This window comes from Streptomyces sp. NRRL S-920, assembly GCF_000717945.1.
Classification (GTDB): Bacteria; Actinomycetota; Actinomycetes; order Streptomycetales; family Streptomycetaceae; genus Streptomyces; species Streptomyces alboniger.
In genome coordinates this window covers 1-57474 of record NZ_JODF01000039.1, presented here as the reverse complement: position 1 = coordinate 57474, position 57474 = coordinate 1, and the positions used below count along the sequence as shown (strand labels likewise).

The following is a 57474-nucleotide window of genomic DNA, read 5'->3' as shown; positions in this document are numbered from 1 at the left end:
GGCACGTACGGCGGGCTCTACCAGTTCGATACGAGGACCTGGCAGGGCCTGGGCGGCTCGGGCCGCCCCCAGGACGCGTCGCCCTCGGAACAGACGTTCCGAGCGAAAAAACTCTACGTTCAGCGCGGGGCCAGCCCCTGGCCCCATTGCGGGCGACGCCTCCATGGGTAGCGACCTCGACCGTTGCCCCGTCAGGGGCGCGGGGAACTGCGCGACCAGCCCCCACCGGCGGCCAGCCGACAACGAGACGCAGCCTCCGCCCAAGGCCCAGGGGCCAGGCCAGGCACCGTAACCTGGTGCGGTGAGCACTGAGCACGGCGCCCTCCTCGGCCCCGCCGACATCCGCGAACTGGCCGCTGCCCTGGGCGTACGCCCCACCAAGCAGCGCGGCCAGAACTTCGTCATCGACGCCAACACCGTCCGCCGCATCGTCCGCACCGCGGAGGTCGGCCCGGACGACGTCGTCGTCGAGGTCGGCCCCGGGCTCGGGTCCCTGACCCTGGCCCTGCTGGAGAGTGCCGCGCACGTCACCGCCGTCGAGATCGACGACGTACTCGCCGGCGCGCTGCCCGCGACCATCGATGCCCGCCTGCCGCACAAGGCGGGCTCCTTCGCGCTGGTGCACAGCGACGCCATGCTCGTACGCGAGCTGCCGGGCCCCGCCCCGACCGCGCTGGTGGCGAACCTCCCGTACAACGTCGCCGTACCCGTCCTGCTGCACATGCTCGACACCTTCCCGACCATCGAGCGCACGCTCGTGATGGTCCAGGCCGAGGTCGCCGACCGGCTCGCCGCCGCCCCCGGCTCGAAGGTCTACGGAGTCCCGTCCGTGAAGGCCAACTGGTACGCGGACGTGAAGCGCGCCGGGTCGATCGGCCGCAACGTCTTCTGGCCCGCTCCGAACGTCGACTCCGGGCTCGTCTCCCTGGTGCGCCGCGCCGAGCCGGTGAAGACCAGCGCCTCCAAGCGCGAGGTCTTCGCCGTCGTCGACGCCGCCTTCGCGCAGCGCAGGAAGACCCTGCGGGCCGCCCTGTCCGGCTGGGCGGGATCCGCGGCCGCCGCGGAGGCCGCCCTGGTCGCCGCCGGGGTCTCGCCGCAGGCGCGCGGCGAGGCGCTGACCGTGGAGGAGTTCGCGCGCATCGCGGAGCACAAGGAGGCGGGCGCGTGAGCGCGACCGTGACCGTACGGGTCCCCGCGAAGGTCAACGTCCAGCTCGCGGTGGGCGCCGCCCGCCCCGACGGCTTCCACGACCTCGCCAACGTCTTCCTCGCCGTGGGCCTCTACGACGAGGTCACGGTCACGGCCGCCGACGAGCTGCGGGTGACCTGCGAGGGGCCCGGAGCCGATCAAGTACCCCTGGACCGTACGAACCTGGCCGCCCGCGCCGCCGAACTGCTCGCCGCGCGGTACGGCATCCCGCCCGGCGTCCACCTCCACATCGCCAAGGACATCCCCGTCGCCGGGGGCATGGCGGGCGGCAGCGCGGACGGCGCGGGCGCGCTCGTGGCGTGCGACGCGCTGTGGGGGACGCGGGCGTCCCGCGAGGAACTGCTCGACATCTGCGCCGAGTTGGGCAGCGACGTGCCGTTCAGTCTGGTGGGCGGCGCCGCGCTCGGCACGGGGCGCGGCGAGAAGCTGGAGCCGCTGGAGGTCGGCGGTGACTTCCACTGGGTGTTCGCCGTCGCCGACGGAGGGCTCTCCACCCCCGCCGTCTACCGCGAGTTCGACCGGCTGACCCCGGACGCGCCCGCCCCCGAGGCATCCCCCGCGCTCCTCGAAGCCCTGCGCACGGGCGACACCGAGGCGCTCGCCGCGACGGTCAGCAACGACCTCCAGCCCGCCGCCCTCTCCCTCTTCCCCTCCCTTGCCGACACCCTCGCGGCCGGCACGGCGGCGGGCGCCCTCGCCGCGCTGGTCTCCGGCTCGGGCCCGACGACGGCGTTCCTCACCGCCGACGCCGCGTCCGCGCACAAGGTGGCCGACGCGCTGACGTCCTCCGGCACCTGCCGCACGGCGCGGGTGGCGACCTCCCCGGCGCAGGGCGCGCAGGTACTCACTCCCGGATGAGTACGGGCGCGCTGACGCCGAGGGCCGATCGCGCGCGACCGTACGTCCATGGGATCAAGCGTTCGCGAACTGGCCGAGAAGACGCCCGCCGGGCGTGACCGGTACATCGACCTGCTGCGGGTCGCCTCGCTGGGCACGGTCGTCCTCGGGCACTGGCTGATGGCGGCCGTGACCGTCGGCGACGACGGCCGCGCCGAGGTCGGCAACCTCCTCGCCGTCGTACCGGAGCTGCAACTGCTCACCTGGGCCTTGCAGATCATGCCGGTGTTCTTCTTCGTCGGCGGCTTCGCGCACGCGCTGTCGTACCGCTCGCTGAGCCGGGGCTCCGGGGACGGCTCCGTCTACTCCGCCTTCCTGCGGGCACGGCTCCAGCGGCTGCTGCGGCCCACGATGGTGTTCATAGGCGTGTGGGGCGCGCTCGCCCTGGTCCTCCAACTGGGCGGCCAGGGAGGCGGGTTGCTCGATGTGGCGCTGCGGCTCGTCGCCCAGCCGCTGTGGTTCATCGGCATCTATCTGGCGATGGTCGCCCTCACGCCCCCGTTGCTGCGGCTGCACGAGCGATGGGGGTGGGGCGCGTTCGGCGCGCTGGCGGGGGCCGCGGCCGCGGTGGACGTGGCGCGCTTCACCTTCGACGTGCCGTACGTGGAGTTCCTGAACTTCGCCTTCGTCTGGCTCGCGGTGCACCAGCTGGGCTTCCTGCGGGCGGACGGCAAGCTGCGACTGCCGTACGCCCTGGCGGGCGCGGGCCTCGCGGGCGCCTCGCTCCTGGTCGCCCTCGGCCCCTATCCCCTCTCCATGGTCGGCATGCCCGGCGAACGCGTCTCGAACATGGCACCGCCCACCTTCGCCCTGCTCTGCCACGGCATGTGGCTGGTCGGCGCGGTGGAGCTGCTGCGCGCCCCGGCGAGCCGGTGGCTGGCACGGCCCCGCGTCTGGCGCGGCGTGGTGGTGGCCAACGGCATCTCCATGACGGCGTTCCTGTGGCACCTGACGGCGATGCTCGGGGTGTACGGGACGCTGCTCGCCCTCGACGTCCCGCTGCCCGAGCCCGCGACCGCCGGGTGGTGGGCGCAGGTGCCCCTGCGGATGGCGGTGGCCGCGGCCCTGACGGCGGCGCTCGTGGCGGCCTTCCGCCGCTTCGAGCGGCCGGGCGTGACAGGAGAGCCCGGCCCCGCCGGGACGGCCTCGGGCCCGACGGCGGCGCTCGGCGTCACGCTCTGCCTCTTCGGGGTGCTCGGCCTGTCGATGGTCGGCTTCGGCGGCCTGCTGGAGGGGCGCGCGGCGATGCTGGTCGCCGTCCGTGTGACGGCTCCGGCGGCGGTGGCGATGGCCCTCGCCGGGTGGGTGCTGGTGGAGCGGGCGGGGCGCTCCCGCGCGGGCGACTACGCTTGAGGATCGATCGTCCCCCCTGTCAGGAGAGAAATGGCCGTCAATCTGGTCAATGTCGAGGCAGTCAGCAAGGTGTACGGCACCCGTGCCCTGCTCGACGGCGTCTCACTCGGCGTGTCCGAGGGGGACAGGATCGGTGTCGTCGGGCGCAACGGCGACGGGAAGACCACCCTGATCCGGATGCTCGCCAAGCTGGAGGAGGCCGACACCGGGCGCGTCACGCACAACGGCGGGCTGCGGCTCGGCGTGCTGACCCAGCACGACTCGCTGGACCCCGCCGCCACCGTCCGGCACGAGGTCATCGGTGATCTCGCCGACCACGAGTGGGCGGGCAGCGCCAAGATCAGGGACGTGCTGACCGGCCTCTTCGGCGGCCTCGACCTGCCGGGCTTCCCGCAGGGGCTCGACACCGTCATCGGCCCGCTCTCCGGTGGCGAGCGGCGCCGCATCGCGCTCGCCAAGCTGCTCATCGCCGAGCAGGACCTGATCGTGCTGGACGAGCCGACCAACCACCTCGACGTGGAGGGCATCGCCTGGCTCGCCGAGCACCTGCGCACGCGGCGCTCGGCGCTGGTATGCGTGACGCACGACCGGTGGTTCCTCGACCAGGTGTGTACGCGCATGTGGGACGTGCAGAAGGGCTCCGTCTTCGAGTACGAGGGCGGGTACTCCGACTACGTCTTCGCCCGCGCCGAGCGTGAGCGCATCGCCGCCACCGAGGAGACCAAGCGGCAGAACCTGATGCGCAAGGAGCTGGCCTGGCTGCGGCGCGGCGCCCCGGCCCGCACCAGCAAGCCGAAGTTCCGCATCGAGGCCGCCAACGAACTGATCGCGGACGTGCCGCCGCCGCGGGACACCAGCGAGCTGATGAAGTTCGCGACGACGCGGCTCGGCAAGACGGTCTTCGACCTGGAGGACGTGTCCGTCCAGGCCGGTCCGAAGCTGCTGCTCAAGCATCTGACCTGGCAGCTCGGCCCCGGCGACCGCATCGGCCTGGTCGGGGTGAACGGCGCGGGCAAGACCTCGCTGCTGCGCGCCATGGCCGACGCGGCCCGCAGCCAGGGCGACGTACAGCCCGCGGGCGGCAAGGTCGTCGTGGGCAAGACGGTGAAGCTGGCCTACCTCTCGCAGGAGGTCGCCGAACTGAAGCCGACGCTGCGGGTGCTGGAGGCCGTGCAGCAGGTGCGCGAGCGCGTCGACCTCGGCAAGGGCCGGGAGATGACCGCGGGGCAGCTCTGCGAGACGTTCGGGTTCAACAAGGAGAAGCAGTGGACGCCGGTCGGTGACCTCTCCGGTGGTGAGCGGCGCAGGTTGCAGCTGCTGCGGCTGCTGATGGACGAGCCGAACGTCCTCTTCCTCGACGAGCCGACGAACGACCTCGACATCGAGACGCTCACGCAGCTGGAGGACGTCCTCGACGGATGGCCCGGCTCCATGGTCGTGATCTCCCACGACCGGTTCTTCGTCGAGCGGACGACGGACAAGGTGTTCGCGCTCCTCGGTGACGCCACCATGCGGATGCTGCCGCGCGGCATCGACGAGTACCTGGAGCGGCGCCGGCGGATGGCCGAGACCGCCTCCGCCCCGGCACCGGCGGCGCCCGCCCCCGCGCAGCCCGCCGTGACCGGGTCGTCCAAGGACGTCCGCGCGGCGAAGAAGGAACTTCAGAAGATCGAGCGGCAGATGGACAAGATCTCCGAGAAGGAGACCAAGCTCCACACCCAGATCGCCGATAACGCCACGGACTTCGAGAAAGTGGCCAAATGGGATGCCGAGCTGCGTGAACTGACCGCTGAGCGCGAGGCGTTGGAGATGCGCTGGCTGGAGCTGGCGGAGGACGCGTAGAGCTGCTGTGCAGCTCGCGTAACGGACGCATCACGGGCCGGTCCTCCCTTGGGAACAGGGGCAGGACCGGCCCCGTCTCGAACGGGCTCAGGGTGATAGAAAGGCTGACCTGAGCACCATTTGGCGTGCCGAAAATCAGTGAAGGGGGAAGCGCTGATGACTCAGCCGCCCAACCAGCCGCCGCACGGCGGTTTCGGAGCTCCGCAGGATCCGCCGCCGGGGCAGCCGCCCCAGCCACCGGGGCAGTCGCAGCCGCAGCCCGGCTACGGCTATCCGCAGACGCCGCCCGCGGCCGGCAACCCGTACGCGCAGCCGGCCCAGCCCGGCCCCTACGCGAACCAGCCGCAGCAGCCGGGCCCCTACGGCCAGCCCCAGCAGCCGGGCCCGTACGGCCAGCCCGGTCCCTACGGATCCCAGCCCCAGCAGTCCGGCCCCTACGCGACCCAGCCGCAGTACGGCTATCCCCAGCAGCCGCCCACGCAGCCGCAGTTCCCGGCGGGACCCGGTGCGCCCGGCGGCGGCGGCGGTGACGGCAAGCGCAAGAAGCTTCTGGTGACCGGCGCCGCGGCCGTGGCCGCACTGCTCGTCGCGGCCGGTGTCACCTGGGCCGTCGTCGGCGGTGACGACGAGGGCAAGAAGAAGTCCGAGGCGAAGAACAAGGACCCCAAGCCCTCCGCCACCGCTCCGAAGAGCCCGGGCCCCGACGAGGAGGACGCCACCGAGGGCAAGGAGGACCTCAACGAAGGCCGCCAGGCCGGTGAGGCGAAGGTCCTCTGGTACAAGGAGTCGCCCAAGGTGCCCGGTTCCGGCGGCGACGCCCCGGGCATGTGGATCGACGGCGACACCGTGGTCAAGGCCGCGTACAAGGAGCTGTACGCGTACAACACCGAGACCGGCAAGACCGCGTGGCCCGCCATCAAGTTCCCGCAGAAGATCTGCGCCGCGACGAAGACGGCCACCGACGACGGCAAGATCGTCGTCGCGTTCAAGGACGGCACCAAGAGCACCTCCAAGTGCAACCAGATCCAGGTCATCGACCTGAAGACCGGTGCCAAGGGCTGGGGCAAGCCGGTCAAGGAGGAGGGCGCTTTCGACTTCTCCATGCAGAGTCAGCTCGTCCTCATCGGTGACGTGCTCATGGTGGGCCGCGACCAGTCCGGCACCGCGCTGCGCATGAGCGACGGCAAGAAGCTGTACGTAGCGGACAAGAAGGAAGAGGGCACCTGCTTCCCCAACGGGTTCGCCGGCGGTGACGGCAAGCTTCTGATGGCGCTGTCCTGCGGCGCGGCCGGCCCCAAGGAGCACGACGAGCTTCAGCAGCTCGACCCGAAGACCGGCAAGGCCTTGTGGACCAAGAAGTTCCCCAAGGGCTGGCGGGTCCGCAAGGTCTACGGGACGAGCCCGACGATCGTGTACCTCCGCAACGAGGACAAGAAGCAGTGGAACATCTCGGTGCTGAAGGGGAACAGCGACGAGACCCGCTCCGAGGTCAGCAGCAAGGACAACTTCGCTCCCGAGTGCGGCACTTCGATCCTCAACGACGAGCTGGACGGCTGCCTCGGTGTGGCGTCCGACGACAAGTACCTCTACCTGCCGACCGACGACACGGGCGCCAACTCGATCGTCGCGATCAGCCTGGCCACCGGCAAGGAGGCCTGGCGCACCAAGTCGCCGCTGGCGGAGAGGATGTTCCCGCTGAAGGTCGAGAACGGCGAACTGGTCGCGTACGTCGAACCGTCGTACGACGCCGGCGGCCGCGTCGTCTCCATCCCCACGTCCGGCTCGCACAAGCCCAAGACCCTGCTCCAGCACCCGACGGGCACATCGAAGATCGAGAGCGGCTTCTACTCGAAGGACGTCGACTACGTGGACGGGCGCTTCTACATCTCGACCACCAGCATCACGGGCAGCTCCACCGGCTCCGGCGACTCGAAGCTGATGCTGGCCTACGGCAAGTGACCTTCCGAGCCGCCCCGCCCACCCCCTCGTCCCTCAGCGTCCCCAAGGAATCGACGACGTCATGACCCAGCCGCCCCAGCCCCCGCAGCAGCCGCCGAACGAGCCCCCGCAGGGCGGCTTCGGCGCGCCCCAGGACCCCCCGCCCGGCGGTTTCGGCGCCCCGCAGGACCCGCCGCCCGGAGGCTTCGGCAAGGCCCCGGACCCGTCCTACGGCTACCCGCAGCAGCCGCCGGCCCCGCAGACGCCGCCGCCCGCCGCGCCCCCGGCGCCGCCGGGCCCGCCGCCGCAGACGCCGCCGCCCGCGGGCCAGCCGACCTACGGCTACCCGCAGGCACCGCAGGCACCGCAGGCGCCCCAGGCCCCGCAGAGCTACGGTTACCCGACCCAGCCCGCCCAGCCGCAGTACCAGCAGCCCGGCTACCCGCAGGGTTACCAGCAGCCGCCGACCATGCCGATGCAGCCGCAGCCCGGCGGCACCGGTTCCGGCGGCGGCAAGAAGTTCAGCGGCCAGATGGCGATCATCGTCGCGGCGGTCGTCGCGATCGCGCTGATCGTCGGCGGCGGCGTCTGGTACGCCTCGTCCAAGGACGACGACTCCAAGAACACCGCGCAGGGCTCCGACAGCAAGGGCGGCAAGAAGGGCAAGGGCGGCGCGGGCACGGACGCCCCTGCGGGCCAGGGTCCGGCCAAGGAGAAGGCCCCGGCCGACCCCGCGGCCAAGGTCGTCATGCAGCTGCCCCAGCCCGCGATCCCCAAGGACCAGATCTGGCAGGCCACGGGGTCGGTGCTGACCGACGACACCTACGCCAAGTCGGGCATCAACGAACTGAACGGCTACGACCCGGACACCGGCAAGAAGAAGTGGTCGATCCCGCTCTCCGGTCAGACCTGCGCGATGTCGCGGGAGACCACCAAGGACGGCGTCGCGGCGATCATCACCGAAGAGGCCAAGCGGAACAAGAAGGGCGACTACCAGCAGTGCACCAACGTCTCCGCCGTTGATCTGAAGTCCGGCAAGAAGCTCTGGACCGAGTCCATCGAGACGAGCGGCATGAAGGCGACCTTCAAGGAGGTCACCATCTCCGGTACGACGATCGCCGCCGGTGCGGGCACCAGCAACGGCGGCGCCGCCTGGGACGTGTCCGGCAAGTCCCTGTGGAAGCCGAAGGTCAGCGAGTGCCAGGACGTCGGCTACGCCGGCGGCGACCAGCTGGTCGCGGTCCGCAAGTGCGGTTCGTACGGTGACGAGAAGCTGAAGGTCCAGCTCCTCGACCCGAAGACCGGCAAGCACAAGTGGACGTACCCGCTGGCCGCCGGTATCGACAACGCCAAGATCATCTCGACGAACCCGGTCGTCTTCGGCCAGGACACCACCGAGATCACCTCGAGCGGCGTCACCGACGTCTTCTCCCTCGGCAGCAACGGCAAGCTGCGCGCCAAGATCTCGCTGGAGGACGGCAAGTACGACCACGACTGCGGCGTCAACATGGTCAACGACTGCACGTCGATCGCGGTCGGCAACGACCGGCTGTACGTGCCGACGCGCCAGCACGACGGCAGCGGCGAGAGCTACAACCGGACGAACGAGATCGTCTCCTTCTCGCTGGCCACCGGAAAGTCGACCAGCGACCGCGCCGTCGCGGGCGACAACGGCGAGATCTTCCCGCTCCGCATGGACGGCGGCAACGTCATCGCGTACAAGGCCCACGGCTACCAGAAGGGCGCCCAGGTCGTGTCGCTCGACGGCAAGACGATGAAGGAGACCAAGCTGCTGGAGACCCCGTCGTCCGAGACCGTGACCGACGCGATCAGCGGCATGGTCCCGAAGACGAACGAACTGCTCTACTCCAACGGGCACCTGTTCATGGGCAAGGAGCTGCTCAGCAGCCCCTACTCGAAGGACGACAAGAAGTTCGTGGCGCTCGGTTTCGTCGCGAAGTAGCACTCCCGTCCAGCGCACGCGGCCGTCCCCTCGCACCATGAGGGGGCGGCCGTTGCCGTCGCCGCGCCGTCCCGTACTCCCAGTCACCCCCGAAGGGCACGGCTTTCGGCATTCCGGGCCGCTTCTGGCGGGTAGGGGGCGCGCAACGTCGAACAAGCGTGTAGCTTCCGGGAGATGGAGGGCCGGGGGGCCTGCGGGAACTGGGGGGTTTCTATGGGTGTGCGGCTCATGGTGGTCGACGACCACCGACTGCTCGCCGAGGCGCTCGCCTCGGCGCTGAAGCTGCGCGGGCACCGCGTGCTGGCCGCGGCGGCGCCCGCCGCGGGAGCGGCCGAGCTGGTGATCAGCAGGGCGCCGGAGGTGTGCCTCCTCGGCACGGCCACGCCTGCCGAGCCGGGCATGTTCGACCCGGTGGTGAAGATCAAGCGGGAGCGCCCGCAGGTGGCGGTCCTGGTGCTCGGCCCGGTGCCGAGCCCGCGCGGGATCGCCGCGGCGTTCGCCGCCGGTGCCTCCGGGTACGTACGCCATGACGAGCGCATCGAAGGTGTGGAGCGCGCCATCATGAAGGCGCGCGCGGGGGAGGCCGCCGTCGCGCCCCAGCTGCTGCAAGGGGCCTTCGGTGAACTGCTGAATCCCGCGGCGCAGCCCGACGACGAGGGGCAGCGCCTGTTGCAGATGCTCACGCCCCGCGAGGTCGAGGTCCTGGTGCGGGTGGCGGACGGCGAGGACACCCGGCTGATCGCGGCGGGGATGGGGATAGCCCCGAGCACGGCGCGCACGCACGTACAGCGGGTCCTGATGAAGCTGGGGGTCGGCTCACGCCTGGAGGCCGCGGCGCTCGCCGCGCGCACGGGCCTGCTGGACCGCGCCGAGCGGCCCGTGTCGGCGTACTCCGAGGGTGCCGAGGACAGGGAGACGCGGGCGGGGCCCGACTCACCGCGGTGAACCGGGCCCGGTCGCACGGGGGTTACTCGCCCTCGGCCGCCGGTGCGGTGGGCGCCGCCATGGGGCGCAGCCACAGCCAGCCGAGGAAGAAGAGCCCGAGGGCGAGCATGCCGAGGCCCGTCCAGAGGTTGATGTTGATGCCCTCGGCCTTGCGCAGGTCGGCGTCGGACGCGGTGATCCCGGCGATCGTCACGATGATCCCGTAGACGACGAACAGGCCGCCGATGATGCGCCGGATGTCGAAGAGGCGGGCGGCGGTCGCGGACCTCGCCTCCAGGTCGGAGACGTGCTTGTGCAGGTCGGACACGATATTCGGTCCTCCGATCGGGGTTAGAGCGAGTACGGCAGGTAGCAGGCGGCGGCGAGTGCGACGGCGCCCCAGCCGAGCAGTGCGGGCTTGCGGTACCAGGCGTCGTCGCCCGCCTCGGCTCCTTCGTCCGCCGGGCCGGGTGAGACCGTGCCGTAGACCAGCCCGGCCAGTTCGGCCTCCGGTTTGGGCGCGGTGAAGAGGGTGACGACGACCATCACGAGGGCGCCCGCGGCGAAGCCGACGATCGCCGAGACGAAGTTGGCGCCCTGGTCGGTCGGGATGTCGATGACGCCCTGTTTGTAGATCCAGAAGTAGTTGGCCATCGCGGCGGTGGTGCCCGCGACCAGGCCCCACACGCCGGACTTCATCGAGGCCCGCTTCCAGAACATGCCGATGACGAAGACCACGAACATGGGGACGTTGAAGAAGGAGAAGAGGGTCTGGAGGTAGCCCATGATGTTCGAGAACGACGAGGCGATGAACGCCGTACCGATCGAGGCGAGCACGCCGATCGCCGTGATGAGCCGGCCGAAGTTCAGGTAGTAGCCGTCCTCGCGGTCCTTGACCACGTACTTCGCCCAGATGTCGTACGTGAACACGGTGTTGAAGGACGAGACGTTCGCCGCCATGCCCGCCATGAACGCGGCGAGCAGACCGGTGACCGCGATGCCGAGGACGCCGTTGGGCAGCAACTCCTGCATCAGGTAGGGGATCGCGTCGTTGTAGGTGAGGTCGGAGCCCGGCGTGCCGATCTTCGGGACGAGGACGGCGGCGACCAGGCCCGGGATCATCACCAGGAAGACGATGAAGATCTTCGGGAAGGCGGCGATCAGCGGGGTGCGCTGGGCGGCGGAGAGGTTCTTCGCGGAGAGCGCACGCTGCACCTCGGCGAAGTTGGTCGTCCAGTAGCCGAAGGAGAGGACGAAGCCGAGCCCGAGGATGATCGTCAGCCAGTTGGCGCCGAGCGGGTTGGCGTCGCCGATGCCGGTGCCGCCCCAGGCGGTCATGAAGTTCCCGCCGTGCTGCTCCTCGATCGAGCCGGTGAGCCCGTCCCAGCCGCCGACCTTCTTCAGGCCGATGACGCAGATCGGGATGAGCGCGGCGAGGATCACGAAGAACTGGAGCACTTCGTTGTAGATCGCCGAGGAGAGACCGCCGATGGTGATGTACGCGAGCACGAAGAACCCCGCGACGACGATCGCCACCCACTGCGGCCAGCCGAGCAGTGCCTCGACGACGATCGACAGGGCGTAGAGGTTCACGCCCGCGATGAGTATCGCCGCGAACGCGAAGAGCGCCGAGCTGAGCAGGTGCGCGGACCGGTCGAAGCGCTGGAGCAGGAACTCGGGTACGGAGCGGACCTTGCTGCGGTAGTAGAAGGGCATCATGACCAGGCCGAGGAAGACCATGGCGGGGATGGCACCGATCCAGTACCAGTGGACGACCGCGACGCCGTACTGGGCGCCGGTGGCGGCCATCCCGAGGATCTCGGTGGCGCCGAGGTTCGCGGCGACGAAGGCGAGGCCGGTCACCCAGGCGGGCAGCGAGCGGCCCGAGAGGAAGAAGTCGAGGCTGGTCCGCACGGAGCGCCGGGCGGCGAATCCGATGCCGAGGACCACGGCGAAGTAGATGGCGAGGATCGCGTAGTCGAGGCCGTTGGTGGGCAGCCGAAGTCCCTCGGCCAGGGTTTCAGTGGGGGACTGCATGGGTGAACTCGCTTCGTTGCGCGAACGGATCAGACGGGAACCTACGCCCCCCACTTCAATAAATGAACAGTTCTGTTGAAGTTTTTTGTTTGGCTGCGATGGGACGTTGACGTAACTGTGGGTGTGTGATTGTTTGTGTTTGGTTCTGTTGGGTGGGTGGTGAGGAGCCCCGGACGTGAAGAAGACCTCGACCCGTCTCGCCGACGGCCGTGAGCTGATCTACTACGACGCACGCGACGACGCGGTCCGCGCGGCCGTCGACCGGCGCCCGCTCGGACCCGTCTCCACGACCTCGGAGATCCGCGCGGACCGGCTTCTGGGCGACGCCGTGGCCATCGCCTCGCACCGCCAGGGCCGCACCTACCACCCGCCGGCCGACGAGTGCCCCCTGTGCCCGTCCGCCGGGGAGCGCCTCAGCGAGATCCCCGAATCCTCGTACGACGTCGTGGTCTTCGAGAACCGCTTCCCCTCGCTCGCGGGCGACGCGGGCCGCTGCGAGGTGGTCTGCTTCACCCCCGACCACGCCTCGTCCTTCGCGGACCTCGCCCCCGAGCAGGCCGGCCTCGTCCTGGAGGCCTGGACCGACCGCACCGCCGAGCTGTCCCATCTGCCCTCCGTCGAGCAGGTGTTCTGCTTCGAGAACCGCGGCGCCGAGATCGGCGTGACCCTCGGCCACCCGCACGGGCAGATCTACGCCTATCCGTTCGTCACCCCGCGCACCGACCTGATGCTGCGCTCGCTCGCCGCGTTCAAGGAGACGTCGGGCGGCCAGAACCTCTTCGACGACATCCTCGCCGCGGAGAGCGCCGGTGAGCGGGTCGTCCTGGAGGGCGAGCACTGGGTGGCCTTCGTGCCGTACGCCGCCCACTGGCCCTACGAGGTGCACCTGTACCCCAAGCGCCGGGTGCCCGACCTGCTCGGGCTCGACGAGGCCGCCCGCACGGAGTTCCCGCCCCTCTACCTGGAACTCCTCAGGCGCTTCGACCGGATCTTCGGCGCCGGGGAGGCCCCCACCCCGTACATCTCGGCCTGGCACCAGGCGCCGTTCGGCGCGCTCGGCCGATACGGCGGCGTAAACCGCGACGATTTCGCCCTCCACCTCGAACTTTTCACGATCCGCCGCACTTCGGGCAAGCTGAAGTTCCTCGCGGGTTCCGAATCCGGCATGAGCGTGTTCATCAACGACGTGCCGCCGGAAGCCGCGGCCGATCGACTGCGAGAGGTAGCGAGTTCATGAGCGGTAAGTACCTGGTCACCGGTGGAGCGGGCTATGTCGGAAGCGTGGTGGCCCAGCACCTGATCGAGGCCGGGCACGAGGTGACGGTCCTCGACAACCTCTCGACCGGTTTCCGCGAGGGCGTCCCCGCCGGTGCCGCCTTCATCGAGGGCGACATCCGCGATGCCGCCAAGTGGCTGGACCCCTCCTTCGACGCCGTCCTGCACTTCGCCGCCTTCTCACAGGTCGGCGAGTCCGTCGCCAAGCCCGAGAAGTACTGGGACAACAACGTGGGCGGCACCATGGCGCTGCTCGCCGCCATGCGCGACGCCGGCGTGCGCAAGCTCGTCTTCTCCTCCACCGCCGCCACCTACGGCGAGCCCGTCAGCACCCCCATCACGGAGACCGACCCCACCGCCCCCACCTCGCCCTACGGCGCCTCCAAGCTCGCCGTCGACCACATGATCAGCGGCGAGGCCACCGCCCACGGCCTGGCCGCCGTCTCGCTGCGCTACTTCAACGTCGCGGGCGCGTACGGGGAGTTCGGGGAGCGCCACGACCCCGAGTCGCACCTCATCCCGCTCGTCCTCCAGGTCGCGCAGGGCAGGCGCGAGGCGATCAGCGTCTTCGGCGACGACTACCCCACCGACGACGGCACCTGCGTACGCGACTACATCCACGTCGCCGACCTCGCCGAGGCCCACCTCCTCGCCGTCGGGGCGGCCATGCCCGGCGAGCACCTGATCTGCAATCTCGGCAACGGCAACGGCTTCTCCGTGCGCCAGGTCATCGAGACCGTCCGCCAGGTCACCGGCCACCCCGTCCCCGAGGTGACGGCCCCGCGCCGCGACGGCGACCCCGCGGTGCTCGTCGCCTCCGCCGCCACCGCCCGCGAGAAGCTCGGCTGGCAGCCCTCCCGCGCGGACCTCGCGGGCATCGTCGCCGACGCCTGGGCGTTCGCCCGGCGGACCGCCCGGCAGGAGGGATAGTCCATGGCCACGGCATCCGAAGTCGCCGCGCGGTTCGCGGAGTTGTACGGGTACGCGCCGGACGGCGTCTGGTCGGCCCCCGGCCGCGTCAACCTCATCGGCGAGTACACGGACTTCAACGAAGGCTTCGTGATGCCGCTGGCCCTCCCGCACACCGCGGTCGCCGCCGTCGCCCGGCGCACCGACGGCGTCCTGCGGCTGCACTCCGCCGACATCGACGCCCCGCTCGCCGAACTGCGCGTCGACGAGCTGACCCCGCTGTCCGACGGAGGCTGGGCCGCCTACCCCGCCGGGGTCGTCTGGGCGCTGCGGGACGCCGGACACCCCGTCACCGGCGCCGATCTGCACCTGGCCTCGACGGTCCCGACGGGCGCGGGCCTGTCCTCGTCGGCCGCGCTGGAGGTCGTCACCGCGCTCGCCCTCGACGAACTGTTCGGGCTCGGGCTGACCCGGCCCGAGCTGGCCGTCCTCGCCCAGCGCGCCGAGAACGCCTTCGTCGGTGTGCCCTGCGGCGTCATGGACCAGACGGCGTCGGCGTGCTGCGCCGAAGGCCACGCCCTGCACCTGGACTGCCGCGACCTGTCCCTGCGCCAGGTCCCCTTCGACCTGGCCGCCGAGGGCCTGCGGCTGCTCGTCGTCGACACCCGCGTCCAGCACGCGCTCGGCGACGGCGCCTACGCCGAGCGCCGCGCCGGGTGCGAGGCGGGTGCGCGGGCCCTCGGCGTCAGCCACCTCCGCGACATCCCGTACGAGGAACTGCCCGCCGCGCTGGAGCGGCTGCCGGACGACAGGGTCCGCCGCTATGTGCGCCACGTCGTCTCCGACAACCACCGCGTCGCGCAGGTCATCGGCCTCCTGGACGCCGGTGACGTCCGCGCGATCGGCCCCGTCCTCACCGAGGGCCACGCCTCGCTCCGCGACGACCTGCGCATCTCCTGCCCGGAGCTGGACCTGGTGGTGAGCACCGCGAACGCGGCGGGCGCGCTCGGTGCCCGGATGACCGGCGGCGGCTTCGGCGGCTCGGCGATCGTCCTGGTGGAGAGCGGCGACACCGACGCGGTGACCGAGGCGGTCCTTGAGGCCTCGGCCGAGGCGGGCCACACGGCGCCCCGGGTGTTCCCGGCGGTGGCGTCGGCGGGAGCGCGCCGGGAGAAATAGGTGCCGCCGAGCGGTCACATCCGCGGGGAGCGGTTCGTCATGGCAGTGAACGACACCCCGGCCGGGGCGCACAGGCGCACCGGCACCTGCCTGATGAGGAGCATCCCCGATGTCCACCGCTCACGTTGTCGTCACGCTCCTGGCCGCCGCGATGACCGGCTTCTCGGCCGCCTCGGTCTTTCTGCGCTCGAAGTGGGTCGTCGGGCCCATGGCCGACTACGGCATCCCCATGGCGTGGCTGCCCTGGCTCGGCGCCGCCAAGGCCGCGGGCGCCGCGGGCCTCGTCGTCGGCCTGTTCGTGCCGTACGTCGGGGCCGCCGCCGGGATCGGCCTGGTCCTGTACTTCACCGGGGCGGTCGTCGCCGTGGTACGGGCCCGCTGGTACGCGCACATCCCCTTCCCCCTGGTGTACGCGGCGCCGGTGGTCGCCGCGCTCGCCCTGGGACTCGCGGCCTGAGCCGGGGGACTCGCGGCTTGAGCCGGCGGACTCTCACCCCAGCCGTTTGGTGAGCGTGAACTCCTTGACGCCCTCCGGGTAGTCGGGGATCACGCTCACCAGCTCGTATCCCTGAGCGCGGTAGAAGCCCGGCGCCTGGAAGTCCCACGTCTCCACACGGGAGTTGCGGCAGCCGCGGTCCTCGTGGGCCACGCGCTCCGCCTCGGCGAGCAGCCCGGAGCCGAGACCCGCGCCGCGATGGCGGTCGTCGACCCAGAGGTGGTTCACATGCAGCCAGCGGCCCCAGGTGTGCGCGGCGAGACCCGCCGCGAGGCCGCCCGCCTGGTCCAACGCCCAGAGCGCCAGGGGCACTTCCTGGTCGTCGGCCGTGCCGCGGAGGGCGCGGATCGCCGGGGACGCCGCCGTATTCGTCGCGGCGAGGCGCGAACGAAGCAGAGCCAGCCGCTCCTTGTCGACTCCTGTCTCCATGCGAAACATACGGCTCACCATAAACGCGCCCGCCCATCAGTTCTGCAAATTGCCTTCCGCTCGTGGCCCGCGGCTCTACTCTGAAGAACAGTGCCGGTGGGGGCCGGCGCCGATCAGGGGGCGAGACAGTCGGGTTCGACGCCCGGCGGGGGTGGCAGTCAGCGCGCGGCGGCGGCCGGGCGATTCGGCGACCCCCGTGCCGGGCGCCGTACCCGCGCCGATCGTTCTCGGACGGTTTCCGACGGGGGTGTCCCCTGCTCCCTGCGGGGCGCGGGGAAGGGGGTTTCTGTGGTTCGCATCCGAGTTCTGGTCGTCGACGACCATCGCATCTTCGCCGAGTCGCTCGCGGCCGCGCTGGCGGCCGAGCCCGACGTGGAGGTCTCCGCGGCGGGCAGCGGCCCCGCCGCGCTGCGCTGCCTGGAGCGGTCGGTCTCCGAAGGCCGCAGATACGACGTGCTGCTCGTCGACGCCGATCTCGGCGCCACAGCGGGCGCGCTCCAGGGCACCCTCCCCCAAGCTCTCGGCTTCGCTCGAACCGGGGGGACCCCCATCGCCGCCCCCGTCCAGGACGGTGGCGCGGACGGTCTCGTGGACGGCATCTCTCTGGTCGCGGGCGTCCGTTCCGGCCAGCCCGCCGTGCGCACGGTCGTGCTCGCCGAGAAGGACGACCCGCGCCGCGCGGCCCTCGCGCTCCAGGCCGGCGCCTCGGGCTGGGTCGCCAAGGACTGCTCGCTCTCCCGCCTCCTGACGGTCATACGCGGCGTGCTGCGGGAGGAGACGCACCTGCCGCCCGCCCTGCTCACCGGCGTCCTGCGCGAGCTGACCGCCGCCCGCAAGCACCGCACCGAGTCCGAGCGCCTCGTGGAGTCCCTGACCCCGCGCGAGCGCGAGGTGCTGCGCTGCATGGTGGCGGGCCTGGGCAGGAAAGCCGTCGCCGAGCGCCTCTTCCTCTCCCCGCACACGGTGCGCACCCACATGCAGAACGTCCTGGGGAAGCTGGGCGTCCACTCCACGCTCGCGGCGGTCGCGCTCGCCCGGCGCGCGGGAGTCGGCCCGGTCGACCTAGCCGGGGATGTTGTCGAACGGGGCGGTCAACTGGCGTAGCAGCCCGGCCAGTTCCCCCCGCTGGGCGCGGGACAGCTCCGCGAGGATCGCCCGCTCCTGCTCCAGGAGTCCGGCCAGGGCCTGGTCCGCGCGGTCCCTGCCCTCGGTCGTGAGCCGTACGAGCACGCCGCGCCGGTCGCTCGGATCGGGCAGCCGCTCGACGAGGCCCTTCTTCGCGAGGCGGTCGATGCGGTTCGTCATCGTGCCGGACGTCACCAGGGTCTGCGTCAGGAGTTGGCCGGGGGAGAGCTGGTAGGGGGCGCCCGCGCGCCGCAGCGACGTCAGGACGTCGAATTCCCAGGGCTCCAGATTGTGCTCGGAGAACGCGAGCCTGCGGGCCCTGTCCAGGTGCCGCGCGAGCCTGCTCACGCGGCTGAGCACCTCAAGTGGTTCCACGTCGAGGTCCGGGCGCTCCCGGCGCCACGCCGCGACCAGCCGATCGACCTCGTCCTCCATGACGATCAGTGTAGGGGGTCTGTCGACGTGAAGTCTCTTGACGTCAAGATACGTAGCGTTGAGGATGACGCCAGACCCCGTCCTGAGGAGGCCCGCCCCGTGCCCGCAGCCACCCCGACCTGGGATCCGCTCCAGTACCTCCGCCACGCCGACCACCGGTCCCGCCCCTTCGTCGACCTGCTCGCCCGCGTGCCGGACCTCCCCGCTACGGGCGACCGGCCGCACCGTATCGCCGACCTCGGCTGCGGTCCCGGCAACGTCACCCGGCTCCTCGCCGAGCGGTGGCCCGCCGCGCACATCACCGGGCTCGACAACTCGCCGCAGATGCTGGCCCGCGCGGAGCGGCTGACGGGCCCCACGGCAGGGGGCGGACGCCTCGACTTCGCCCCGGCCGACGCCACGGACTGGACACCGGCCCCCGGCACGTACGACCTGATCCTCTCCAACGCGGCCCTCCACTGGGTGCCGGGCCACCCGGACTCCTTCCCGGCGTGGATCGCCGCCCTCACCCCCGGCGGTACGTTCGCCTTCCAGGTGCCGGGCAACTTCGACGCGCCCAGCCACACGCTGCTGCGTGACCTCGCCGCGTCCCGGCGCTGGCGCGACCGCCTCGGCGGGGTGCTGCGCCACGGCGACGCGGTGCTCCCGCCGGGGGCGTACCTGGCACGGCTCACGGACCTGGGCTGCGCGGTCGACGCCTGGGAGACGACGTACCACCACCTGCTGACCGGCGAGGACCCCGTGCTGGACTGGGTCAAGGGCACGAGCCTGCGCCCGGTCCTGACGGCCCTGGCGGACGACCCGGACGCGACGGAGGCGTTCCTCGCGGAGTACGGGGAACTGCTGCGCAGGGCGTATCCGGCGACTGAGCACGGCACGGTGTTCCCGTTCCGCAGGGTGTTCGCGGTGGCTACGGCGTCCGGCCGAGGTGTGTGACGAGGATGCGGATGACGTCGTCGCCAACGAGGTAAAGGGCGCGGTAGTCGCCGACCCGGAGGCGCCGCGCGGTGGGCCCGTACGCCGTGGAGCCGGCTGGGCGGGGCTGCTCGGCGAGCGCGTCGACGGCTTCGTAGAGCGCGGCGAGGCCCACGGGGTCGTCCTTGAGGAAGCGGACGGCCGCGTTGGTGGCGGCCGGCTCCCAGATGATCTGGCAGGTCACGGACGCAGCCCCAGCATTCGTCCGACTTCCTCGTGCGGGATGCCCTCTTCGAGGGTCCCTTCCGCCTTGCGGCGCTGAAAGTCGGCGAGTGCCAGGGCGTCTTCGAGGTCCTCTATCACCTGGGGCGAGACGAGCAGCGCGGCCACGTGCCCGTGGTCGGTGAGGGCGATGGTCTCGCGCCCGTGGGCGGCGCGGCGTACCAGGTCGCCGAGTTGTGCACGGGCTGCGCTGATCGCGATCTCGGTCATGCATCAAGAGTGCACAATGTTAATCTTGTGGTCAATGCGTGGCCATGGCTTGATCGGCCTCAGCTCTTCCGGTGGCCTATCAGGCGCGGCTTCGGCTCCAGGCCGTCCAGGCCGTGCCAGGCCAGATTGACCAGGTGCGCCGCCACCTCCGCCTTCTTCGGCTTGCGGACGTCCAGCCACCACTGGCCCGTCAGCGCCACCATGCCGACCAGCGCCTGCGCGTACAGCGGGGCAAGCTTCTGGTCGAAGCCGCGGCCCTTGAACTCCTGCCCCAGGATGTCCTCCACCTGCGTCGCGATGTCGGAGATGAGGGAGGCGAAGGTGCCCGTCGACTGGGCGACGGGCGAGTCGCGGACCAGGATGCGGAAGCCGTCCGTATACGTCTCGATGTAGTCCAGGAGGGCGAACGCGGCCTGTTCCAGGAGTTCCCGGGGGTGCCCGGCGGTGAGCGCGCTCGTCACCATGTCGAGGAGCTGGCGCATCTCGCGGTCCACGACCACCGCGTACAGCCCCTCCTTGCCGCCGAAGTGCTCGTACACCACCGGCTTGGAGACCCCGGCCTTCGCCGCGATCTCCTCCACCGACGTGCCCTCGAACCCCTTCGCGGCGAAGAGCGTGCGGCCGATGTCCAGCAACTGCTCCCGGCGCTCGGCACCCGTCATCCGGGTCCGGCGGGTGCGCCGGGGCTGCTTCTCTTTGCCGGCAGGGCTGGAATTACTGGAGTCGGTCGCCACGTCGTCCATCATGCCGCGTCAGCGGCCTGCGGCTGGCGGCGGGCGTCGATGCGCGACTTCGACGGCCACCGCACGTCGTACGCCCAGCCGAGCCGCTCGCACCAGCGGATGATCCGCGCGGAGGAGTCGAGCTGCCCCTTCATGACGCCGTGCCGCGCCGACGTCGGGTCGGCGTGGTGGAGGTTGTGCCAGGACTCGCCGCAGGACAGCACCGCGAGCCACCACACGTTGCCCGAGCGGTCACGCGACTTGAAGGGCCGCTTGCCGACCGCGTGGCAGATGGAGTTGATCGACCAGGTCACGTGGTGCAGCAGCGCCACGCGGACCAGGGAGCCCCAGAAGAACGCCGTGAAGGCGCCCCACCACGACATCGTCACCAGGCCCCCGACCAGCGGCGGAATGGCGAGCGAGACGATCGTCCAGAACAGGAACTGGCGGGAGATGCGGCGGATCACCGGGTCCTTGACCAGGTCGGGCGCGTACTTCTCCTGCGACGTCCGCTCCTCGTCGAACATCCAGCCGATGTGCGCCCACCACAGGCCCTTCATCAGCGCCGGGACCGTCTCGCCGAAGCGCCAGGGCGAGTGCGGGTCACCCTCCGCGTCGGAGAACTTGTGGTGCTTGCGGTGGTCGGCCACCCAGCGCACGACCGGGCCCTCCACGGCCATCGAACCGGCGATCGCGAGCGCGATCCGCAGCGGCCGCTTCGCCTTGAAGGCGCCGTGCGTGAAGTAGCGGTGGAAGCCGATCGTGATGCCGTGGCAGCCCAGGTAGTACATGAAGACGAGCAGGCCGAGGTCCAGCCAGCTCACCCCCCATCCCCAGGCGAGCGGCACCGCCCCGAGCAGGGCGACGAAGGGTACGACGATGAACAGGAGCAGCGTCAGCTGCTCCAGGGACCGTTTCTGCTCACCGCCCAGGGTCGCGGGCGGCAGGTCTCGGGGGGAGCCGTTCTCCCGGACGGGAGCGGCGTCGATCACATCGGGCTCGGAAGGCGCATCGGACGTTGTCGTCATGGGCACGTCCCCTGTGGGGTCGAAGGTTGGGGTGGGAGAGGCGCACGGGCACGGTGACGCAGGGCGCTGTGACTCCGGCAGCCACTTCCGCTGCACTACCCACGTTCCTACGGTTCCGTAACCTACGGCGACGTAAGTATGGCAGCGCGGAGCGTCTCGGCAAGTGGCCGAAACTTCCGTGCCCCGAAGTGACACCTATCCTTGGAAACGGTCGGACAGCGCGGTCCGTTCTGAATCTCCCCGGATCCTTACCGGGACCCCTCCCAGACGTGCTTCAAACACTGCAAGGAGCCGCACCTGTGAGCAGTGCCGACGACCAGGGCCGTCAGGCCACCAGTACAGCCAGCACCGAGCTGCGCGCCGACATCCGCCGCCTCGGCGACCTGCTGGGCGAGACCCTCGTACGCCAGGAGGGTCCCGAACTCCTCGAACTGGTCGAGAAGGTCCGCCGTCTCACGCGCGAGGACGGCGAGGCCGCCGCCAAGCTGCTCGGCGGTACGGAACTGGAGACCGCGGCCAAGCTGGTCCGCGCCTTCTCCACGTATTTCCATCTGGCGAATGTCACGGAGCAGGTCCACCGAGGCCGCGAGCTGCGTGCCCGGCGTGCCGCCGAGGGCGGTCTGCTGGCCCGCACGGCGGACCGCCTCAAGGACGCCGATCCCGAACACCTGCGCGAGACCGTGCAGCACCTCAACGTGCGGCCGGTCTTCACCGCCCACCCCACCGAGGCCGCCCGCCGCTCGGTCCTCAACAAGCTCCGCCGCGTCGCCGAACTGCTGGAGACCCCGGTCATCGAGTCCGACCGGCGCCGCCACGACACCCGTCTGGCCGAGAACATCGACCTGGTGTGGCAGACCGACGAGCTGCGCGTCGTACGCCCGGAGCCCACCGACGAGGCCCGCAACGCCATCTACTACCTCGACGAGCTGCACGCCGGCGCCGTCGGCGACGTCCTGGAGGACCTCACCTCGGAGCTGGAGCGCGTCGGCGTCCAGCTGCCCGAGGGCACCCGCCCCCTCAGCTTCGGCACCTGGATCGGCGGCGACCGCGACGGCAACCCGAACGTGACGCCCGCCGTCACCTGGGACGTCCTGATCCTCCAGCACGAGCACGGCATCAACGACGCGCTCGACATGATCGACGAGCTGCGCGGCTTCCTCTCCAACTCCATCCGCTACACCGGGGCCACCGAGGAGCTGAAGACCTCCCTCCAGAGCGACCTGGAGCGCCTGCCGGAGATCAGCCCCCGCTACAAGCGCCTCAACGCCGAGGAGCCGTACCGCCTCAAGGCCACCTGCATCCGGCAGAAGCTGGAGAACACCAAGCAGCGCCTGGCCAAGGGCACGGCCCACGAGGAGGGCCGCGACTACCTCGGCACCGCCGAGCTGCTGCACGACCTCACGCTCATCCAGACCTCCCTGCGCGCGCACAAGGGCGCCCTCTTCGCCGACGGCCGGATGAACCGCACCATCCGCACGCTGGCCGCCTTCGGCCTCCAGCTGGCCACCATGGACGTACGCGAACACGCCGACGCCCACCACCATGCGCTCGGCCAGCTGTTCGACCGCCTCGGTGAGGAGTCCTGGCGCTACGCGGACATGCCCCGCGAGTACCGTCAGAAGCTGCTCGCCAAGGAGCTGCGCTCCCGGCGCCCCCTCGCGCCGTCCCCCGCCCCGCTCGACGCCGCCGGGGAGAAGACCCTCGGCGTCTTCCTCACCGTCAAGAAGGCCCTTGAGGTCTTCGGCCCCGAGGTCATCGAGTCGTACATCATCTCGATGTGCCAGGGCGCCGACGACGTCTTCGCCGCCGCCGTCCTCGCGCGCGAAGCCGGACTCATCGACCTGCACGCCGGCTGGGCGAAGATCGGCATCGTGCCGCTCCTGGAGACCACGGACGAGCTGCGCGCCGCCGACGTCATCCTCGACGAGATGCTCGCCGACCCCTCCTACCGCCGACTGGTCTCGCTCCGCGGTGACGTCCAGGAGGTCATGCTCGGCTACTCGGACTCCTCCAAGTTCGGCGGCATCACCACCAGCCAGTGGGAGATCCACCGCGCCCAGCGCAGGCTGCGCGACGTCGCGCACCGCTACGGCGTGCGGCTGCGCCTCTTCCACGGCCGCGGCGGCACGGTGGGCCGCGGCGGCGGCCCCTCCCACGACGCGATCCTCGCCCAGCCCTGGGGCACCCTGGAGGGCGAGATCAAGGTGACCGAGCAGGGCGAGGTCATCTCCGACAAGTACCTCGTGCCGTCCCTGGCGCGGGAGAACCTGGAGCTGACCGTCGCGGCCACGCTCCAGGCCTCCGCGCTGCACACCGCGCCGCGCCAGTCGGACGAGGCCCTCGCCCGCTGGGACGCGGCCATGGACGTCGTCTCGGACGCCGCGCACTCCGCGTACCGGCGGCTCGTCGAGGACCCGGACCTGCCGACGTACTTCCTCGCGTCGACGCCGGTCGACCAGCTCGCCGACCTGCACCTGGGCTCCCGGCCGTCGCGCCGCCCCGGTTCGGGCGTCTCGCTCGACGGCCTGCGCGCCATCCCCTGGGTCTTCGGCTGGACCCAGTCGCGGCAGATCGTGCCCGGCTGGTTCGGCGTCGGCTCGGGCCTCAAGGCGCTGCGCGAGACCGGTCTCGACTCCGTGCTCGACGAGATGCACGAGCGCTGGCACTTCTTCCAGAACTTCATCTCGAACGTCGAGATGACGCTGGCCAAGACGGATCTGCGCATCGCGCGGCATTACGTGGACACGCTCGTCCCGGACGAGTTGAAGCACGTGTTCGCCACGATCGAGGAAGAGCACGAGCTGACCGTTCGCGAGGTGCTGCGGGTCACTGGTGAGGACCAGCTTCTCGGTTCCCACTCGGCGCTTCGGCAGACCTTCGCGATTCGGGACGCGTATCTCGACCCGATCTCGTATCTCCAGGTCGCGTTGCTGAAGCGGCAGCGGGACGCGGTGGCCGCCGGCCAGGAGGCTGATCCGTTGCTTGGGCGGGCCTTGCTTCTTACCGTTAACGGTGTTGCGGCTGGGTTGCGGAATACCGGCTGATTTTCTGCGGGCGCGTGGGGGCTGGTCGCGCCCACGCGGCGGAGCCGCATATCGATACAGCCCCGCGCCCCTGAAGGGGCGCCCCCCGGGGTGCCCCTTCTCAGGAGTTGTACGTGCTCTGCGCCCGCTCCAGGCCCTCGATGATCAGGGCCTCGGCCGCGTCCGCCGCCCGGTCCACCAGGTAGTCGAGTTCCTTGCGTTCCGTCGAGGAGAAGTCCTTCAGTACGAAGTCCGCGACCTGCATCCGGCCCGGCGGGCGGCCGATGCCGAAGCGCACCCGGTGGTAGTCGGGGCCCATCGCCTTCGTCATGGACTTCAGACCGTTGTGGCCGTTGTCGCCGCCGCCCAGCTTCAGCCGCAGCGTGCCGTAGTCGATGTCCAGCTCGTCGTGGACCGCCACGATCTGCTCGGTCGGCACCTTGTAGAAGTCGCGCAGCGCCGTCACGGGACCGCCCGAGACGTTCATGTACGACATCGGCTTCACCAGGATGACGCGGCGGCTCGCCGGACCCGGCGCGCCGATCCGCCCCTCGACCACCTGGGCCTGCGCCTTCGCGGCCCGCTTGAACTTGGCGCCCATCCGCTGCGCGAGCAGGTCGGCCACCATGAAGCCCACGTTGTGCCGGTTCATGGCGTACTCGGGGCCGGGGTTGCCGAGGCCCGCGATCAGCCAGGGGGCGTTGGCGTCGGTCGTCACGTGCATGTCTCCTTCATACGCGGCAGCCGCCGCCCCCCGAGGGAGCGGCGGCTGCCGTGCCGAATGTACGTCGCGAGGATCAGGCCTCGGCGGACGCGTCGCCCTCGGCCTCGGCCGGGGCCTCCTCGGCCTGCGCGGCCAGGACCTGGATGACGACCGCGTCGCCGTCGATGGCCAGCGTGGAGCCGGTCGGCAGCGGGATGTCCTTGGCGAGGATGGACGCGCCGGCCTCAAGGCCCGCGATGGAGACGGTGACCTCGGTCGGGATGTGCGTGGCCTCGGCCTCGACCGGCAGGGTGTTCAGCACGTTCTCGAGCAGGTTGCTGCCCGGGGCCAGCTCGCCCTCGGTGTGGACCGGGATCTCGACCGTGACCTTCTCGCCGCTGCGGACGAGGAGCAGGTCGACGTGCTTCAGGATGCCCTGACGGAGGGCGTCACGCTGCACGGCCTTCGGGATGGCCAGCTGGGTCTTGCCGTCGACGTCCAGGGAGATCAGGACGTTCGGGGTGCGCAGCGCCAGGAGCAGCTCGTGGCCCGGCAGCGTCAGGTGGACCGGGTCGGCGCCGTGGCCGTACAGGACACCGGGAACCTTGTTCTCACGGCGGACGCGGCGCGAGGCGCCCTTGCCGAACTCGGTGCGGGTCTCAGCGGTGATCTTGACCTCGGACATGTGCACTCCTCGTACAACAGGTGTCGGATGGGGTTACCCGGCCATACGACTGGCCTGCTACGAAGAGCGCGTCGATAACGGACCGCCGCACCGCGCCTCATCAGAAGCGTGTGCGGCCTCCCTCGCCGAGCAACTTCAGCAGTCTACTCGGCGACGGAGGCCGCACCAAAAGGATCTTCTGCTGGTCTTTTGCCGAGCTTCTACTGCTCGTCGAAGAGGCTCGTCACCGAGCCGTCCTCGAAGACCTCGCGCACGGCGTTCGCGATCGTCGGCGCGATCGAGAGCACCGTGATCTTGTCGAGTTCGAGCGCGCCCGGGTCGGGCAGCGTGTCCGTGAAGACGAACTCGCTCACCTTGGAGTTCTTCAGCCGGTCCGCCGCCGGACCGGAGAGCACGCCGTGCGTCGCCGTCACGATGACGTCCTCCGCGCCGTGCGCGAACAGCGCGTCGGCCGCGGCGCAGATCGTGCCACCCGTGTCGATCATGTCGTCGACCAGGACGCAGACGCGGCCCTTGACCTCACCGACGACCTCGTGCACGGTCACCTGGTTCGCGACGTCCTTGTCGCGGCGCTTGTGGACGATCGCCAGCGGCGCGCCGAGACGGTCGCACCAGCGGTCGGCCACGCGCACGCGGCCGGCGTCCGGGGAGACCACCGTGAGCTTCGAGCGGTCGACCTTCGCGCCCACGTAGTCCGCGAGGATCGGCAGCGCGAAGAGATGGTCGACCGGGCCGTCGAAGAAGCCCTGGATCTGGTCCGTGTGCAGGTCGACCGTGAGGATGCGGTCCGCACCCGCGGTCTTCATCAGGTCGGCGACCATACGCGCCGAGATCGGTTCACGTCCCTTGTGCTTCTTGTCCTGCCGCGCGTAACCGTAGAACGGCACGATGACGGTGATGGAGCGGGCCGACGCGCGCTTCAGCGCGTCGATCATGATGAGCTGCTCCATGATCCACTTATTGATCGGAGCGGTGTGGCTCTGGATCAAGAAGCAGTCGGCGCCACGCGCCGACTCCTGGTAGCGGACGTAGATCTCGCCGTTGGCGAAATCGAAGGCCTTCGTCGGCACGATGCCGACACCCAGCTTGTGTGCGACCTCCTCGGCCAACTCGGGGTGGGCGCGGCCGGAGAAGAGCATCAACTTCTTCTCGCCGGTCGTCTTGATCCCGGTCACAGCACTGTCTCCTCAGAGAGTTCTTCCCGCTGCCGTACTCACGCGTCCATATGCGTCGAGTCGGCCGAATGTGTGCACCTATCACGGTACGCCGTGTCAGACGCACCTGTTTCCGGTCAGCTTGCGCTGTCCGCCTCCCGGGACGCCGCCTCGGCCGCCTTCGCGGCCGCGCTCCCCGGACGCTTGCGGGCCACCCAGCCCTCGATATTCCGCTGCTGGCCCCGGGCGACGGCCAGTGAACCCGCCGGCACGTCCTTCGTGATCACGGACCCGGCGGCGGTGTAGGCACCGTCCCCGACCGTGACAGGAGCCACAAACATGTTGTCCGAGCCGGTGCGGCAGTGGGAGCCCACCGTCGTGTGGTGCTTGGCCTCGCCGTCGTAGTTCACGAAGACGCTCGCCGCGCCGATGTTGGAGTACTCGCCGATCGTCGCGTCGCCCACGTACGACAGGTGGGGCACCTTCGAACCCTCGCCGAGCGTCGCGTTCTTCATCTCCACATACGTACCCGCCTTGGACCCCGTCCCAAGCCGGGTGCCCGGCCGCAGATACGCGAACGGGCCGACGCTCGCCCGCTCCCCGACCTCGGCGCTGTCCGCCACGCTGTTGTCGACCCGGGCGCCCGGACCGACCTTCGTGTCCCGCAGGCGCGCGTTCGGGCCCACTTCGGCGCCCTTGCCCAGGTGCGTGGCGCCCTGGAGCTGCGTACCCGGGTGCACGACCGCGTCCCGCTCGAAGGTGACCGTGGCATCCACCCAGGTGGAGGCGGGGTCGACGACGGTGACGCCCGCGAGCATCGCCTCCGTCAGCAGCCGGTCGTTCAACGTCCGCCGCGCCTGCGCGAGTTGGACGCGGTTGTTGATGCCCGCGATCTCCTCGTGGTCCCCGGCGACGGACGCGCCCACGCGGTGCCCGGCCTCGCGCAGGATCCCCAGGACGTCCGTCAGGTACTCCTCGCCCTGGCTGTTGTCCGTACGCACCTTGCCGAGGGCCTCCGCGAGGAGCCGCCCGTCGAAGGCGAACACCCCGGAGTTGATCTCACGGATCGCGCGCTGCGCGTCGGTGGCGTCCTTGTGCTCGACGATCGCGGTGACCGCGCCGCTCTCGCCGTCGCGCACGATGCGGCCGTACCCGGTCGCGTCCGGCACCTCGGCGGTCAGCACGGTCACGGCGTTCCCGTCGCCGCTGTGCGTGGCGGCGAGCTGCTGGAGCGTGGCACCCGTCAGCAGGGGCGTGTCGCCGCATACGACGATGACGGTGCCGTCGACCGGCCCGCCCAGCTCCTCCAGGCCGATGCGCACGGCGTGCCCGGTGCCGTTCTGCTCGGCCTGGTAGGCGGTGCGCACCTGCGGGGCGACGGCCCGCAGATGCTCCTTGACCTGGTCGCTCTGGAAGCCGACGACGGTGACGAGCTGCTCGGGAGTGAGCGCGTAGGCCGCCTCCAGCACATGACCGATGAGCGAACGGCCACAGATCTCGTGCAGGACCTTGGGCAGGTCCGACTTCATACGGGTGCCCTCACCCGCTGCGAGGACGACGACGGCTGCCGGGCAGGTTGCGCTCACGGGGATGCCCTTCGGCTTCGGATGGCTGGTGCCTCTGTGGGGTGGACATCCGCAGGATACCGGGGCGTAGGGGGGTGGAAATGGGGGCGGGTCCCGACCTTGAGGTCGGGACCCGCACCGATGAGGGCTCCCCCGCCAGGACTCGAACCCGGACAGATGGCACCAAAAGCCACAGTGCTGCCAATTACACCACGGGGGAATAATCCGACTGAACCGGATATTGGCCGGTCCGCCGAATAGGCATCCAACACTATGCCGTACCAAGGGCCTTGCGTGCGACGGCAGGGGGCACCGGAAACTCACCGGAAAACCGGCATGCGACGCCCGTACGCTGGAAGACATGACCACGACGGGGGACGACCGCACCACGGCCATGACCGGGCCGTGGTGGTGGGAGAGGCGGCTCGGGGCCGCGTTGGATGTGGGGCTCGCGGTGGTGTCCGCGGCGGAGTGCGGAGGCGAGGGTGTGGTCTTCGCGCGGGACGCGGGGCTGCCGACGGCGGTCGGGGTCGGCTTCGGCGTCCTCGCGGGCGCCTCGCTGCTCTTCCGGCGGCGCTGGCCCATCGCCGTGGTGCTCATAGCCATCGCGATAACACCCGCCCAGATGGGCGTTCTGCTGACGATCGTCGGCCTCTACTCGCTGGCGGCCTCGGAGCTGCCCCGCCGGATCACCGGCGCGCTCGCGGGCATGTCGATGGCGGGCACGCTGATCGTCGCGCTGGTGCGGGCCAGCCAGGATCTGGCGAAGGAGGGTACGCATCCGCCGATCGGAAGCGAGTTCGTGCCGTTCTTCGCCGTCGCGGCGTCGATAGGCGTCACGGCTCCGCCGGTGCTGCTCGGCCTGTACGTGGGGGCGCGGCGGCGGCTGATGGAGAGCCTGCGGGAGCGGGCCGACGACTTGGAGCGGGAGCTGCAACTGCTCGCCGAGCGCGCGGAGGAGCGCGCGGAGTGGGCGCGTAACGAGGAGCGGACGCGGATCGCCCGCGAGATGCACGACGTGGTGGCGCACCGGGTGAGTCTGATGGTCGTCCACGCGGCGGCGTTGCAGGCGGTGGCCAGGAAGGACCCCGAGAAGGCCGTCAAGAACGCGGCGCTGGTCGGCGACATGGGGCGCCAGGCGCTGACGGAGCTGCGGCAGATGCTCGGGGTGCTGCGGACGGGTGACGGTGTGAAGAGCGCGAAGCCGGTGGAGCCGGTGCCGCTGGCCGCCGTGGCGCACGCGGCGGCCGCGGCGGCGTCGCGCGCGCAGGACGAGGACGGGCCGTGCCTGGCCGAGCTGGACGAGCTGGTGGGGCAGTCGCGGGACGCGGGCATGGCGGTCGACCTGTCGGTGGAGGGGGAGCCGCGCGGTTATGCCGCCGATGTGGAGCAGACCGCGTACCGCGTCGTGCAGGAGGCGCTGACCAACGTGCACAAGCACGCGGCGGGCGCCAAGACGTATGTGCGGCTCGCGCACCGCGCGGCGGAGATCGCGATGCAGGTGGAGAACGAACCGCCACCGGAGACCGGCTCGGCCGACGCCGGGCTGCCGAGCGGGGGCAACGGCCTGGTGGGCATGAAGGAGCGGGTCACGGAGCTGGGCGGGGTGTTCGTCTCGGGCCCCACGGACGGCGGCGGCTTCCGGGTCTCCGCGGTGCTCCCGGCGGCGGCCGCGGGTTAGAGGGGAGTACGGGGGCGGTGTGCGGGGGTCAGCTCGCCGTCAGCCGGGTGGGCTGGGCGCCGGTGACGAGGGTGGCCAGGGCCTGGTCGATATGGGCGCCGAGGAACCAGTCGCCGCTGTGGTCGAGGCTGTAGACGCGCCCCTCGGTGTCGATGGCGAGCAGCGCCTGGGTCTCCGTCTCCTCGCCGATGGGGCACACCGCGGAGTCCAGGGCGCGGCCGAGGTCGCCGAGGGTGCGGGCCAGGTGCAGGCCGTACATGGGGTCGAAGTGCACGGTGGCGGGCGCTATCTGGCGGCCGGGGCCCTGCGGGGCCAGGTGCAGTCCGCCGAACTCCGCCCAGGCCTCGACGGCGGCGGGGAAGACGGCGTGGCGGTGGCCCGCCGGTGAGGTGTGGCGGCGCAGGACGTCGGCCCAGATCTCGGCCTGCTTGATGTCCCAGCGCCCCTGGCGCCAGCCGGCCGCGCGCAGGGCGGCGTCCACCGGGACGGGGAAGCGGGTGCTGCCGCCCGCGGGCGCGGCGGTGGCGGCGGAGTGGTCGGCGTGCATGGGGGTGGCCCTTGTTCGGTCGGAGACGGTCGGTGTCCGGTGACGGTCAGGTCTCGGTGTTCGTCGGGTCCACGACCCGTACCCCGAAGTGCGCCGTGAGGGCCGTGCAGGAGCGGCAGGGCTGGGCGAACGAGCCGTGCAGGGGGTCGCCGTCCTCGCGGATGCGGCGGGCGGTGAGCTTGGCGTGCTTGAGGGCCTTGCGGGCCTCGCCGTTGCTCATGGGTTTGCGCGAGGCCCGTTTGGAGCGGCTCGCGTCGGCCGCCGTCAGATGGCGGGAGATGAGGATGGCCTCGGCGCAGCGGCCGGTGAAGCGTTCGCGCTGGCCGCTGGTGAGGGTGTCGAGGAAGTCCTGGACGAGCGGGTGGAGCGTGGGCGGCTCCTCACCGCGGGCCGCGGTACAGGTGAGCGTGGTCTGGCCGCGTACGGAGAGGGCGGCGGCGACGGTCGGCAGGATGCCGTCGCGGCGCTGGCGCAGGATCGGCGCGTGGGCGGCGGTGCTGCTCCAGCCGACGCGCGGGTCGCCGGACGCCGCTCCGCTCGCCGAGGCGGCTGCCGTGGTGGTCTTCGGGACGGATCCTGTGGCGGCCTTCGGGACGGATCCCGCGGCGGCGGCCATGCCGTGCCCCGTGGCGGACGCCGTCGTGGACAGCGTGTGGCCGGTCGTGCTCTGTGCCGTGTGCATCGTGCTGTTCCCCTCCCCCTTGCGCTCGCGGTCGTCACCGCGCGTGTGCCACGCCCCCGCGTCGCGGGGGACAGCCTGCCAAATGGGGCGGGTGGTGCGGAAGCTGGGGCACTGCGACACGCCTGGCTTTGCGTCGGGATTCGTCGCACGGTGACGGTCCGGTGGCTGCTGGTCATGGAACCGGAGGCCCGGTGACCGGTGCCGTCCTTGCGCATAGGCTGTGTCGGCATCCGCAGTAACGGAAGCCGCGGAAACGAAAATCCGCGGAACCAAATCCGCAGAATCAGAACTTTTCACAGTGCCGCAGGGGGCAACCGCCATGACGACAGGTCGGCTGGGGCAGCAGTCCGCGCCGCCGAACGCGGCCTACGCCGGGCAGGTCGTGCACTTCCCGGATCCGGTCCGCGCCGCCCGCCATCCCAGAGGGGTGCGGGTGGACGAGCGGGGCTATCCGGACTTCTCGCCCTACGCGCGGGCCGCCGCCGAGATCGCGGAGCCCCCGGAGGGCTTCGGCGTCGACGAACTGCGCCTGACGGACTACGTGTCGGCGAACGCGGCGCTGGCGGCGGACGGCCATGACCTGTGGGACACGATCCCCGCGGTGGCGACCCCGCACGGCTGGACCTGGCACCACGTGCCCGGCAGCCGCCGCCTGGAACTCGTACCGGTCGAGGTGAAGGCGCTCCTGCGCCACCACGGCGGCCTCGCGACGACGGCCGTGGACCAGGACAAGCGCGGCACGCGCCCGCTCCAGGAGACGCGTCCCGCGCACTTCGGGCTGCCGAAGGCCGCGGTCGCCGTGACGGAGCAGCAGGTCCAGGGCGTCGAGGAGGACCTCGGCTACCGCCTGCCGGGCGCCTACCGCTCCTTCCTGAAGGCGGCGGGCGGCTGCGCGCCGGTCGGCGCGGCGCTGGACGCCGAGTTGGGCCTCCTGGTGGACCAGCCGTTCTTCACGGTCCGGGACGAGGCCGCGGTCAACGACCTCGTATACGTCAACAAGTGCCTGCGCGACCACCTCACCAAGGACTACCTGGGAGTCGGCTTCGTGCAGGGCGGGCTGCTCGCGGTGAAGGTCAAGGGGGACCGGGTCGGCTCGGTGTGGTTCTGCGCGTACGACGACGTGCGGGACGTCTCGGAGGCGGCGGCGTGGCCTCCCGCGGAGCGGGTGCGGCGGCTGCTGCTGCCGTGCGGCGACGATTTCGACGCGTTCCTCACGCGGCTCGCCGGCAATCCGCCGGAGCTGGAGACCGTGGCGAACCTGATGGTGGACGGCGGCTTCGCGCGCGCCGTCCCCGTGTCCTCGGCTGGGGAGTGACTAGGCGATGGTGACCTTCGCGCAGGCGCAGGAGCGCGCCGAAGAGTGGATCAACGGCGAGGTGCCGGGCTACCAGCACCGTGAGGTGCGGGTCCGGGAGTTCGACCTCGGTTTCGTCGTCTGGGCCGAGGACCGCGAGGACGGCCCGGTGTCCGACGGCGGCGGCCAGCGGCTGGTCATCGCCCGGGACAGCGGCGAGGCCACGCTCTGGCCCGCGCTTCCCGTGGGCGAGGTGATCCGCCGGTACGAGGAGGAGTACGGGCTCCCGGACGCGGCACCGCAGGACGCGGTGGTGCCGCCGCCCGAGCGGGTCGACCTCAATCAGACGTCCTTCCTGCTGACGCCTCCGGAGTGGCTCCAGGAGGCGGCGGACAAGATGGGGATCCCTGATCGGCGGGAGCCCGGTTCGCAGGGCGGGGTGGTTTCCGGCGACGAGGGGCCTGGCGGCGAGGTGCCCGCTGACTCGGTGCCCGCTGACTCGGTGCCTGCCGCCTCGGTGCCTGCTGCCTCGGTGCCAGACGAGGTGGTGCCCGATGACGCGGAGCCCGGCGCGGGGAGCGCGGTTCCCGTGGCGCCGGACGGCGGTACGGCGTGGCCCGAGGCCGGTGCTCAGGCGGCGGACGCCGTGCCCGCCCGCGACGACAGCCTGCCCGTGACCTCGCCGGGCGTGCCGGTGGGCGCGACTCCGTGGGCCGGTACGGACACCAACGCCGATGGTGGCGAGGACCTTTCGGTGCCGGCGCCCGCGACGGTGTTCGCGCCGCCGCTGGTCTCCGGGGACGGGGACGGCCCGCCGTCGCCGGGTGTGGCGCCGGAGGCCAAGACGGCCCTGATGCAGGGAGGCAGCCACCTCCCGGCGACCGCCATCGCCCCCGCTCTGGACACCCCGCCCCCGTCCGCGGGACCGGCCACGCCGCCGCCGGACGCGGGTGCGCCGGACGCTTCGGCGTACGGGTATCCGCAGGGGCCCGGCACGCCGGGTGCCGCCGGGGCGAACGCGCCGCTGCCGCCCGCCGGTTCGCCGGTTCCGCCTCCGCCGCCGGGTGCGCCGGACGCCTCGGCGTACGGCTATCCGCAGGGACCCGGTCCTGCCGGTGCCCCGGGTGCCCCGGGTGCCCCGGGTGCCCCGGGTGCTCCGGGTGCCCCGGGTGCTCCGGGTGCTCCGGGCGCCTCTGGGGGCGGTGCGCCGCTGCCGCCCGCCGGGAGTACGCCGCCGCCCTCGGGGCCCGGCGCACCCGGTACCCCCGCCGGTGGGTACGTGCCGACGCAGCTCGTCTCCTCGCTCGGCCCCGGCGGCCCCGAGGGACCCAAGCCGCCTACCGCGCCTGCCGCGCCCGGTGCGCCTGGTGCTCCGCAGCCTCCCGGGCCGCCCGGCGCTCCCGGTACGCCTCCGGGGGGTGTGCATCACGCCGCGACGATGTTCGCCGACGCGAGCCTCGGCGGTCCGAGCGCGCCCAAGCCTCCCGGTCCTCCCGGTGCTCCGGGTGCGCCTGGTGCGCCTGGTGCGCCTGGTGCTCCGCAGCCTCCTGGGCCGCCCGGCGCTCCTGGTACGCCTCCGGGGGGTGTGCACCACGCCGCGACGATGTTCGCCGACCCGAGCCTCGGCGGCCCGAGCGCGCCCAAGCCTCCGGGCGCTCCCGGGGCTCCCTCCGCTCCCGGTGCCCCGGGCGCTCCCGGCACCCCGCCGCCCCCGGGCGGCGGCGTCCACCACGCCGCGACGATGCTCGCGGGCCCCGCGGTCGGCGGTCCGGGCGGTCCCGGTATGCCGCCTCCGCCCGCGCCCGCTCCGGCACCCGTACAGCCCGGCCCGCCCGGACAGCCGTACGGCTATCCGCAGCCGCCCGTCGGCATGCCGACCGTGGGCCCCGGCTACCAGGCCGTGCTCCGCTACCGCGCGGCCGACGGGTCCGAGCAGCAGGTCATCCGCCGCTCGGCGCCCGGCACCCCGCACCCGGAGTGGCAGATCCTGCACGAGCTGCGCGGCATGAACGTGCCCCCGCAGCAGGTCCTGGAGCTGCACACCGAGCTGGAGTCCTGCGAGCTGCCGGGCGCGTACTGCGCCCGCATGATCCGTGAGACCTGGCCGCAGGCGCGGATCACGTCCATCGCCCCGTACGGCAGGGACCACGCGTCCCGCCAGGGCGGCATGCGGCAACTCCTCGCGCACCAGGGCGAACTGCACCAGGTCGCGGACGGCCCGGCCCGCCCGGCGCCGGTGCGCGCGCCGTTGCAGCAGCTGCCGCCCGTGCCCCCGGTCCCGCCCGAGGGCGTCGCGCAGGAGCTGATCGCGGCCTTCGGGCCGGGCGTCTTCCGCTTCGACCAGCGGGCGGTGTCCCGGCAGGGCGTGCCGGACATCGTGGCGCACACCCTCGTGGTGGCGGGTCTGCCCGTCGACTTCGGGCCGTTCTTCTGGGCGCAGGCCCAGCCGGGCCGGCCGGTGCCGACGCTGGCGGAGCTGGCGCAGGAGCGGGGCGTGCAGCCGGCGTCCGACGCGGGCTCGTACCTGGTGATGGGCAGCGACTTCGGGCGGGCGCTCTGCGTCCAGTACGGGACGGCGAACATCGTGGCCGTGCCGGTGGAGGCGGGGCCCGGCGGTGCCCCCGTGCCGCCGCAGTTCGTGAACACGGGGCTGCCCGAGTTCGCGCGCTGCCTGGCGCTGCTCGGCCGGATGTGGCGGCTGCGGTTCGGGCTCAACCAGGAGCAGGCGGGCCGCTGGACCGTCGACTTCCAGAACCAGCTGGCCGCCCTCGACCCGGCGGCGCTCGCGTCGCCGGAGAGCTGGTGGTCGGTGCTGCTGGAGCAGATGTGGGACGGGCTCCTGTAGCGGGGGCGTGAAGTACGGGCGTACGGACGTACGCGGAAGGCGCTCGGCCCGCGTGACGGGGCGGGCGCCTTCCGCCATCCCGGTTCCGGCTTCCGGCGGCGATTGCCGCATCCTTGACCGGGTGGAGTGGGCGGAGTGTCGCGTTATGAGCGCTTCCGTTTGATCCATCAAGATGTGCGCCAATCGCGCTGTACGTGCGAGGTACGTCGGAGAGGGGTTCCCAGGATGAGCAGCAGCGGTGCATCGCCGTCGCCGCACGGCTTCACCACCGTGCGTGGGCGCGGCTACCGTCCCCAGCAGGTGGAGGCGTACGCCGCCGGACTGTCCGAGGAGCGGGACGGGGCGTGGGAGCGTGCCGCCCGGCTGACCGTCCTGGCCAAGGACATGGAGGTCCAGGCCGAGCAGCTGCGGGACGCGGTGTCGCGGCTCGCCCCCCAGACGTACGAGACGCTGGGGGAGCGGCCCCAGCGGATCCTCGCGCTCGCCGAGGAGGAGGCGGCCGCCGTGCGGGAGGCGGCTCGCGCGCAGGCGCAGGCCGTGACCGGGGACGCCGAGGCCGGGGCGCGCGGGGTGCGGGAGGCGGCTCGCGCGTACGCCGATGAGGTGGGCGCCGATGCCGACGAATGGGTCAGGCGGCGGCTGCTGGACGACCGGGCCACGGCCGACGACGCCCGGATCTCCGCGCGGCGGGACGTGAAGGAGTGGCGCGGCGAGGCGCTGGCCGCGCTGCGGGAGATGCGGCAGCGGTGCGAGGGCCTGCTCGCCGAGCAGCAGAAGGAGCAGGCCGAGCGGTGGGAGGCGGCCGAACGGGAGTTCGCCGAGCGCGAGGCGGCGTCCGACGCGCGGGACGCGGAGCTGATCGCCGCCGCCGAGGCGCGGCTCTCCGCGGCCAAGCGGGCCTTCGCCGAGGTGGAGGAGGCCGCGCGGCACGGGCAGGAGGACGCGCAGGCGCGGGCAGCGGAGATCGTCGCGCAGGCGCGGGTGCGGGAGGAGCGGGTGGTCCGGGAGACGGAGCGGGTGCTGCGCGAGCACGGGGAGCGGTGGGACGAGGTGCGGGCGCACATGGACCACGTGCGCAGCAGCCTCGCCGCCCTCACGGGCAGGGCCCCCGCGGAGGACACTCCCTAGCCGGTGCCCCCGCGGATCCCGTCAAGGCCCGCCGCTCCGCGGCGGATGTCTCCCACCCACCCACCCGTTTACCCCGCGCTGCTTCGGTGCTGAGAACCCCGTGGGGACTCCGTGTCCCGCAGTACGGGAAAACGCCGCGGGGCGAGGAGGACCAGGACGAGGACCGCCAGCGCCGCCGCGCACCCCGCCCCCACGTACACCGCATCGACCGCCCCGTCCACCGCCCGCCGCAGGCGCTCGCGGTCCGGGTCCGAGACGGACCCGGGGTCGTCCAGGACGCGCGCGACCGAGTCCAGGGAGCCGGAGCCGCCGAGCCGTGCGCTCAGGACGCCGTTGGCCACCGCTCCGAAGAGCGCGGCGCCCAGCGTCTGGCCGATCTGGCGGCAGAAGAGGATGGACGCGGTGGCCGTGCCGCGTTCGGCCCAGTCGACGGTGGACTGGACGCCGACGACCAGCGGGAGCTGGAAGACGCCGAGCGCCGCGCCGAGGAGCAGCATGATCAGGGCGGGCTGCCAGGCCGAGCCGGGGTAGGGCAGCAGGGGGAAGGCGAACAGGATGAGGGCCGCCGCCGAGCTGCCGACGATCGCGGCGTTCCGGAAGCCGATCCTGCGGTAGACGTGCTGGCTGAGCGCGGCCGAGACGGGCCAGCTCAGGGTCATGACGGAGAGCACGAATCCGGCGGCGACCGGGGCGAGTCCGAGCACGGACTGGGCGTAGGTGGGCAGGAAGACCGTCGGGGCGACCATGAGCAGCCCGAGCGCGCCGAGCGCGAGGTTCACCGCGGCGATGGTGCGCCGCCGCCACACCCAGCCGGGGATGATCGGCTCCGCGGCCCGCCGTTCGACGAGGACGACGAGGGCCACCAGCGCGAATCCCGCGCCGAACAGCGCGAGCGAGGGCGCGGAGAGCCAGGGCCAGGCGACGCCGCCCTGGACGAGCGCGGTCAGCAGGACGCCGCCGCAGGCGAAGACGGTGAGCGCGCCGGGCCAGTCGACGCGGCCCCGCGGGACCTTCTCGCGGTCCGGCTCGTGGAGGTGGCGCACGATCAGCCAGAGGGCGAGCGCGCCGATCGGCAGATTGATGAGGAAGATCCAGCGCCAGTCGGCGCAGGAGGCGATGAGGCCGCCGAGCGCCGGGCCCGCGACGGCCGAGGTGGCCCACACCGTCGACAACCGCGCCTGGATCCTGGGCCGTTCCTCGAGCGGGTACAGGTCGGCGGCGAGCGTCTGCACGGTGCCCTGGAGGGCGCCGCCGCCCAGGCCCTGGAGGACGCGGAAGGCGATCAGCGACTCCATGTTCCAGGCGAGCGCGCACAGCGCCGAGCCGAGCAGGAACAGCACGCTGCCCGCGACGAGTACGGGCTTGCGGCCGAAGGTGTCGGAGAGCTTGCCGTAGACGGGCAGGGTGACGGTGGCCGCGAGGAGGTAACCGGAGAAGAGCCAGGAGAAGATCGGGAAGCCGCCGAGGGAGCCCACGATCTGCGGGACCGCGGTCGACACGATCGTGGCGTCGACGGCGACCAGCGCCATGGACAGCATCAGCGCGGCGACGACCGCGCCCCGCCCGCCGCCCCCGCGCCCGGCCCGTATCGCGTCCTGTGTGCCCACGGCGATCCCTTCCCCCTGCACCGGTTGCTCCGGGCCACCTTCCCATCCGGTGGGGCTGCGGGGCAGGGGGGTGGCAACCCCGAGAGATCTCCGTGGGCGAGGGGGAGATCCCCTAGGGGGAAGTCCGTAGAACGGACGGGGGAGGGCTCGTACCACTGGAGGATGAGCGGGCCCCGCGGCGGTCCTTAGATTGTCCTTACGACGCACCCGGGGGGCCGAGCGGCGGGCGTACCGCACCTCGGAAGGTGGGGTTTACCCCCGGAAAAGACTGCGCTGAGCACCAGCGCGCCGGGGCCGTCGGGACACCAGACTGAAGCGCGCGGCGCAGACACCCGGCTCACCGCAGGACCGACATAGGAGACTTACCGTGACAACGGCTGTGACCACACCCAGGCACGGGGGCACTGGAGGGCGTACGGCCGTGGCGGCACGGGCGCGCCAGGTCGTGAAGGCGTACGGCTCGGGGGAGACCCGGGTCGTCGCGCTCGACCACGTCGACGTGGACATCGCCCGCGGGCAGTTCACCGCGATCATGGGCCCCTCCGGCTCCGGCAAGTCCACCCTGATGCACTGCCTCGCGGGCCTCGACACCGTCACGTCCGGCCAGATCCACCTGGACGAGACCGAGATAACGGGCCTGAAGGACAAGAAGCTCACGAAGCTGCGCCGGGACCGGATCGGCTTCATCTTCCAGGCGTTCAACCTGCTTCCGACGCTGAACGCCCTGGAGAACATCACGCTGCCGATGGATATCGCGGGCCGCAAGCCCGACCGCGCCTGGCTCGATCAGGTCGTGGAGACCGTCGGCCTCGCCGGGCGCCTCAAGCACCGCCCCACCGAACTGTCCGGGGGCCAGCAGCAGCGCGTCGCCGTCGCCCGCGCCCTCGCCTCCCAGCCCGAGATCATCTTCGGTGACGAGCCGACCGGAAACCTCGACTCCCGTGCGGGGGCGGAGGTGCTGGGCTTCCTGCGCCGCTCGGTGACCGACCTCGGCCAGACGATCGTGATGGTCACGCACGACCCGGTCGCCGCCTCGTACGCGGACCGCGTGCTGTATCTGGCCGACGGCCGGATCGTCGACGAGATGCACCACCCGACCGCCGACCAGGTCCTCGACCGCATGAAGTCCTTCGACGCGCGGGGGCGCACCTCATGACCGTCCTCAAGACCTCGATGCGCAACTTCCTCGCGCACAAGGGCCGTATGGCGCTGTCCGCCGTGGCCGTGATCCTGTCGGTGGCGTTCGTGTGCGGCACGCTCGTCTTCTCCGACACGATGAACACCACCTTCGACAAGCTCTTCGCGGCGACCTCCGCCGACGTCACGGTCTCCCCCAAGTCCGCCGGGGAACCCGACGACGGGCCGCGCAGCGGCAGGCCGGAGTCGATGCCCGCCTCCGTCATCGCCGAGGCGAGGAAGGCCGACGGCGCCAAGGACGCCGAGGGCGCGGTCGCCAGCCAGAGCGTGACGGTCGTCGACTCCGACAACAAGGACCTGGGCCCGAGCAACGGCGGCCCGACCATCGCCGGCAACTGGACGCGCAACGACCTGCGTTCGATGGAGATCACCACCGGCCACTCCCCGCGCGGCCCCACCGAGGTGATGATCGACGCCGACACCGCCGACAAGCACCACCTGAAGATCGGCGACAAGCTGCGGACCATCGCCGCCACCGGCGACCACACCGCGTCGATCAGCGGCATCGCCACCTTCAAGGTGACCAACCCCGGCGCCGCGATCGTGTACTTCGACACCGCCACCGCCCAGCGCGAACTCCTCGGCGCCACCGGCCGGTTCACCCACGTCAACGTCACCGCGGACACCGGCGTCAGCGACACGGCGCTGAAGCGGAACGTCGCGAGCACCCTGGACAAGGCCTCGTACGACATCAAGACGCAGAAGGAGACCGCGGACGCCAACCGCGAGGACGTCAGCGCCTTCCTGAACGTCATGAAGTACGCGATGCTCGGCTTCGCCGGGATCGCCTTCCTCGTCGGCATCTTCCTGATCATCAACACCTTCTCGATGCTGGTCGCCCAGCGCACCCGCGAGATCGGCCTGATGCGCGCCATCGGCTCCAGCCGCAAGCAGGTCAACCGCTCCGTGCTCGTCGAGGCGCTGCTGCTCGGCGTGGTCGGATCCGTCCTCGGCGTCGGCGCGGGCGTCGGTCTCGCCGTCGGCCTGATGAAGCTCATGTCCGGCATCGGCATGAAGCTGTCCACCGGCGACCTCACCGTCAACTGGACGACCCCCGTGGTCGGCATGGTCCTCGGCGTCGTCGTCACCGTCCTCGCCGCCTACCTCCCCGCACGACGGGCCGCCAAGGTCTCCCCGATGGCCGCCCTGCGCGACGCGGGAACCCCGGCCGACGGCAGGGCGAGCGTGCTGCGCGCCGTGCTCGGCCTGATCCTCACCGGAGTCGGCGGCCTCGGCCTGTACGCCGCCTCGCGGGCCGACGAGGCCAAGGAGGGCTCGCTCTTCCTCGGCGGCGGTGTCGTGCTCACCCTCATCGGCTTCGTCGTCATCGGCCCGGTGCTCGCCTCCGGCGTGGTCCGCGTGATCAGCGTCGTCCTGCTGCGCGCGTTCGGCCCGGTCGGGCGGATGGCCGAGCGCAACGCCCTGCGCAACCCGCGCCGCACCGGCGCCACCGGCGCGGCCCTGATGATCGGCCTCGCGCTCGTCGCCTGCCTCTCCGTGGTCGGCTCCTCGATGGTCGCCTCCGCCACCGACGAACTCGACAAGTCGGTCGGCGCGGACTTCATCGTGCAGGGCAAGGGCGGGCTCACGGCCGAGGCCGAGCGGGCCCTCACCAGGACGCCGGGCGTCGACCACTTCAGCCGCTACAAGGACGTCGGCGCCGACATCACCACCCCCGACGGCAAGGTCACCAAGGGCGCGGGCCTGAGCGCCACCGACCCGACCTACGTCAAGGACCTGCGCCGCGAGGCCGTCTCCGGTGACGTGTCGGCCGCGTACGGCAAGGACGCCATGTCCGTGGGCGAGGACTTCGCCGACAAGCATCGCCTGAAGGTCGGCGACACACTGAAGGTCGCCTTCGACGACGGCCGCACCGGTGAGCTGAGGCTGGCGGCGATCACCTCCGACGACGGCTCCCTCGAAAAGGGCGCGATGTACACCGCCATCGCCACCGCGGAGCGGTACGTGCCCGCCGACCGGATGCCGCTCACCGAGATGGTGCTCGCCGAGGCGGCCGCCGGGCAGCAGGACAAGGCGTACGAGGCGCTCAAGAAGTCGCTGGCCACCTACCCGCAGTTCGAGGTCATGGACCAGACCGACTTCAAGCAGACCCTGAAGGACCAGGTCGGCCAGTTGCTGAACGTGGTCTACGGCCTGCTCGGCCTCGCGATCATCGTCGCGATCCTCGGGGTGGTGAACACCCTCGCCCTCTCGGTGGTCGAGCGCACCCGCGAGATCGGCCTGATGCGGGCCATCGGCCTCTCGCGCCGCCAGCTGCGCCGCATGATCCGCATGGAGTCGGTGGTCATCGCCCTCTTCGGCGCGCTGCTCGGCCTCGGCCTCGGCATGGGCTGGGGGGCGACGGCGCAGCAGCTCCTCGCCCTGGAGGGGCTGAAGATCCTGGAGATCCCCTGGCCGACGATCATCGCGGTCTTCGTCGGATCCGCGTTCGTGGGCCTGTTCGCGGCGCTCGTCCCGGCCTTCCGGGCGGGCCGGATGAACGTCCTGAACGCGATCGCGACCGAGTAGCCACCGCCACGGGGGTGCGGGGGAGCACCGGCCCCGGCGGGCGCGCGAGTCGCGTCCACCGGGGCCGGTGCGTCGCTCAGGAGCGGGTGCCGGGCTCTCGGTCCCGGCGCAGCAGGACGTATCCGTAGGCGGTGTCCGCGGGCACGTACTTGGCGCCCGGGTGCAGCTTCTCGGCGTAGGCGACCGGGTCCTTCGTCCAGCCGGACCGCACGTCGAGGGCGACGTACTGGGGGACGACCGGGCGGGCCGCGCCCACCCAGAAGACGCGGGCGCGGGAGGTGAGCCTGCTGATGGGCCCTATGTTCGCCTCGACGGTGGCGCCGTCCGGCACCCGGTCGAGCATCTTCTCCACCGCGACGACGCGCTCGCTCTTCTCGTACGTCTTCGCCTCGGTGAGGCCCGCGAGCGGCAGGGACGTCGTCAGGGCCAGCGCCGCGGCGGCCGCGCAGGCCGGCAGCCGGTCGGCGTACTGGCGCAGCCACGGCCGCTCACTGCGGCGGAGGATGTCGACGGCGTCGACGAGGGCGAGCAGGACCACCGGCATCAGGACGGCGCTGTAGTGCCAGTCGGTGCCCCAGTAGTGGTCGTCGGCGGAGAGGAAGCGCCAGCCGAGCGTGGGCAGCGCGACGAGCAGCAGCGGTGAGCGCAGCGCCAGCAGCCCGGTGGTGGGGACCAGCAGCCAGGCGAGCGTGCGCAGCTTGGTGTCGAGCCCGCCGAACGCCCCCGCGGCCGCGCCGCCCTCGCCGACCTTGTCCCAGTAGTCGTACGCGCCCCCCGAGTTGAACGCCGGAATGACCAGGGTGAGCGTGACGAGCGTCGCGACGGCGCCGAAGGCCATGACGGCCAGGGCGTAGGGCACGGCCCTGGAGTGGCCGCCGCGGTGGGCCCGGACCGCCACGACGAGCGCGATCGCGGCGAGCGTTACCCCCAGGTCCTCCTTGACGAGGACCAGCGGCAGCGCCCACAGCAGCGCGGCCCGCCAGCGCCTGCGCAGCAGGGCTTCGAGGGAGAACGCGATGAGCGGTACGGCGAAGCAGATCTCGTGGAAGTCGAAGTCGGCGGCGCGCTGGATGCCCCAGGAGAGCCCGTACGCGATGCCCACGGCGAGCCCCGAGCCGCGCCCGAGCAGCCGCGTCGCCGCGCGGGTGACGGGAATCGCGGAGACGGCGAGGAGCAGCGCCTGCGCGACGAGCAGTGTGAGGGGCGAGGGGAAGAGCCGGTAGGCGGGCGCGAGGAGCGCGGTGACGGGGCTGAAGTGGTCGCCGAGGATGTTGGCGCCGGGCCCCTTGAGGTCGGCGACCGGCACCTGGAGGTGCGCGTAGGCCCGCACGGCCTGCTCGAAGATCCCCAGATCCCAGGAGCGGCTCTCCATGCGCCGGTAGCGCCCGACGGACACGGTGGCGTACGCGAGGAACAGCGCGGCGGCGAGAAGATACGGGACGCGGTCCCAGACGGAGCGGGTCCCCTTGCGGGGGCCGGGAGAGGTCTGGTCCCGCGACGGTATGAGCCCGTCGCCGCGCACCGGGGCGGGGGCGTCGGACTTGGCTCCGGGCATGGGGTGCGCTTTCTGGTCGGAGAGGGGAGCAGAATTCAGCCCCTGGGGGTCCCCCCGGACGGAGTCTGGGGGAGTTTGAGGAGCGGGGTCCGGGGCGGAGCCCCGCGGCAGGACGCCAGTCCCGCCGTCGGAACATTGTGCGTCAGACAACCCCCACCCCCGCCAGGCGCCCCGAGCCGAGGACCCGCACGGGCCGACCCGGAGTCGTACGCTGGAGGCCCCCCGGCCCGAGAGAAAGCCTTCCATGAGCCTGCACGGTCTGCTCGACGCTGTCGTCAAGGACTCCGCACTCGCCGAGGCGGTCAAGACCGCCACCGACGGCCACCGCGCACACGTCGACCTGGTCGGACCGCCCGCGGCCCGCCCCTTCGTCGTCGCCGCCCTGGCCCGCGACTCCGGCCGCCCCGTCCTCGCCGTGACGGCCACGGGCCGCGAGGCGGAGGACCTGGCCGCGGCGCTGCGCACGATCCTGCCGCCGGACGGCGTCGTCGACTACCCCTCGTGGGAGACGCTGCCGCACGAACGCCTCTCGCCCCGCTCCGACACGGTCGGCCGCCGCCTCGCCGTCCTGCGGCGTCTCGCGCACCCCCGCCCGGACGACCCGGAGACCGGCCCGGTCTCCGTCGTCGTCGCGCCGGTCCGCTCGGTGCTCCAGCCGCAGGTCAAGGGCCTCGGCGACCTGGAGCCCGTGGCCCTGCGCTCCGGTCAGACCACCGACCTGAACGAGATCGTGCGGGCGCTGGCGGCAGCGGCGTACTCCCGGGTGGAACTGGTCGAGAAGCGCGGCGAGTTCGCCGTCCGCGGCGGCATCCTCGATGTGTTCCCGCCGACCGAGGAACACCCGCTGCGCGTCGAGTTCTGGGGCGACGACGTCGAGGAGATCCGCTACTTCAAGGTCGCCGACCAGCGGTCCCTCGAAGTCGCCGAGCACGGCCTGTGGGCGCCGCCCTGCCGTGAGCTGCTGCTCACCGACGAGGTACGGGAGCGGGCCGCGGCCCTCGCCGAACAGCACCCGGAGCTGGGCGAGCTGCTCAACAAGATCGCCGAGGGCATCGCCGTCGAGGGCATGGAGTCCCTCGCGCCGGTCCTGGTGGACGACATGGAGCTGCTGCTCGACGTCATGCCGAAGAACAGCATGGCCGTGGTCTGCGATCCGGAGCGGGTGCGTACGCGCGCGGCCGACCTGGTGGCGACCTCGCAGGAGTTCCTCCAGGCCAGCTGGGCGGCGACGGCCGGTGGCGGCGAGGCCCCGATCGACGTGGACGCCGCCTCCCTGTGGGGCATCGCGGACGTCCGGGACCACGCGCGCGACCTCGGCATGATGTGGTGGTCGGTGAGCCCCTTCGCCGCCGACGAGGGCCTGGACGAGAACACCCTCAAGCTGGGCATGCACGCCCCGGAGACCTACCGCGGCGACACCGCGAAGGCGCTGGCCGACACCAAGGGCTGGCTCGCCGACGGCTGGCGCACCGTCTACGTCACCGAGGGCCACGGCCCCGCCGCCCGCACCGTCGAGGTCCTCGGCGGCGAGGGCATCGCGGCCCGCCTGGACGGCGACCTCACCGAGCTGACGCCGTCGCTGGTGCACGTCTCCTGCGGCTCGATCGACTACGGCTTCGTCGACCCCGCGCTGAAGCTCGCCGTGCTCACCGAGACCGACCTGTCCGGTCAGAAGGCGGCCGGCAAGGACGGCCAGCGGATGCCCGCGCGGCGCCGCAAGACGATCGACCCGCTGACCCTGGAGGCCGGCGACTACATCGTCCACGAGCAGCACGGCGTCGGCCGCTACATCGAGATGGTGCAGCGCACCGTCCAGGGCGCCACCCGCGAGTACCTGGTCGTGGAGTACGCGCCCGCCAAGCGCGGTCAGCCCGGCGACCGCCTCTACATCCCCACCGACCAGCTGGAGCAGATCACCAAGTACGTCGGCGGCGAGGCCCCGACGCTGCACCGCCTCGGCGGCGCCGACTGGACGAAGACCAAGGCGCGCGCGAAGAAGGCGGTCAAGGAGATCGCCGCCGACCTCATCAAGCTGTACTCCGCCCGCATGGCCGCGCCCGGCCACGCCTTCGCCCCCGACACGCCCTGGCAGCGCGAGCTGGAGGACGCCTTCCCCTACGCGGAGACGCCCGACCAGCTCACCACGATCGCCGAGGTCAAGGAGGACATGGAGAAGACGGTCCCGATGGACCGCCTGATCTGCGGCGACGTCGGCTACGGCAAGACGGAGATCGCGGTCCGCGCGGCCTTCAAGGCGGTGCAGGACGGCAAGCAGGTCGCCGTCCTCGTGCCCACCACCCTCCTGGTCCAGCAGCACTTCGGCACGTTCTCCGAGCGCTACTCCCAGTTCCCCGTCAACGTACGGGCGCTGAGCCGCTTCCAGACGGAGACGGAGTCCAAGGCGACGCTCGAAGGCCTGCGCGACGGCTCGGTCGACATCGTCATCGGCACGCACCGCCTGTTCTCCGCCGAGACCAAGTTCAAGGACCTCGGTCTGGTCATCGTCGACGAGGAGCAGCGCTTCGGCGTCGAGCACAAGGAGCAGCTGAAGAAGCTCCGCGCGAACGTGGACGTGCTGACCATGTCGGCCACCCCCATCCCCCGTACGCTGGAGATGGCCGTGACCGGCATCCGCGAGATGTCCACGATCACCACCCCGCCCGAGGAGCGCCACCCGGTCCTGACCTTCGTCGGGCCGTACGAGGAGAAGCAGATCGGCGCCGCGATCCGCCGCGAACTGCTGCGCGAGGGCCAGGTCTTCTACATCCACAACCGCGTCGAGTCCATCGACCGCGCCGCGGCGAGGCTGCGGGACATCGTCCCCGAGGCCCGCATCGCGACCGCCCACGGCCAGATGTCGGAGCAGGCCCTCGAACAGGTCGTCGTGGACTTCTGGGAGAAGAAGTTCGACGTGCTCGTCTCGACGACGATCGTCGAGTCCGGCATCGACATCTCCAACGCCAACACCCTGATCGTCGAGCGCGGCGACAACTTCGGCCTCTCCCAGCTGCACCAGCTGCGCGGCCGCGTCGGCCGTGGCCGCGACCGCGGCTACGCCTACTTCCTCTACCCGCCGGAGAAGCCCCTCACGGAGACCGCCCACGAGCGGCTCGCGACCATCGCCCAGCACACGGAGATGGGCGCGGGCATGTACGTGGCGATGAAGGACCTGGAGATCCGAGGCGCCGGAAACCTGCTCGGCGGCGAGCAGTCCGGGCACATCGCGGGCGTCGGCTTCGACCTGTACGTACGCATGGTCGGCGAGGCCGTGGCGGACTACCGCGCGTCCCTGGAGGGCGGGGTCGAGGAGGAGCCGCCCCTGGAGGTCAAGATCGAGCTGCCGGTGGACGCGCACGTCCCGCACGAGTACGCGCCCGGCGAGCGGCTGCGCCTCCAGGCCTACCGCGCCATCGCCTCCGCCAACACGGAGGAGGACATCAGGGCGGTACGCGAGGAACTGACCGACCGCTACGGCAAGCTTCCGGAGCCGGTGGAGAACCTCCTGCTGGTGGCGGGCCTGCGGATGCTCGCCCGCGCGTGCGAGGTGGGGGAGATCGTCCTCCAGGGCACCAACATCCGCTTCGCGCCGGTGGAGCTGCGGGAGTCGCAGGAGCTGCGGCTCAAGCGGCTCTACCCCGGCACGGTCATCAAGGCGAACGCCCAGCAGATCCTGGTGCCGCGCCCCAAGACCGCGAAGGTGGGCGGCAAGCCGCTGGTCGGGCGCGAACTGCTGGGCTGGACCGGGGAGTTCCTCACGTCGATCCTCGGGTCGTAATGTCGGTCCCGGGGTCGTAGCCGTCAGGTCGCGGGGGTGCAGGCCCGCGCGATCGACAGGCTGTTCTCGTAGAGGTGGTGCCGGGTGATCCGGCCCTCCTCCACGGTGAGCCGCAGCGCGAAGGGCCCCTCGAAGGACTTGCCCGTGGCGCGTACGGTGCCGAAGACGTGGCCCATCAGGACCGCGTCGGCGCCGTCCACGAGGAAGGTGTCGACGCTGGCGCGGGCGTCCTCGGGCACGGTGTGGGCCATCAACTCCGTGAACTGGGCGGCGCACTCGGCAGCCGTGGAGCGCGGCCGTATCCACGGCACGCCGGGGTTCTCGGCGAGCAGCCAGTCGACCTCGTCGGCGAAGAGGGCGGTCATGCGCGCCGTGTCCCCGGCGATGCGGGCGGCGAGGAACTCCTGGACGGTGGCGCGGGTTGCGGCCGCCCGGTCGGCGGGGCCGTGGGCGGCGGTGGGCGTGGCGGACATGGCGTTCTCCTCGGAAGTGGGCTGCTGAGGCGGTGTGCCCGATCCTGCCGGGGGAGGAGGGGGGCGGTCGATTACCCGGCGGGTAAAGAGGCCGGGCCCCTCGGCCGGTCCGGGCCGGCCGCCCGTTACGGTGGTGGCCGGGGGAGATTCCGCCCGGGGGAGGGGGAGCGCCGTGCCGCTCACGGTCGTCGGTCTGACCAGTTATCCGGTGAAGTCGATGCTCGGCGTGGACCACGAGCGCCTCGCCTTCGACACCCGCGGCGCCGTCGGCGACCGGCTGTGGGCCGTGCGGCACGCGGACGGCAGGCTCGGCAGCGGCAAGAACAGCCGCCGCTTCCGCCGCGTCCCGGGCCTCATGGAGTACCGCGCCGCGTACGACGATGACGGCACCCCCGTCGTCACCGCGCCGGACGGCACGACCCTGCGCCCCGGCGACCCCCGGATCCCCGAACTCCTCGGCGAGGGCGCCGAGCTGGCGCGCGAGGGCGAGGTCGGTCACCAGGACGCCGCCGGTGTCTCCCTCGTCGGCACCGCCTCGCTCCGCGCGCTCGGCGAACTGCTGGGCGACGCCGACCCCGTGGACGTACGGCGGCTGCGCAAGAACATCGTCGTGGAGACCGACGAACCCTGGATCGAGGAGAGCTGGGTCGGCGGCGAGATCACCTTCGGCGCCACCGACGCGGGGGATCCGCTGCGGCTGCGGGTCGACAAGCGCATCAAGCGCTGTGTGATGACCACCCAGGCGCAGCTCGAACTGCCCGCCGACAGCCGCGTCCTGAAGACCCTCACCGCCGACCGCGACATGTGCATCGGGATCTACGCGGAAGTCGTCACGCCCGCCCCGCTCGCCCTCGGCGCGACGGTGGTGGCCCGGTGAACCGCCGCACCACGTCCGCGCTGCTGGCGCTCGTCGCCGTGCCCGCGCTGCTCACGGGCTGCGAGCTGGACAGCGGCGCGGAGGGCGGGGGCGGCGCCGGTGGGCCCGACGCGAAGGCGGGGTCCGCGCTGGCGGCCGTCGACACGCTCACCGTCAAGGGCCGCGCGCCCAAGACCGGTTACGACCGGGCGCGGTTCGGCACCGCCTGGGCCGACACGGACTCCAACGGCTGCCCCACCCGGGACGACATACTCAAGCGGGACCTGAAGGGCGTCGCGTACCGGAGCGGGGACTGCCAGGTCGCCGCGGGCAGGCTGGCGCCCGACCCCTACTCCGGCAAGGACGTGACGTTCCGGCGCGGTCGCAGCCAGGTCGACATCGACCACCTGGTCGCGCTCTCGGACGCCTGGCAGAAGGGCGCCGCCCGGTGGGAGCCGGGCAAGCGCATCGCCTTCGCCAACGACCCCCTGAACCTCCTCGCCGTCGACGCGGGCACCAACCGCAGCAAGGGCGACGGCGACACGGCCACCTGGCTGCCGCCGAACAAGGCGTACCGCTGCGCGTATGTGGCCGGGCAGGTCGGGGTGAAGAAGAAGTACGGGGTGTGGGTGACGGCGGCGGAACGGGACGCGATGAAGAAGGTCCTGGCCAAGTGCCCCGACGAGAGGCTCCCGACGGGCCCGGCCCCGACGGCGGCTCCGCCCCGCTTCCACGCCCGCTGACCCGGGCCGCGGACAAGGCGGTACCGCCCACCTTGCGGGACGCGTACCCTGCGCCGGATGGACCTGAAGATCACCACTCTGGCCCAGCGCCCCGAGCTGAAGCTACCGCTCTGGACCATGGCCGGGGACTGGCCCGAGTTCATCCCCCACGACCCCGTCGGCTGGCTGCTGATCGGCCAGATCGTCGCGGACCTCCCCGAGTACGTCCTGGTCGCGACGGAAGAGGGCGGCACCGGGGAGAACAAGGTCGTGGCGCGCGCGTTCAGTGTGCCGCTCGCCCTGCGCGCCCGCACCGGGGGCGCACTGCCCGACGGCGGCTGGGACCAGGTCATGCTGTGGGCCTTCTCCGACCTGCGGCACGGCGAGGACCCCGACACGGTGAGCGCCGTGGAGATCACCGTCGACCCCGCCGCCCGGGGCAGGGGCATATCGGGGCGGATGCTCGCGGCGATGCGGGAGAACGCCCGCGCCCTCGGTTTCACCGAGGTCGTCGCGCCCGTACGCCCGAGCGCCAAGCACCTCGAACCGGCCGCGCCGATCGACGAGTACGCCCACCGCACGCGCGAGGACGGACTGCCGCACGACCCGTGGCTGCGGGTGCACGTCCGCGCGGGCGGGGTCGTCGAGAAGGTCGCGCACGCGTCCATGACGGTGTCCGGGTCCCTCGCGCAGTGGCGCGAGTGGACCGGGCTGCCCTTCGACGAGGCGGGCCCGGTCGAGGTGCCGGGCGCGCTCGTGCCGGTGCACTGCGAACCGGAGCGCGGCTACGGCGTGTACGTCGAACCGAACGTGTGGGTGCGGCACACGCTGTGACGGACCGTCAGGGTCACAGCTTGTCCAGGTCGAGGACGTCGCCGGTCGGCGGCGTCGTCTTCACCGGCTTGTCGTAGTCGCCGAACTTCAGCGTCTCCACCTTCCCGCCCTTCGCGGTGTCGACCCGGAGCAGGTACGGCTTGCCCTCGGTGGCGACGTAGAGCGTGTACTTGTCCTTGCCGTCGGTCTCCATGAGCTTGATCGCGGGGACGCCGTCGACCTTGGTCGTGCCGCCCCTGCGGGCCGCGGAGCTGACGTCCTTGAAGTCGGCGAGCACGATGTCGAGGTCGCAGAACGCCGCGATCTCCTTCGCGTCGGCGCTCGTCGCCTTCGTCTTCGCCCAGCGGTCCGCGAGCATGTCCACCGCGGCCTGTACGTCGGCCTTGGGCTCGCCCTTGCTCTGGGCGCGCAGGAACTCCTCGTCGTACTTCATGTAGACGGTCTTGCCCGGGACGATCAGCTCGATCGAGCCCTCCTTGTTCATGCCCATGGTGCCCGCGCACTTGCCCTTGGTGTCCATGGCCATGTTCAGCGAGATCAGCCCGGCCTCGCCGTCCGTGACGTCACCCTTGATGCGCAGGGACTCGGCGCCCGAGGTCGCCTTGACGGCCTTGTCGGCGATCTCGCCGCCGGACAGGCCGGCGAAGGGGCCCTTGGCGGCCTCCTTGGCCGAGCCGGACTTGCCGTCCTCGCTGCCGCAGGCCGTGAGGCCCGCCGTGGCGGCGGTGGCGAGGCAGACGGCCGCGATCGCGGTGCGGCGCAGACGCAGGTGGTGACGCAGGTGGTGACGCATGGGAACCCCCCAGAGAAGTCGTTTGGCGGGAACATCACAGCAGGTTTCTGTGAACCGAGTCAACACGAGATGATGGGAAGCAGTGGTTAACAGGCGTGAACCCGCCCGCGCTGCCCGTCGGAAGATCCTTCTGGGTATGCTCGACCGCGCGCGACTGACCCCGCGCAACGAGGGGAGCTGCTGCAATGAAGCCGCGGGACGACGCGACCGAGGTGACCGCCGCCGGAATCGCCAGGCTGGCCGGGGTGGGCCGGGCCGCCGTCAGCAACTGGCGCCGCAGGCACGGGGACTTCCCGAGGCCCGTCGGCGGCACCGAGACCAGCCCCTCCTTCGCGCTCGCCGACGTCGAACGCTGGCTGCGCGCCCAGGGCAAGCTCGTCGAGGTCCCCCTGCGCGAACGCGTCTGGCAGCAGCTCGCCGGACACCCCGCCGGGCCCGTCACCGCCCTCCTCCACGCGGGCTGCGCCCTGCTCCTGCTCCGCGACAGGCCGCCCGCCTGGCTCGCGGTGAGCGCCGTCTCGGACGAGCGGATGGCCCAGCTCCTGCCGGACCGGCTCGACGAGGTCGTCGCGACGCGCCTCGGGGCGCGGGGCGAGCGCGCCGTCCACATCCCCGGGGCCACCGAACTCCTGCCGTCCGTACCGCTGTTGCGCGGCGTCGCGGAGCTGGCGGCCGAGCTGGGCGCCAAGCAGACGTACGAGTTCCTGCTCGGCCGGCACACCGACGCCAACCCCCGCCAGTACACGCTCACCCCGACGGGCCCCGCCGCCCTCATGGCCGAACTGGCCGTGAGCGGCGCCCCCGCCCACACTGTCCTCGACCCCGCCTGCGGCACCGGCGCCCTGCTGCGCGCCGTGCCGCCGCGCCCCGGTCGGCACCTGTACGGCCAGGACAGCGCGCCCGAACTGGCCGCCCTCACCGCGCTGCGCCTCGCCCTGCACTCCGACGCGACCGTGCGCACCATGGCCGCCGACACCCTGCGCGCCGACGCCTACGCCCACCGCAGGGCCGATGCCGTGCTCTGCCACCCGCCGTTCAACGAACGCAACTGGGGCCACGACGAACTGGCCTACGACACCCGCTGGGAGTACGGCTTCCCGGCCCGCGCCGAGTCCGAACTGGCCTGGGTCCAGCACGCGTTGGCCCGCCTCGTCGACGGCGGCACCGCCGTCCTGCTGATGCCGCCCGCCGCCGCCTCCCGCCGCTCGGGCCGCCGCATCCGCGCCGACCTGCTCCGCCGCGGCGCCCTGCGCGCGGTGATCGCCCTGCCGGCCGGCGCCGCACCCCCCTACAACCTGCCCCTGCACGTCTGGGTGCTGCGCAGGCCGGGCCCGGCCACACCGCCCGCGCCCGAACTGCTCCTCGTGGAGGCGGCCGGCATCCTCGCCGCCGACGGCCGCGACAAGCAGCTGTGGCCCGCCGTCCAGGACACCGTCCTCGACGCCTGGCGCTCCTTCGACCGGCACGGCACGGCCGAGGAGCGGCCCGGCCTCGCCCGCTCGGTGCCGGTCCTCGAACTCCTCGACGACGAGGTCGACCTGGCCCCCGCCCGCAGGCTGCCGCCCCCGGCCCCGGGCGGCGGCGCCACCGAGCTGACGACCGTACGCGAGGACCTGGGCGAGGCGCTGCGCCGGGCCGCGGACCTGACCCCGCCCCTCACGGCCTGCCCGGAGCCCGCGGACACCCCGCACCAGCCCTCCACCACCGTCGGCGAACTGGCCAGGGCGGGCGCCCTCACCCTGCACACCGGGACCGGCGCCGGGGGCCCCGGCGTGCCCGTCCTCACCGACCACGACGTCCTGAACGGCGGCGCCCCCTCCGGAAGCCCCCACGAGGGCGCCCCGGACGAGACCGTCGTACGTACCGAACCGGGCGACGTCGTCGTCCCCGTCTTCGGCGGCGGCGCCGCCGCCCGCGTGATCGACGAGGCCACCGCGGGCGCCGCGCTCGGCCGCGGTCTGACCCTGCTGCGCCCCGACCCGGCCGCGCTCGACCCGTGGTTCGTCGCGGGCTTCCTGCGCGGCACCGCGGGCCACCGCAGGGCCAGCAGCTACGCCTCCACCTCCGCCCGGCTCGACGTCCGCCGCCTCCGGCTGCCCCGGCTGCCGCTGGCCGGGCAGCGCGGCTACAGCGAGCGGTTCCGTGAACTGGCCGCCTTCGAGGACGCGCTGCGTCTCGCGGGCAGGCTCGGCGAGCAATTGGTGCGCGGTATGCACGACGGACTGACGGAGGGCACGCTTCCGCCGCGGTGACGCGACCGGGCCCGCCGCGGCGGCGTGACCAGTACGGCAACGGTTCCGTACAACCCGGGATCGCTTCCGGTTGTCGGCCTATACGCTCGATCCGGATTCGTTCGTCCTTCAGGTACCAGGAGCAGCCATGCACGGCCACGGCTACGCGCAGCCGCAACCGCCGCCCCCGCCCGGGGGCACCCAGGTGACGCTGCGCGTGATGTTCGTAGTGCTCGCCGTCCTGACTTGCGGCCTGCTCGCGTGGGCGCCGCTCCTGCGGCTCGCGATCGTGACCCGCAAGGCGCACGACTGGATCGTCCTCGGCGTCGTGACGGCGCTCGACATCACCGGGCTCGTACTGATCGGCGTCGACCCCGGCGAGGAGGAGTTCCAGGGCCCCGGCAACGCGGGCATGGTGGTCCTGCTCTGCACGCTGATGGCCGCCGTCGCCTACTACCTCTTCGCGGAGATCCGCCACTTCAGCCGCCTCCCGCAGCCGCTCTTCCACGGGTACGCGACGCAGCAGACGCGGCCCGCGCACGGCTACCCGCAGCCGCAGCCGCAGCCGCAGCCGCCGACCGCGCCGGAGCCGCCCGTCCAGCAGGCCCCCGTCCACCAGACCCCGCCCCCGTCCGCGCCCCCCGCGCCCGCCCGCATCCACCAGGTCCGCGCCGAACTCGACGAGCTGAGCGACTACCTGCGCAAGCAGCAGGGCGGCGGCTGAGCGTGGTACCGGGGAACGGAACCGGCGGCCGGATCGTCGCCGGACGCTACGAACTGTCCACGCTCATCGGCCAGGGCGGCATGGGCCAGGTCTGGACGGCCTACGACCAGCGACTGGACCGCCGCGTCGCCGTGAAACTGCTCCGTCCCGACCGGGTCGCGGGCGCCGAGGCCGAGGAGCTGCGCCGCCGCTTCGTACGCGAGTGCCGCGTCACCGCGCAGGTCGACCACCCGGGCCTGGTCACCGTGCACGACGCGGGCAGCGAGCCCTCCGAGGACGGGGCCCTCTTCCTCGTCATGCAGTACGTCGACGGCGCCGACCTCGGCGACCACCTGGCCGAGCAGGACCCCTACCCCTGGCCGTGGGCCGTCGCCGTCGCCGCCCAGCTGTGCGCCGTGCTCTCCGCGGTGCACGCCGTGCCGATCGTCCACCGCGACCTCAAACCGCGGAACGTGATGGTCAAGCAGGACGGCACGATCAGCGTCCTCGACCTCGGCATCGCCTCCGTGATGGACACCGACACCACCCGCCTCACCCACACCGGCTCACCGATCGGCAGCCCCGCGTACATGGCGCCCGAGCAGGCGATGGGCGGCGCGGTCGGCCCGTACACCGACCTCTACGCGCTCGGCGTGCTCCTGCACGAACTCCTCAGCGGCGACGTGCCGTTCTCCGGCTCCACCGCCCTCGGCGTCCTGCACCGCCACCTCTACGAGCCGCCGCTGCCGGTCCGCCGCCTGCGCCCCGAGGTGCCCGAGGCCCTGGAATCCCTGGTCCTGCGCCTGCTCGCCAAGGACCCCCAGCACCGGCCGGGGAGCGCCCAGCAGGTCTACGAGGAACTGGCGCCGCTGCTGCCCGCCCGCGGCGTCCCCTCGGGCCGCCCGCTCGACCCCACCCGGCCCTTCCTGCGCCCGCACGCGCCCTGGCCGGACCGCGCCGCGACGCCCGCGCCCGCCCCCGACCTGCCGCCGCAGCCGCCGGGCCCGCCGCCGCGCCAGGACGTCGTCCGGGCCGTCGAGGACGTCAAGCGGCTCCTCGGCGAGGGCCGCATCACCCAGGCCGTGGACATCCTCGGCGCGATCCTCCCCGCGGCCGCCGCCGAGCACGGCGACCACTCACCGGTCGTCCGCACACTCCGCAAGCAGTACGCGGCCACGCTCATGGACGACGGCCAGTACCGCCGCGCCCTGCCCGAACTGCGGCGCCTCGCCGACGAGCGCGCCGCCGAGTCGGGCCACGCCGACCCGCACTCCCTCCAGTTCCGCTACGAGGCCGCGCAGTGCCTGGAGCAGCTCGGCGAACCGGCCGCGGCCCTCGCCGAGTACCGCGCGCTGCTCCCCTATTACGAGAACCAGTACGCGACGGACGACCGCCGCCAGTCCCTGGAGATCCGCCGCCGCATCGGCCACCTGCTGCTCGCCCTCGGCGACCGGGCCGCCGCCCACGACACGCTCGCGCGGCTGCTGCACGACGCGGACCTCGTGCACGGCCCCGGCCACCCCTTCCCCGCGGAGATCCGGCGCACCCTCCAGTGGCTCGGGCAGGTGCGGTGACAGCGGGAGCGACCGGCGCCTCCTGGGCGGGCCGGGTGACCCGGGGTGCCCCAACTCCCGCCGAATCGTTGGTCGAATAGCTGGCCGAGAAGACGGCCACTGCCTACCATCGATCACCGCAAGACTTTGTGCACCGCCGCACAATCTCCTCGGGAGGCTCACTTGCACCGCCGTCGTCGCACAGCGCTCATCCTCTCCACCGCCGCGCTCGCCGCGGCCCCCCTCCTCACCGCCTGCGGCAGCGAGGCGCACCCCGGCGCCGCGGCCGTCATCGGCGGCGACCGCATCACGGTCGCGCAGCTGGAGGGCCGGGTGAACGAGGTGCGCGACGCGCAGCGGGCCGCCATCCCCGACGACGCCCAGTACGCGCAGGCGATCTCCAAGTCCGGCGGCCTCACCCGCGCCACGCTGCACACGATGGTCCTCGACAAGGTGCTGCACCGCGCGGCCGCCGACGCCGGGGTGAGCGTCACGCGCCGCGACGTCCAGACCATGCGGGCGGGCCTGGAACAGCAGGCGGGCGGCAGGAAGGAACTGGAGGAGGCCTGGCTCCAGCAGTACAGCGTCGCCCCGGCCCGCCTCGATGACAGCCTCCGTACGGAGGTCGAGGCGCAGAAGCTCGCGAAGAAGCTGGACGCGGACATGAACTCGCCGCAGGGCCAGGCGCTCTTCTGGAAGGCGCTGACGGCCGCGTCCAAGAAGCTCGACATCGACCTGAACCCGCGCTACGGCACCTGGGACGTCGACAAGAACAAGCGTGCGGACGCGAAGACGCCGTGGGTGCGCCAGGTGACGGAGTCCGGGGCGGCCGCCGGGGACCGCCAGGCATAGCGGGCGGGCCGCCGGGCGGGAGCCGCGGACGGGTCCTCGGCGGGCTGGGTTACGTTCGTCGGGTGAACGACACCACCACTACCCCCGCCACCGCCGCGGCGGCCGTCGGCCGGGTCATCCTGCTGACCACCAGCCACCGCGTCGCGCCCGGCCTCCTGTCCTGGCCCGCCTGGCAGGCCCTGCGCGACGCCGACGAGGTGCTGTGCGCCGACGCCGAGCACCCGCAGTTGCCGTATCTGCGCGAGGCCGGGGTGGCCGTGACGCACGCGTCGCCCACCGCCGAGGAACTGGTGGACGCCTGCGCGGGCGGGCGCACGGTCCTCGTCGTCGCCGGTGCCGAGGGGGACCGCCCCCTCACCGACGGCCTGGCCCGCCTCGCGGGCTCGGGACGCGTCGCGATGCCGGACCTGGAACTGCTCCCCGCCTCCTACGACCTGCCGGGCGCCCGCCTGCTGGACCTCGTCCAGGTGATGGACCGGATCCGCGAGGAGTGCCCCTGGTCCTCGCGGCAGACGCACAAGGGCCTGGCGAAGTACGGGATCGAGGAGGCGTACGAACTGGTCGAGGCGATCGAGACCGGCGACCGCGAGGAGCTGCGCGAGGAACTCGGCGACGTACTGCTCCAGGTCGTCTTCCACGCCCGCATCGCCGAGGAGGACCCCGAGGCGCCCTTCTCCGTGGACGACGTGGCGGCCGGCATCGTGGACAAGCTCATCCACCGCCACCCGCACGTGTTCGGCGACGACGCGGCGGACACCCCCGAGGAAGTGAAGGCGCACTGGCTGCGGACCAAGGCGGAGGAGAAACGGCGCACCTCACTCACGGAGGGCATCCCGCTGGCCCAGCCGTCCCTGGCCCTCACCGCGAAACTCGCCTCCCGCGCCCGGACGGCGGGCCTGGACGTCCAGATCCCGCAGGGCGAGGGCGTGGGCTACGAACTCCTCGCACTGGCACTCAAGGCAGAATCCGAGGGCACGGACCCGGAAGCCGCCCTAAGAGCGGCGGCACGAACCTACCGAGAGGCGGTCCGCACAGCGGAGGGCACGACTCCCTAACCCCCCGGGGGGCGGCAGCGAAGCGCGCCCAAGGGGCGCGGGGAACGGCGCGAGCAACCCCAACAGACCGGCACCCGCCCCCGGCGAGGGAGTCCGGCAAGCCCGGCTGAGGCCCGCCCCTGGCGAGGGGGGCCGGTGAAGCGCCCCGCAGGGGCGCGGGGAACGGCGCGAGCAACCACAACAGACCCGCACCCGCCCCCGGCGAGGGAAGGCAGCGAAGCCCGCTCGGACCGCCCCCGGCGAGAACCCGCCACCCCCCAAAGC

The 57474-nt window shown here is 72.2% G+C and carries 48 protein-coding genes and 1 tRNA gene (1 of these 49 only partly in view); 30 read left to right on the top strand and 19 right to left on the bottom strand.

Features of this window, described 5'->3' with window-relative positions:
* The 8 genes from IG54_RS0125245 to IG54_RS0125210 form a co-directional block, all read left to right on the top strand.
* On the top strand, positions 1–171 hold the 3' portion of the coding sequence (locus IG54_RS0125245; RefSeq protein WP_030788799.1) for a resuscitation-promoting factor. Its footprint begins 1191 nt before the window's first position; only the last 171 of its 1362 coding nucleotides appear in the window; its start codon lies beyond the left edge, outside the window; its stop codon occupies positions 169–171.
* A gap of 130 nt (positions 172–301) precedes the next feature.
* On the top strand, positions 302–1168 hold the full coding sequence (gene rsmA, locus IG54_RS0125240) for a 16S rRNA (adenine(1518)-N(6)/adenine(1519)-N(6))-dimethyltransferase RsmA (protein ID WP_030788796.1): 867 nt from the start codon (positions 302–304) through the stop codon (positions 1166–1168).
* Complete coding sequence (locus IG54_RS0125235; RefSeq protein WP_030788793.1) at positions 1165–2067, top strand: 4-(cytidine 5'-diphospho)-2-C-methyl-D-erythritol kinase; 903 nt, start codon at positions 1165–1167, stop codon at positions 2065–2067. Before rsmA ends, IG54_RS0125235 begins: the two co-directional genes overlap by 4 nt.
* A 48-nt stretch (positions 2068–2115) precedes the next feature.
* Positions 2116–3459, top strand: coding sequence for an acyltransferase family protein (locus IG54_RS0125230; RefSeq protein ID WP_030788790.1), 1344 nt, complete (start codon positions 2116–2118; stop codon positions 3457–3459).
* Between the two features lie 30 nt (positions 3460–3489).
* A complete protein-coding gene (locus tag IG54_RS0125225; protein WP_030788787.1) occupies positions 3490–5301 on the top strand; it encodes an ABC-F family ATP-binding cassette domain-containing protein in 1812 nt (603 codons plus the stop codon).
* Positions 5302–5457: 156 nt separating this feature from the next.
* A complete protein-coding gene (locus IG54_RS0125220) occupies positions 5458–7260 on the top strand; it encodes a PQQ-binding-like beta-propeller repeat protein (RefSeq protein WP_030788784.1) in 1803 nt (600 codons plus the stop codon).
* A 61-nt stretch (positions 7261–7321) separates the two neighbouring features.
* Entirely contained in the window at positions 7322–9202 is a 1881-nt protein-coding gene (locus tag IG54_RS0125215; RefSeq protein WP_030788781.1) for a PQQ-binding-like beta-propeller repeat protein, read from the top strand.
* Between the two features lie 213 nt (positions 9203–9415).
* A complete protein-coding gene (locus IG54_RS0125210) occupies positions 9416–10147 on the top strand; it encodes a helix-turn-helix transcriptional regulator (RefSeq protein WP_030788778.1) in 732 nt (243 codons plus the stop codon).
* 22 nt (positions 10148–10169) lie between these two features.
* On the opposite strand, the gene IG54_RS0125205 is transcribed toward IG54_RS0125210, so the two are convergent.
* On the bottom strand, positions 10170–10454 hold the full coding sequence (locus IG54_RS0125205; protein WP_030788773.1) for a hypothetical protein: 285 nt from the start codon (positions 10452–10454) through the stop codon (positions 10170–10172).
* A gap of 23 nt (positions 10455–10477) precedes the next feature.
* Complete coding sequence (locus IG54_RS0125200) at positions 10478–12163, bottom strand: sodium:solute symporter family protein (RefSeq protein ID WP_030788770.1); 1686 nt, start codon at positions 12161–12163, stop codon at positions 10478–10480.
* A gap of 175 nt (positions 12164–12338) precedes the next feature.
* On the opposite strand from IG54_RS0125200, the gene galT reads away from it, so the two are divergent.
* The 4 genes from galT (at position 12339) to IG54_RS0125175 (ending at position 15983) form a co-directional block, all read left to right on the top strand.
* Entirely contained in the window at positions 12339–13400 is a 1062-nt protein-coding gene (gene galT / locus IG54_RS0125195) for a galactose-1-phosphate uridylyltransferase (protein WP_030788768.1), read from the top strand.
* Positions 13397–14368, top strand: a complete 972-nt coding sequence (gene galE, locus IG54_RS0125190; RefSeq protein ID WP_030788766.1) for a UDP-glucose 4-epimerase GalE — start codon at positions 13397–13399, stop codon at positions 14366–14368. The genes galT and galE overlap by 4 nt, the downstream gene beginning before the upstream one ends.
* A 3-nt stretch (positions 14369–14371) precedes the next feature.
* Positions 14372–15526, top strand: a complete 1155-nt coding sequence (galK, locus tag IG54_RS0125185) for a galactokinase (RefSeq protein WP_030788764.1) — start codon at positions 14372–14374, stop codon at positions 15524–15526.
* A gap of 109 nt (positions 15527–15635) precedes the next feature.
* On the top strand, positions 15636–15983 hold the full coding sequence (locus tag IG54_RS0125175) for a DoxX family protein (RefSeq protein ID WP_030788763.1): 348 nt from the start codon (positions 15636–15638) through the stop codon (positions 15981–15983).
* Positions 15984–16016: 33 nt separating this feature from the next.
* Here IG54_RS0125175 and IG54_RS0125170 read toward each other — a convergent pair whose 3' ends face one another.
* Positions 16017–16472, bottom strand: a complete 456-nt coding sequence (locus IG54_RS0125170; RefSeq protein ID WP_078594462.1) for a GNAT family N-acetyltransferase — start codon at positions 16470–16472, stop codon at positions 16017–16019.
* Positions 16473–16739: 267 nt separating this feature from the next.
* Between IG54_RS0125170 and IG54_RS0125165 the strand changes: the two genes are divergently transcribed.
* Positions 16740–17555: a response regulator transcription factor gene (locus IG54_RS0125165; RefSeq protein WP_030788759.1), complete on the top strand. Its 816-nt coding sequence runs from the start codon at positions 16740–16742 to the stop codon at positions 17553–17555.
* Here the strand turns inward: IG54_RS0125165 and tamR are convergent.
* On the bottom strand, positions 17514–18011 hold the full coding sequence (tamR, locus tag IG54_RS0125160; protein WP_030788757.1) for a MarR family transcriptional regulator TamR: 498 nt from the start codon (positions 18009–18011) through the stop codon (positions 17514–17516). The two genes, IG54_RS0125165 and tamR, sit on opposite strands and share 42 nt — an antisense overlap.
* A 99-nt stretch (positions 18012–18110) precedes the next feature.
* Here tamR and IG54_RS0125155 point away from each other — a divergent pair, with 99 nt between their 5' ends.
* Entirely contained in the window at positions 18111–18947 is an 837-nt protein-coding gene (locus tag IG54_RS0125155) for a trans-aconitate 2-methyltransferase (RefSeq protein ID WP_030788755.1), read from the top strand.
* On the opposite strand, the gene IG54_RS0125150 is transcribed toward IG54_RS0125155, so the two are convergent.
* The 4 genes from IG54_RS0125150 to IG54_RS0125135 are packed head-to-tail and all read right to left on the bottom strand — an operon-like array spanning position 18922 to position 21168.
* Positions 18922–19170 carry a type II toxin-antitoxin system RelE family toxin gene (locus IG54_RS0125150; protein WP_030788753.1) on the bottom strand — a complete coding sequence of 83 codons (249 nt, stop codon included), beginning with the start codon at positions 19168–19170 and terminating at the stop codon, positions 18922–18924. The two genes, IG54_RS0125155 and IG54_RS0125150, sit on opposite strands and share 26 nt — an antisense overlap.
* Positions 19167–19418, bottom strand: a complete 252-nt coding sequence (locus tag IG54_RS0125145) for a type II toxin-antitoxin system Phd/YefM family antitoxin (protein WP_030788751.1) — start codon at positions 19416–19418, stop codon at positions 19167–19169. Before IG54_RS0125145 ends, IG54_RS0125150 begins: the two co-directional genes overlap by 4 nt.
* A gap of 59 nt (positions 19419–19477) precedes the next feature.
* Positions 19478–20164 carry a TetR/AcrR family transcriptional regulator gene (locus tag IG54_RS0125140; RefSeq protein ID WP_078594460.1) on the bottom strand — a complete coding sequence of 229 codons (687 nt, stop codon included), beginning with the start codon at positions 20162–20164 and terminating at the stop codon, positions 19478–19480.
* Positions 20161–21168 (bottom strand): acyl-CoA desaturase, encoded by a 1008-nt coding sequence (locus IG54_RS0125135; protein ID WP_030788746.1) that lies wholly within the window; start codon positions 21166–21168, stop codon positions 20161–20163. The genes IG54_RS0125140 and IG54_RS0125135 overlap by 4 nt, the downstream gene beginning before the upstream one ends.
* Before the next feature lie 299 nt (positions 21169–21467).
* On the opposite strand from IG54_RS0125135, the gene ppc reads away from it, so the two are divergent.
* A complete protein-coding gene (gene ppc, locus IG54_RS0125130; RefSeq protein WP_030788743.1) occupies positions 21468–24212 on the top strand; it encodes a phosphoenolpyruvate carboxylase in 2745 nt (914 codons plus the stop codon).
* A 100-nt stretch (positions 24213–24312) separates the two neighbouring features.
* On the opposite strand, the gene pth is transcribed toward ppc, so the two are convergent.
* The 5 genes from pth to IG54_RS0125105 form a co-directional block, all read right to left on the bottom strand.
* Positions 24313–24915 carry an aminoacyl-tRNA hydrolase gene (gene pth, locus IG54_RS0125125; RefSeq protein WP_030788739.1) on the bottom strand — a complete coding sequence of 201 codons (603 nt, stop codon included), beginning with the start codon at positions 24913–24915 and terminating at the stop codon, positions 24313–24315.
* Positions 24916–24988: 73 nt separating this feature from the next.
* Positions 24989–25579, bottom strand: coding sequence for a 50S ribosomal protein L25/general stress protein Ctc (locus tag IG54_RS0125120; RefSeq protein ID WP_030788732.1), 591 nt, complete (start codon positions 25577–25579; stop codon positions 24989–24991).
* Between the two features lie 200 nt (positions 25580–25779).
* The gene (locus IG54_RS0125115; protein ID WP_030788729.1) at positions 25780–26754 is read right to left on the bottom strand and encodes a ribose-phosphate diphosphokinase; all 975 of its coding nucleotides are present in this window, start codon (positions 26752–26754) and stop codon (positions 25780–25782) included.
* A 116-nt stretch (positions 26755–26870) separates the two neighbouring features.
* Positions 26871–28319 carry a bifunctional UDP-N-acetylglucosamine diphosphorylase/glucosamine-1-phosphate N-acetyltransferase GlmU gene (gene glmU, locus IG54_RS0125110; protein ID WP_030788726.1) on the bottom strand — a complete coding sequence of 483 codons (1449 nt, stop codon included), beginning with the start codon at positions 28317–28319 and terminating at the stop codon, positions 26871–26873.
* Between the two features lie 127 nt (positions 28320–28446).
* Positions 28447–28518: transfer RNA gene (locus IG54_RS0125105), tRNA-Gln, on the bottom strand.
* 141 nt (positions 28519–28659) lie between these two features.
* Here IG54_RS0125105 and IG54_RS0125100 point away from each other — a divergent pair.
* Positions 28660–29979, top strand: coding sequence for a sensor histidine kinase (locus IG54_RS0125100; protein WP_030788723.1), 1320 nt, complete (start codon positions 28660–28662; stop codon positions 29977–29979).
* Positions 29980–30007: 28 nt separating this feature from the next.
* Here IG54_RS0125100 and IG54_RS0125095 read toward each other — a convergent pair whose 3' ends face one another.
* Positions 30008–30526 carry an SUKH-3 domain-containing protein gene (locus IG54_RS0125095; RefSeq protein ID WP_030788719.1) on the bottom strand — a complete coding sequence of 173 codons (519 nt, stop codon included), beginning with the start codon at positions 30524–30526 and terminating at the stop codon, positions 30008–30010.
* Between the two features lie 46 nt (positions 30527–30572).
* A complete protein-coding gene (locus IG54_RS0125090; protein ID WP_234336340.1) occupies positions 30573–31208 on the bottom strand; it encodes a YwqJ-related putative deaminase in 636 nt (211 codons plus the stop codon).
* Between the two features lie 319 nt (positions 31209–31527).
* Here IG54_RS0125090 and IG54_RS0125085 point away from each other — a divergent pair, with 319 nt between their 5' ends.
* From IG54_RS0125085 to IG54_RS0125075, 3 genes are all read left to right on the top strand, one after another.
* On the top strand, positions 31528–32523 hold the full coding sequence (locus IG54_RS0125085) for an SMI1/KNR4 family protein (RefSeq protein WP_030788714.1): 996 nt from the start codon (positions 31528–31530) through the stop codon (positions 32521–32523).
* 7 nt (positions 32524–32530) lie between these two features.
* Complete coding sequence (locus IG54_RS0125080) at positions 32531–35347, top strand: SUKH-4 family immunity protein (protein WP_030788711.1); 2817 nt, start codon at positions 32531–32533, stop codon at positions 35345–35347.
* A 225-nt stretch (positions 35348–35572) separates the two neighbouring features.
* On the top strand, positions 35573–36475 hold the full coding sequence (locus IG54_RS0125075; protein ID WP_030788707.1) for a hypothetical protein: 903 nt from the start codon (positions 35573–35575) through the stop codon (positions 36473–36475).
* A 68-nt stretch (positions 36476–36543) separates the two neighbouring features.
* On the opposite strand, the gene IG54_RS0125070 is transcribed toward IG54_RS0125075, so the two are convergent.
* Positions 36544–38082, bottom strand: a complete 1539-nt coding sequence (locus IG54_RS0125070; protein ID WP_234336339.1) for an MFS transporter — start codon at positions 38080–38082, stop codon at positions 36544–36546.
* A gap of 367 nt (positions 38083–38449) precedes the next feature.
* Here IG54_RS0125070 and IG54_RS0125065 point away from each other — a divergent pair, with 367 nt between their 5' ends.
* The gene (locus IG54_RS0125065; protein WP_030788704.1) at positions 38450–39238 is read left to right on the top strand and encodes an ABC transporter ATP-binding protein; all 789 of its coding nucleotides are present in this window, start codon (positions 38450–38452) and stop codon (positions 39236–39238) included.
* A complete protein-coding gene (locus IG54_RS0125060) occupies positions 39235–41808 on the top strand; it encodes an ABC transporter permease (protein ID WP_030788702.1) in 2574 nt (857 codons plus the stop codon). The genes IG54_RS0125065 and IG54_RS0125060 overlap by 4 nt, the downstream gene beginning before the upstream one ends.
* 76 nt (positions 41809–41884) lie before the next feature.
* Here the strand turns inward: IG54_RS0125060 and IG54_RS0125055 are convergent, their stop codons facing one another.
* Complete coding sequence (locus IG54_RS0125055) at positions 41885–43363, bottom strand: DUF2079 domain-containing protein (protein ID WP_078594459.1); 1479 nt, start codon at positions 43361–43363, stop codon at positions 41885–41887.
* Between the two features lie 244 nt (positions 43364–43607).
* Between IG54_RS0125055 and mfd the strand changes: the two genes are divergently transcribed.
* Complete coding sequence (gene mfd, locus IG54_RS0125050) at positions 43608–47138, top strand: transcription-repair coupling factor (protein WP_030788695.1); 3531 nt, start codon at positions 43608–43610, stop codon at positions 47136–47138.
* Between the two features lie 23 nt (positions 47139–47161).
* Here the strand turns inward: mfd and IG54_RS0125045 are convergent, their stop codons facing one another.
* The gene (locus IG54_RS0125045; protein ID WP_030788693.1) at positions 47162–47611 is read right to left on the bottom strand and encodes a nuclear transport factor 2 family protein; all 450 of its coding nucleotides are present in this window, start codon (positions 47609–47611) and stop codon (positions 47162–47164) included.
* A 172-nt stretch (positions 47612–47783) separates the two neighbouring features.
* On the opposite strand from IG54_RS0125045, the gene IG54_RS0125040 reads away from it, so the two are divergent.
* From IG54_RS0125040 to IG54_RS0125030, 3 genes are read left to right on the top strand one after another with little or no spacing between them, the layout of a single operon-like run.
* On the top strand, positions 47784–48488 hold the full coding sequence (locus tag IG54_RS0125040; RefSeq protein WP_106977082.1) for an MOSC domain-containing protein: 705 nt from the start codon (positions 47784–47786) through the stop codon (positions 48486–48488).
* Positions 48485–49210, top strand: a complete 726-nt coding sequence (locus IG54_RS0125035) for an HNH endonuclease family protein (RefSeq protein ID WP_037897657.1) — start codon at positions 48485–48487, stop codon at positions 49208–49210. Before IG54_RS0125040 ends, IG54_RS0125035 begins: the two co-directional genes overlap by 4 nt.
* A gap of 57 nt (positions 49211–49267) precedes the next feature.
* Positions 49268–50023, top strand: coding sequence for a GNAT family N-acetyltransferase (locus tag IG54_RS0125030; RefSeq protein ID WP_030788687.1), 756 nt, complete (start codon positions 49268–49270; stop codon positions 50021–50023).
* 13 nt (positions 50024–50036) lie between these two features.
* On the opposite strand, the gene IG54_RS0125025 is transcribed toward IG54_RS0125030, so the two are convergent.
* Positions 50037–50786, bottom strand: coding sequence for a hypothetical protein (locus IG54_RS0125025; protein WP_030788684.1), 750 nt, complete (start codon positions 50784–50786; stop codon positions 50037–50039).
* A 215-nt stretch (positions 50787–51001) separates the two neighbouring features.
* On the opposite strand from IG54_RS0125025, the gene IG54_RS0125020 reads away from it, so the two are divergent.
* The 5 genes from IG54_RS0125020 (at position 51002) to IG54_RS0125000 (ending at position 57210) form a co-directional block, all read left to right on the top strand.
* A complete protein-coding gene (locus tag IG54_RS0125020) occupies positions 51002–53068 on the top strand; it encodes an N-6 DNA methylase (protein WP_030788681.1) in 2067 nt (688 codons plus the stop codon).
* Between the two features lie 127 nt (positions 53069–53195).
* Positions 53196–53771: a hypothetical protein gene (locus tag IG54_RS0125015; protein WP_030788677.1), complete on the top strand. Its 576-nt coding sequence runs from the start codon at positions 53196–53198 to the stop codon at positions 53769–53771.
* Positions 53772–53824: 53 nt separating this feature from the next.
* Complete coding sequence (locus tag IG54_RS0125010; protein ID WP_267883666.1) at positions 53825–55324, top strand: serine/threonine-protein kinase; 1500 nt, start codon at positions 53825–53827, stop codon at positions 55322–55324.
* 162 nt (positions 55325–55486) lie between these two features.
* Positions 55487–56155 carry a SurA N-terminal domain-containing protein gene (locus IG54_RS0125005; protein WP_030788670.1) on the top strand — a complete coding sequence of 223 codons (669 nt, stop codon included), beginning with the start codon at positions 55487–55489 and terminating at the stop codon, positions 56153–56155.
* 62 nt (positions 56156–56217) lie between these two features.
* Positions 56218–57210, top strand: a complete 993-nt coding sequence (locus IG54_RS0125000; RefSeq protein WP_030788667.1) for a nucleoside triphosphate pyrophosphohydrolase — start codon at positions 56218–56220, stop codon at positions 57208–57210.
* Positions 57211–57474 lie beyond the last annotated feature (264 nt).

Coding starts and splice junctions, on each gene's coding strand:
- IG54_RS0125230 (WP_030788790.1), top strand. CDS start 2,116: ATGGGATCAAGCGTTCGCGAACTGGCCGAGAAGACGCCCGCCGGGCGT.
- IG54_RS0125225 (WP_030788787.1), top strand. CDS start 3,490: ATGGCCGTCAATCTGGTCAATGTCGAGGCAGTCAGCAAGGTGTACGGC.
- IG54_RS0125220 (WP_030788784.1), top strand. CDS start 5,458: ATGACTCAGCCGCCCAACCAGCCGCCGCACGGCGGTTTCGGAGCTCCG.
- IG54_RS0125215 (WP_030788781.1), top strand. CDS start 7,322: ATGACCCAGCCGCCCCAGCCCCCGCAGCAGCCGCCGAACGAGCCCCCG.
- IG54_RS0125210 (WP_030788778.1), top strand. CDS start 9,416: ATGGGTGTGCGGCTCATGGTGGTCGACGACCACCGACTGCTCGCCGAG.
- IG54_RS0125200 (WP_030788770.1), bottom strand. CDS start 12,163: ATGCAGTCCCCCACTGAAACCCTGGCCGAGGGACTTCGGCTGCCCACC.
- galE (WP_030788766.1), top strand. CDS start 13,397: ATGAGCGGTAAGTACCTGGTCACCGGTGGAGCGGGCTATGTCGGAAGC.
- galK (WP_030788764.1), top strand. CDS start 14,372: ATGGCCACGGCATCCGAAGTCGCCGCGCGGTTCGCGGAGTTGTACGGG.
- IG54_RS0125175 (WP_030788763.1), top strand. CDS start 15,636: ATGTCCACCGCTCACGTTGTCGTCACGCTCCTGGCCGCCGCGATGACC.
- IG54_RS0125170 (WP_078594462.1), bottom strand. CDS start 16,472: ATGGTGAGCCGTATGTTTCGCATGGAGACAGGAGTCGACAAGGAGCGG.
- tamR (WP_030788757.1), bottom strand. CDS start 18,011: ATGGAGGACGAGGTCGATCGGCTGGTCGCGGCGTGGCGCCGGGAGCGC.
- IG54_RS0125145 (WP_030788751.1), bottom strand. CDS start 19,418: ATGACCGAGATCGCGATCAGCGCAGCCCGTGCACAACTCGGCGACCTG.
- IG54_RS0125140 (WP_078594460.1), bottom strand. CDS start 20,164: ATGATGGACGACGTGGCGACCGACTCCAGTAATTCCAGCCCTGCCGGC.
- IG54_RS0125135 (WP_030788746.1), bottom strand. CDS start 21,168: ATGACGACAACGTCCGATGCGCCTTCCGAGCCCGATGTGATCGACGCC.
- pth (WP_030788739.1), bottom strand. CDS start 24,915: ATGCACGTGACGACCGACGCCAACGCCCCCTGGCTGATCGCGGGCCTC.
- IG54_RS0125120 (WP_030788732.1), bottom strand. CDS start 25,579: ATGTCCGAGGTCAAGATCACCGCTGAGACCCGCACCGAGTTCGGCAAG.
- IG54_RS0125100 (WP_030788723.1), top strand. CDS start 28,660: ATGACCACGACGGGGGACGACCGCACCACGGCCATGACCGGGCCGTGG.
- IG54_RS0125095 (WP_030788719.1), bottom strand. CDS start 30,526: ATGCACGCCGACCACTCCGCCGCCACCGCCGCGCCCGCGGGCGGCAGC.
- IG54_RS0125090 (WP_234336340.1), bottom strand. CDS start 31,208: ATGCACACGGCACAGAGCACGACCGGCCACACGCTGTCCACGACGGCG.
- IG54_RS0125085 (WP_030788714.1), top strand. CDS start 31,528: ATGACGACAGGTCGGCTGGGGCAGCAGTCCGCGCCGCCGAACGCGGCC.
- IG54_RS0125080 (WP_030788711.1), top strand. CDS start 32,531: ATGGTGACCTTCGCGCAGGCGCAGGAGCGCGCCGAAGAGTGGATCAAC.
- IG54_RS0125075 (WP_030788707.1), top strand. CDS start 35,573: ATGAGCAGCAGCGGTGCATCGCCGTCGCCGCACGGCTTCACCACCGTG.
- IG54_RS0125060 (WP_030788702.1), top strand. CDS start 39,235: ATGACCGTCCTCAAGACCTCGATGCGCAACTTCCTCGCGCACAAGGGC.
- IG54_RS0125055 (WP_078594459.1), bottom strand. CDS start 43,363: ATGCCCGGAGCCAAGTCCGACGCCCCCGCCCCGGTGCGCGGCGACGGG.
- mfd (WP_030788695.1), top strand. CDS start 43,608: ATGAGCCTGCACGGTCTGCTCGACGCTGTCGTCAAGGACTCCGCACTC.
- IG54_RS0125045 (WP_030788693.1), bottom strand. CDS start 47,611: ATGTCCGCCACGCCCACCGCCGCCCACGGCCCCGCCGACCGGGCGGCC.
- IG54_RS0125030 (WP_030788687.1), top strand. CDS start 49,268: ATGGACCTGAAGATCACCACTCTGGCCCAGCGCCCCGAGCTGAAGCTA.
- IG54_RS0125020 (WP_030788681.1), top strand. CDS start 51,002: ATGAAGCCGCGGGACGACGCGACCGAGGTGACCGCCGCCGGAATCGCC.
- IG54_RS0125015 (WP_030788677.1), top strand. CDS start 53,196: ATGCACGGCCACGGCTACGCGCAGCCGCAACCGCCGCCCCCGCCCGGG.